Origin of the sequence: Streptomyces sp. NRRL F-4489 (assembly GCF_001509485.1) — a bacterium.
Lineage (GTDB): Bacteria > Actinomycetota > Actinomycetes > Streptomycetales > Streptomycetaceae > Streptomyces.
In genome coordinates this window covers 1-41,296 of sequence record NZ_LLZI01000250.1, presented here as the reverse complement: position 1 = coordinate 41,296, position 41,296 = coordinate 1, and the positions used below count along the sequence as shown (strand labels likewise).

Annotated in this window: 39 protein-coding genes; 8 read left to right on the top strand and 31 right to left on the bottom strand. The window is 72.6% G+C overall.

Annotated features, from left to right (window positions below; genetic code table 11):
• On the top strand, positions 1-1,078 hold a 1,078-nt coding region (locus ADL22_RS25195), incomplete at its 5' end, for an ABC transporter permease subunit (RefSeq protein WP_324615609.1).
• A 42-nt stretch (positions 1,079-1,120) separates the two neighbouring features.
• Here ADL22_RS25195 and ADL22_RS25190 read toward each other — a convergent pair.
• Positions 1,121-1,435: an ATP/GTP-binding protein gene (locus tag ADL22_RS25190; protein ID WP_066984194.1), complete on the bottom strand. Its 315-nt coding sequence runs from the start codon at positions 1,433-1,435 to the stop codon at positions 1,121-1,123.
• Between the two features lie 200 nt (positions 1,436-1,635).
• Between ADL22_RS25190 and ADL22_RS25185 the strand changes: the two genes are divergently transcribed.
• Positions 1,636-2,685 (top strand): LLM class flavin-dependent oxidoreductase, encoded by a 1,050-nt coding sequence (locus tag ADL22_RS25185; RefSeq protein WP_066984191.1) that lies wholly within the window; start codon positions 1,636-1,638, stop codon positions 2,683-2,685.
• Positions 2,686-2,802: 117 nt separating this feature from the next.
• Here the strand turns inward: ADL22_RS25185 and ADL22_RS25180 are convergent, their stop codons facing one another.
• Complete coding sequence (locus tag ADL22_RS25180) at positions 2,803-3,195, bottom strand: SCO5389 family protein (protein ID WP_066984188.1); 393 nt, start codon at positions 3,193-3,195, stop codon at positions 2,803-2,805.
• A 253-nt stretch (positions 3,196-3,448) separates the two neighbouring features.
• Between ADL22_RS25180 and nucS the strand changes: the two genes are divergently transcribed.
• Positions 3,449-4,111, top strand: coding sequence for an endonuclease NucS (nucS, locus tag ADL22_RS25175; RefSeq protein WP_066984185.1), 663 nt, complete (start codon positions 3,449-3,451; stop codon positions 4,109-4,111).
• Positions 4,112-4,243: 132 nt separating this feature from the next.
• On the opposite strand, the gene ADL22_RS25170 is transcribed toward nucS, so the two are convergent.
• From ADL22_RS25170 to ADL22_RS25155, 4 genes are all read right to left on the bottom strand, one after another.
• Positions 4,244-7,027: an ATP-binding protein gene (locus tag ADL22_RS25170; RefSeq protein WP_066984182.1), complete on the bottom strand. Its 2,784-nt coding sequence runs from the start codon at positions 7,025-7,027 to the stop codon at positions 4,244-4,246.
• 309 nt (positions 7,028-7,336) lie between these two features.
• Complete coding sequence (locus ADL22_RS25165; protein WP_066984179.1) at positions 7,337-7,660, bottom strand: STAS domain-containing protein; 324 nt, start codon at positions 7,658-7,660, stop codon at positions 7,337-7,339.
• A 155-nt stretch (positions 7,661-7,815) separates the two neighbouring features.
• Positions 7,816-8,664, bottom strand: a complete 849-nt coding sequence (locus tag ADL22_RS25160; RefSeq protein ID WP_066984175.1) for a 3-hydroxyacyl-CoA dehydrogenase family protein — start codon at positions 8,662-8,664, stop codon at positions 7,816-7,818.
• Positions 8,665-8,853: 189 nt separating this feature from the next.
• A complete protein-coding gene (locus tag ADL22_RS25155) occupies positions 8,854-9,495 on the bottom strand; it encodes a TetR/AcrR family transcriptional regulator (protein WP_066984173.1) in 642 nt (213 codons plus the stop codon).
• An 80-nt stretch (positions 9,496-9,575) separates the two neighbouring features.
• Here ADL22_RS25155 and ADL22_RS25150 point away from each other — a divergent pair, with 80 nt between their 5' ends.
• Genes ADL22_RS25150 through ADL22_RS25140 form a run of 3 tightly spaced genes read left to right on the top strand, consistent with a single transcriptional unit; the run spans position 9,576 to position 11,704 of the window.
• Positions 9,576-10,358, top strand: coding sequence for an ABC transporter ATP-binding protein (locus ADL22_RS25150; RefSeq protein WP_066984170.1), 783 nt, complete (start codon positions 9,576-9,578; stop codon positions 10,356-10,358).
• A gap of 7 nt (positions 10,359-10,365) precedes the next feature.
• Positions 10,366-11,121: an ABC transporter permease gene (locus tag ADL22_RS25145; RefSeq protein ID WP_066984167.1), complete on the top strand. Its 756-nt coding sequence runs from the start codon at positions 10,366-10,368 to the stop codon at positions 11,119-11,121.
• A 10-nt stretch (positions 11,122-11,131) separates the two neighbouring features.
• Positions 11,132-11,704, top strand: a complete 573-nt coding sequence (locus ADL22_RS25140; RefSeq protein ID WP_066984164.1) for a cob(I)yrinic acid a,c-diamide adenosyltransferase — start codon at positions 11,132-11,134, stop codon at positions 11,702-11,704.
• A gap of 22 nt (positions 11,705-11,726) precedes the next feature.
• Here the strand turns inward: ADL22_RS25140 and ADL22_RS25135 are convergent, their stop codons facing one another.
• Positions 11,727-12,311 carry a hypothetical protein gene (locus tag ADL22_RS25135; RefSeq protein WP_066984162.1) on the bottom strand — a complete coding sequence of 195 codons (585 nt, stop codon included), beginning with the start codon at positions 12,309-12,311 and terminating at the stop codon, positions 11,727-11,729.
• A gap of 233 nt (positions 12,312-12,544) precedes the next feature.
• Here ADL22_RS25135 and ADL22_RS25130 point away from each other — a divergent pair, with 233 nt between their 5' ends.
• Both ADL22_RS25130 and ADL22_RS25125 read left to right on the top strand, forming a co-directional pair.
• Positions 12,545-13,774, top strand: coding sequence for a sensor histidine kinase (locus ADL22_RS25130; protein WP_066984159.1), 1,230 nt, complete (start codon positions 12,545-12,547; stop codon positions 13,772-13,774).
• Positions 13,771-14,460, top strand: a complete 690-nt coding sequence (locus ADL22_RS25125) for a response regulator (RefSeq protein WP_066984155.1) — start codon at positions 13,771-13,773, stop codon at positions 14,458-14,460. The genes ADL22_RS25130 and ADL22_RS25125 overlap by 4 nt, the downstream gene beginning before the upstream one ends.
• Positions 14,461-14,886: 426 nt before the next feature.
• On the opposite strand, the gene ADL22_RS25120 is transcribed toward ADL22_RS25125, so the two are convergent.
• The 24 genes from ADL22_RS25120 to nrtL form a co-directional block, all read right to left on the bottom strand.
• Entirely contained in the window at positions 14,887-15,330 is a 444-nt protein-coding gene (locus tag ADL22_RS25120; RefSeq protein ID WP_066984152.1) for a DUF2550 domain-containing protein, read from the bottom strand.
• A gap of 143 nt (positions 15,331-15,473) precedes the next feature.
• Positions 15,474-15,857 (bottom strand): F0F1 ATP synthase subunit epsilon, encoded by a 384-nt coding sequence (locus ADL22_RS25115; RefSeq protein ID WP_066984149.1) that lies wholly within the window; start codon positions 15,855-15,857, stop codon positions 15,474-15,476.
• Positions 15,858-15,965: 108 nt separating this feature from the next.
• Positions 15,966-17,420, bottom strand: coding sequence for a F0F1 ATP synthase subunit beta (gene atpD, locus ADL22_RS25110; RefSeq protein WP_066984146.1), 1,455 nt, complete (start codon positions 17,418-17,420; stop codon positions 15,966-15,968).
• A gap of 5 nt (positions 17,421-17,425) precedes the next feature.
• Positions 17,426-18,349 (bottom strand): F0F1 ATP synthase subunit gamma, encoded by a 924-nt coding sequence (locus ADL22_RS25105; protein WP_066984143.1) that lies wholly within the window; start codon positions 18,347-18,349, stop codon positions 17,426-17,428.
• 20 nt (positions 18,350-18,369) lie between these two features.
• Positions 18,370-19,959 (bottom strand): F0F1 ATP synthase subunit alpha, encoded by a 1,590-nt coding sequence (gene atpA / locus ADL22_RS25100; RefSeq protein ID WP_066984141.1) that lies wholly within the window; start codon positions 19,957-19,959, stop codon positions 18,370-18,372.
• A 206-nt stretch (positions 19,960-20,165) separates the two neighbouring features.
• Positions 20,166-20,981 carry a F0F1 ATP synthase subunit delta gene (locus ADL22_RS25095; RefSeq protein ID WP_066984138.1) on the bottom strand — a complete coding sequence of 272 codons (816 nt, stop codon included), beginning with the start codon at positions 20,979-20,981 and terminating at the stop codon, positions 20,166-20,168.
• Positions 20,978-21,544 (bottom strand): F0F1 ATP synthase subunit B, encoded by a 567-nt coding sequence (locus ADL22_RS25090; RefSeq protein WP_066984135.1) that lies wholly within the window; start codon positions 21,542-21,544, stop codon positions 20,978-20,980. The genes ADL22_RS25095 and ADL22_RS25090 overlap by 4 nt, the downstream gene beginning before the upstream one ends.
• A 42-nt stretch (positions 21,545-21,586) precedes the next feature.
• A complete protein-coding gene (atpE, locus tag ADL22_RS25085) occupies positions 21,587-21,856 on the bottom strand; it encodes an ATP synthase F0 subunit C (protein WP_016570924.1) in 270 nt (89 codons plus the stop codon).
• A 76-nt stretch (positions 21,857-21,932) separates the two neighbouring features.
• On the bottom strand, positions 21,933-22,727 hold the full coding sequence (gene atpB, locus ADL22_RS25080; RefSeq protein WP_066984132.1) for a F0F1 ATP synthase subunit A: 795 nt from the start codon (positions 22,725-22,727) through the stop codon (positions 21,933-21,935).
• 279 nt (positions 22,728-23,006) lie between these two features.
• Entirely contained in the window at positions 23,007-23,444 is a 438-nt protein-coding gene (locus ADL22_RS25075; RefSeq protein ID WP_066984129.1) for a hypothetical protein, read from the bottom strand.
• A gap of 287 nt (positions 23,445-23,731) precedes the next feature.
• Positions 23,732-25,081, bottom strand: a complete 1,350-nt coding sequence (locus ADL22_RS25070) for an MraY family glycosyltransferase (RefSeq protein ID WP_079064405.1) — start codon at positions 25,079-25,081, stop codon at positions 23,732-23,734.
• A 129-nt stretch (positions 25,082-25,210) separates the two neighbouring features.
• The gene (glyA, locus tag ADL22_RS25065) at positions 25,211-26,599 is read right to left on the bottom strand and encodes a serine hydroxymethyltransferase (protein ID WP_079064404.1); all 1,389 of its coding nucleotides are present in this window, start codon (positions 26,597-26,599) and stop codon (positions 25,211-25,213) included.
• 267 nt (positions 26,600-26,866) lie between these two features.
• Entirely contained in the window at positions 26,867-27,559 is a 693-nt protein-coding gene (locus ADL22_RS25060; RefSeq protein ID WP_066984126.1) for a protein-tyrosine-phosphatase, read from the bottom strand.
• Positions 27,559-28,206, bottom strand: coding sequence for an L-threonylcarbamoyladenylate synthase (locus ADL22_RS25055; RefSeq protein ID WP_066984123.1), 648 nt, complete (start codon positions 28,204-28,206; stop codon positions 27,559-27,561). Before ADL22_RS25055 ends, ADL22_RS25060 begins: the two co-directional genes overlap by 1 nt.
• An 82-nt stretch (positions 28,207-28,288) precedes the next feature.
• Entirely contained in the window at positions 28,289-29,134 is an 846-nt protein-coding gene (gene prmC, locus ADL22_RS25050) for a peptide chain release factor N(5)-glutamine methyltransferase (RefSeq protein WP_066984120.1), read from the bottom strand.
• A 36-nt stretch (positions 29,135-29,170) separates the two neighbouring features.
• Positions 29,171-30,241 carry a peptide chain release factor 1 gene (gene prfA, locus ADL22_RS25045; RefSeq protein ID WP_066984117.1) on the bottom strand — a complete coding sequence of 357 codons (1,071 nt, stop codon included), beginning with the start codon at positions 30,239-30,241 and terminating at the stop codon, positions 29,171-29,173.
• Between the two features lie 168 nt (positions 30,242-30,409).
• Entirely contained in the window at positions 30,410-30,631 is a 222-nt protein-coding gene (rpmE, locus tag ADL22_RS25040; protein ID WP_066984114.1) for a 50S ribosomal protein L31, read from the bottom strand.
• A 154-nt stretch (positions 30,632-30,785) separates the two neighbouring features.
• A complete protein-coding gene (locus ADL22_RS25035) occupies positions 30,786-31,910 on the bottom strand; it encodes an LCP family protein (protein ID WP_066984111.1) in 1,125 nt (374 codons plus the stop codon).
• Positions 31,911-32,246: 336 nt separating this feature from the next.
• A complete protein-coding gene (gene rho, locus ADL22_RS25030) occupies positions 32,247-34,289 on the bottom strand; it encodes a transcription termination factor Rho (RefSeq protein WP_066984107.1) in 2,043 nt (680 codons plus the stop codon).
• 376 nt (positions 34,290-34,665) lie between these two features.
• Entirely contained in the window at positions 34,666-35,583 is a 918-nt protein-coding gene (gene thrB / locus ADL22_RS25025; protein WP_066984104.1) for a homoserine kinase, read from the bottom strand.
• Between the two features lie 403 nt (positions 35,584-35,986).
• Complete coding sequence (gene thrC / locus ADL22_RS25020; protein ID WP_066984101.1) at positions 35,987-37,072, bottom strand: threonine synthase; 1,086 nt, start codon at positions 37,070-37,072, stop codon at positions 35,987-35,989.
• 8 nt (positions 37,073-37,080) lie between these two features.
• Positions 37,081-38,373 (bottom strand): homoserine dehydrogenase, encoded by a 1,293-nt coding sequence (locus ADL22_RS25015; protein WP_066984099.1) that lies wholly within the window; start codon positions 38,371-38,373, stop codon positions 37,081-37,083.
• 155 nt (positions 38,374-38,528) lie between these two features.
• Positions 38,529-39,920, bottom strand: coding sequence for a diaminopimelate decarboxylase (lysA, locus tag ADL22_RS25010; protein WP_066984096.1), 1,392 nt, complete (start codon positions 39,918-39,920; stop codon positions 38,529-38,531).
• Positions 39,921-40,093: 173 nt separating this feature from the next.
• Positions 40,094-41,200 carry an ArgS-related anticodon-binding protein NrtL gene (gene nrtL / locus ADL22_RS25005; protein WP_066984093.1) on the bottom strand — a complete coding sequence of 369 codons (1,107 nt, stop codon included), beginning with the start codon at positions 41,198-41,200 and terminating at the stop codon, positions 40,094-40,096.
• Positions 41,201-41,296: the final 96 nt, after the last annotated feature.

Below are 41,296 nucleotides of genomic sequence, written 5' to 3'. Positions count from 1 at the left end.
GCCCGCGCAGCCGCCCGCGGCCGGCGAGCCGGGCACGATGGCGCTCCAGGCGCAGCAGCCCGCCCCCGCCAAGGAGGCCGGCACGATGATGCTCCAGGCCCAGCCGCCGGCCGGCGGGCACCCCGAGCCGCGCCCGCTGGCCGCGCACGGCCCGGGCACCAAGGACCCCGGCACGATGATGCTGACCGTCCCCCAGGCCCCGCAGCCCCAGCCGCAGCCGCCGCACCAGCCCCCGGGCCCGGACCGGCAGCAGCCCCCCGCCGCCCCCAACTGGCAAGCGGGTCAGCCCACTTCACCCGGTTACGTCTCCCCCATCCCCCTCCGCCCCACCCACCTGGGCCACGCGCTGGCCGCCGAGTGGACCAAGATCCGTTCGGTGCGCTCCACGATGTGGACGCTCGGCGTGATGCTGCTGCTGAACCTCGGCATCGGGACGCTGACCACCCTCGCCCTGGGCTCCGAGCGCAAGGTCGCCCCGCTGCTCGCGATCGGCTTCGTCGGGGTGCTGCTGGGCAGCCTGTGCGTGATGACGCTGGGCGTGCTGTCGATCTCGTCCGAGTACGGCACCGGCCTCATCCGCACGACGCTGACCGCCTGCCCCGGCCGGGCCCGGGTGCTCACCGCCAAGGCCCTGGTGTTCTTCGGGCTGGCGCTGGCGCTGACCACGTTCGCCACGCTCGTCGTCGGACTGCTCGACTACGGCTACCTCAACGGCCCGGCGCCGACCGCCGACCAGTGGCTGCGCGGCACCCTCGGCGCCGGTCTGTACGTCGCGCTGCTGGGCCTGCTGGCGCTGGCCGTGGGCGCGCTGCTGCGGCACTCGGCGGGCGCCATCAGCGCGATGACGGGCCTGGTGCTGCTGCCGATGCTGCTGGCCCTCTTCCTCCAGGGCGAGTCGCTGCGGGACGTCCAGCACGCGATGATCGCGTACTCGGTGCCCAACGCGCTCGCGGCGCTGTACGACATCCCGTTCGTGGCGGACGGCCCGTCGGGCTGGGAGCCGGTGCTGATCCTGGCCGGGGTGACCGCGGTGGCCCTGGGCGGCGCCTACGCGGCACTGACCCGCCGCGACGTCTGACCGGATGTCCGCGGCGCACCACGCCGCTGCGGCACAACGCCCCTAATACCGGGGCGCGTTACGGGACCGCTGGAGTCGCGCGCTCCGGCGGTTCCGCGCGTTCCAGCACGCCCGGTGCCAGTGCCGGCGGTCGTCCACATCGCCGTAGCGCGGCCAGGTGACGACGTGCGGGACGCCCGGCGGGATCTCCTGGTCGCAGCCGGGGCAGCGGTAGTGCTTGACCGCGCCGGCGGAGCCGATCTGGCGGACCACCCAGTCCTCCCCGCGCCACTCCTCGGTGATCTCCAGACCGTAGCGGCCCGGCCCCGGGTGGTCGGCGGGCTGGGCACCGCGCTGGCGGTTTCGACGCGGGGACACGGACTCACCTCGGCAGGTCGACGGAGCGCAGGGCTCGGGGGAGGGCTGTCACCAGCGTACGCGGCGCGGTCAGGGACAAACGCCCGCCGTCACGTTTCTGCGATCATCTGGCAATTTCCCGTCAGGCCGTGCCCCGGGCAGATGTCACCCGTTGGTGCCGGGTGTGGGGGGTCGCGTCGGCTGCAAGGAGGCAGAGAGCGATGCGCGTTGGGGCTTTCATCCTGGCGGCCCAGTTCCCCGGTCAGGGGCAGGGCGAGGCACTGCACCGCGCGGTGCGCTCCGCGGAGGTGGCGGAGGAGGCCGGGCTGCACGAAGTGTGGCTCGCCGAGCACCACTTCGTCCCGTACGGCGTGTGCCCGCAGGCGGCGACGCTGGCCGCGCTGCTGCTGGGCCGGACGCGCCGGATCGGGGTGGGCACGGCGGTCAGCGTGCTGCCGACCCAGCATCCGGTCGCGCTCGGCGAGCAGGCGGCGCTGCTGCACCTGACGTCGGAGGGGCGGTTCACGCTCGGCGTCGGCCGCGGCGGCCCGTGGGTGGACCTGGAGGTCTTCGGCGCCGGTCTCGCGGCGTACGACCACGGCTTCCCGGAGGCGCTGGATCTGCTGCTGCGCTGGCTGCGCGAACCGCGGGTCGGGGCGCGCGGTGAGCGCTACGCCTTCCGGGAGGTGGCGGTGGTGCCGCGGGCGGCCGAGGCGCTGGCCGATCCGGACGATCCGCGCGGGCTGACCGCCGGCCCGCCGGTGGTGGTGGCGTGCACGTCCCCGGCGTCGGTGCGGCTGGCCGCCGCGCGCGGGCTGCCGATGCTGCTGGGCATGCACTGCGGCGACGAGGAGAAGGCGGAGATGGTCGCGCTGTGGCGGGCGGCGGCGCTGGACGCGGGCCGGGATCCCGGCGAGGTCGCGGCGGCGGAGCACGTCTCGGCCGGTGTGGTGCAGATCGCCGACGACCGGGACGCGGCGGTGGAGACGCTGACGAAGGCGATGCCCGGCTGGCTGCGGCAGGGGCTGGGCGCCCATGTCACCGTCGACGGCCGCTATCGGACGATGCGCGATCCGCTGGCGTACACCGAGCTGCTGTGCGGGCTGCATCCGGTGGGGACGCCAAAGCTGTGCGCGGACCGGCTGGCGGCGACGTCGGAGCGGACCGGCATCCGGCGCTTCGCGCTGCTGGTGGAGGGCTCGGGGGATCTGGCCGCCACCGAGGAGAACGTCCGGCGGCTGGGCGCGGAGGTCCTGCCGCGCCTGGGGTGACCCCGCCGGAGCGGGCGGCGGGGCGCGCGGGGTCCGGCACGGCTGGTCGGTGGTGCTGCCGCCGGCGCGCGCCCCCGGAGGGTGCCCCGGCGGACGGCTCAGCGGCAGCAACTCCGATCAGCAGTCGCGGAGTTCGGGCGACTGGTTCAGCAGCTGGCCGCGTATGGAGGTGAAACGGGCCAGCCGCTCGTCGGCGGCCGGGTCGTGCGGGAAGACCGCGACCCGGTGGCAGTTCTGGAAGGCGAGGCGCACACCGAAGTGACGCTCCAGCGAGCCGCGGATGGCGTCACTCGCCAGTGCGCGCAGCAGCTGGCCGCGCGCCTGCTCGTCCGGCGGCGGCGTCTGGTTGTCGGCGAACTCCCCGCCGTCCGCCTGCAGCCGGGCCACCAAAGAGCTGATCATCCCCCACGCGTAGGGCAGGGACGTCCGGACGCAGTCGACAAACGCGGCTTCGTCGACCTCGCCTCGCTCGGCCTGTTCGAGGAGGGCCGGTGAGACGTCGAGCGACATGAGGTTCTCCTCTCGCGGCCCCGCCGGGACGGTCGGGGCCTGACGGGATGGGACAAGGGGAATTCGCGACAGAGCGTGTCCGCCTCACGACCCCCCGCGTCAACCGTATGCCGCGCAAGGGGCCCGCACCAGGAGAATGCGGAGACAACCGGCCAAGGACGGGCGCCGGGGGTGCGGGGGTTTCCCCCGTAAAGGGCGGCCGGGCCAGGGGCGAATCGCGCCGACGGCCCTGGTTCGAGTAGCGTGGCGCACCATGCGTCTCGTCATCGCCCGCTGCTCCGTGGACTACGCGGGGCGGCTCACCGCTCATCTCCCCTCCGCCCCCCGCCTCATCCTCGTGAAGGCGGACGGCTCCGTCTCCATCCACGCGGACGACCGGGCCTACAAACCCCTCAACTGGATGTCGCCGCCCTGCTCCCTGAAGGAGGGCGACGGCAGCGTCTGGACGGTGGAGAACAAGGGCGGCGAGAAGCTCATCATCACCCTGGAGGAGATCCTGCACGACTCCTCGCACGAGCTCGGCGTGGACCCCGGACTCATCAAGGACGGGGTGGAGGCCCACCTCCAGGAACTGCTCGCCGACCGGATCGAGACACTCGGCGAGGGCTACTCGCTGATTCGGCGTGAATACCCCACCGCCATCGGGCCGGTGGATATCTTGTGCCGGGACGCCGATGGCCAGACCGTCGCCGTGGAGATCAAGCGGCGCGGGGAGATCGACGGTGTGGAGCAGCTCACCCGCTACCTCGAACTCCTCAACCGCGATCCGCACCTCGCCCCGGTGAAGGGCGTCTTCGCAGCTCAGGAGATCAAGCCGCAGGCGCGGGTGCTGGCCACCGACCGCGGTATCGGCTGCGTGGTGCTGGACTACGACGCGCTGCGCGGTATCGAGGACGACAAGCTGCGGCTGTTCTGACCGCCGCGCCCGGCCCCGCGACGACGGCCCGGTACGCCTCGTCCGCCTTCTTCGGCGGGCGGTGCGTACCGGGCCGTTGTGCTGAGGCTCCGGTGCCCCGTGCGGCGGGTGGGGCGCACGGGGCGTACGGGGTCAGGCGGTCGGGCTGCCCTGGCCGGAGGACGGCTGGCCGGATGACGGCTGGCCGGATGACGGCGGTGCGGTGTCCTGGCCGGTCCCGGCGTTCGGCGCCACCGCGGAGCTGGAGCCGGACGGGCTGCCGCCGGTGGACGAGCCGCCCGACGGCGAACCGCCCGTCGACGACCCGCCCGACGTCGAACCGCCCGACGACGAGCCGCCCGTGGACGAGCCGCCCGACGAGGTGCCCCCGGAGGAGGTCCCGCCGGAGGTCGGCGTCCCCCCGGTCGGCGTGCCGGTCGAGCCGGTCGGCTGCGGGTCGGTGGGCGACCCGGTCGGGCCGGGGCCCGTGGGCGTACCGGTCGGCGAGTGGGTGGGGCGGTGGGTCGGGCTGCCGGTGGGCGAGCCCGTCCCGCCGTCCGTGCCGGTCGGCCCGGTGGTGGGGTCGCTGGGGCTGCCGGTGCCGCTGGGGGCGCCGGTGGTGCCGGGGGCGGACGGCGAGGTGCTGGGCCGGTGGCCCGGGGTGCCGGGGGCGCCGGGCCGGGTGGTGCCGCCGGTGGGCGGCAGGCCGGGGCCGGTGCCGGGCTCCAGCGCCGGGTCCTGGGTGTCGCCGCCGGGCGTCGGGGAGTTGTCGGTGGTGACCTTGCCGTCGTGCGGGGCGGCGTCGCCGGAGGTCATGCCGAGGGTGACGACGGTGCCGACGACGGCGGCCAGCAGCACGCCGGCGCCGGCCGCGATGAGGTTGCGGCGGCTGGTGCGGCGGACCCCGGACCGTACGCCGCCGGCGCCGGGACGGGCCGCGGTGCCGGCCCGGGGACCGGCCGCGGGGGACGCGCCGGTGGCCGCGGCGGCCTTGGCGGCCGGGACGGCCGCGGTGGCGGCGGTGGCCCCCAGGGCCGCGCCCGCGGCGGGCGGCCGGGCGGTGACCGTGGTGGCCGGGCCCTCGGTGCCGGTGACGGCGGGGAGCTTGGTGGTCGAGACGGCGTCCGGCGACTGGGCACCGGCACCCGTCCCGGACTCGTCCGGCGTGCCCGGTCCGGCCGGGGCGACGGAGGAGAGCATGGTCGTCGGGGCGTCCGCCGAGGCGGCCCGGGCCCGGTCGATGACCAGGGCGAGGGCCCGCCGCCCGGCGACCGCGCCGTCCCGGTCGGAGAGCACCCCGCGCAGCCCGATGGACGCCTCCAGCTCCGCGCGCGCCCGGTCGACCTGCCCGCCGCACAGCGCCAGTACGCCCAGGTCGTGGTGGAAGTACGCCTCCTCGGCGACCTCCCCGGCGAGCCGGGCGGCCTCCTGGCCGTGCCGCAGGGCGCGCTCCCAGGCGCTCCAGTGCAGCGCAGCGGCGAACGCGGGCGCGGCGGTGCGGGCCAGCAGCACCGCGGCGGCCGGGTGGCCCTTTGCGCGGCTGCCGGTCAGCACGCTCATGGCGGCCAGCACCGCGTCGGACTCGGCGGCGGCCCGCTCCGGGGTGACCGAGGGGTGCCCGGCCCACCAGGCGTAGTGCTGGGCGGCGGTGTGCGCCCGCTCGGCGGCGTCGTCGCCGTAGCCGGCGGCGGCCAGCTGATCCCGTACGGTGCCGGCGAGCCGGTAGTGGCCGCCGGCCGGGCTGATCAGGCCGCAGCCGAGGAGTTCGCCGAGGGCGGCGTCGGCGTGGGTGTCCTGGGTGAGGGCGGGCAGATGCGTCTGGTGCGGGACCTCGCCGCCGAGGGCGACCGCGAAGCGGAGCGCCTCCTGGGCGGCGGTGCCGAGCCGGGCGGCGAGCAGCGGGGCGGGCGCGGCGGCCTCGCCGAGCTCCGGCAGCGGGCCCGCCTCGGCGCCGTCCGCGCCGTCCGGCCCCTCCGCGCCCTCCTCCGGGAAGAGCCCGTAGCCGTCGTCCAGGGCGCCGGGCGCGGTGCGGGCCCGGTCGCGCTGCCGGAGCAGCGCCGCGGCCTGGACGAACCGCAGCGGCCGCCCCTCGGACTCGAACCACAGGTCGGCGGCCCAGGACTTCTCGTCCTTGGTCAGCGGGCGCTCCACGGCCCGCTCCAGCAGCCGCGTCCCGGCCTCCCGGCTGATCCCGCCGAGGAAGACCTCCTCGACGTGCGCGTCGGCGCTGGGGGCCGGGACGTCGGGGGTGGCGGCGAGGAGGAAGGCGCACTCGGGGGTGGCGTCGAGGAGTTCGTCCAGCGCGGCGCCGCCGAACTCCAGGTCGTCCAGGACGACGACGGCGCCGATACCGCCGAGCAGGCGCAGCAGCTCGGGCCGGTCGGGGCGGTGCTGCGGGGCGCGGTAGACGGCGGCGAACAGCGCGTACAGGACGTCGGTGACGCCGCGGTGGTAGCCGGAGAGGCGGACCACGCCGTCCGGGGCGAGGCCGTCGAGCTGGCCGGCGACCTCGTCCAGCAGCCGGGTGCGGCCGGATCCGGCGGGGCCGGTGACGCGGACCGAGCGGCCGCGGGTGAGCAGCCGGACGAGCCGGGCGGTGTCCTCGGCGCGCTCTTCGAGGGGCAGTTCGTGGCCGGCGAAGGAGAGCGGTCCGGCCGGGGCCGGGGGCCGGGCGGCGCGGGCCGCGGCGGCGCGCTCCTCGGGGTCGCGCTTCTCCGGGCGGGCGGGGCGCTCCCCGGGCGGGCAGGGCTGTATCTCGCAGCCGTCGACGGGGTTGACGGTGACGAGGTAGTCGCCGGAGACCAGCCGGACGACCCGGGCGAGCCCGCCGGATCCGCCCTGCCGGCCGGCGGACCCGGCGGCGCCGGCGGCCGGCGGCCCGGCCGGGCCGTTCCGCTCGCCGTGCTCCTCGGGTCCCCGCTGGGTGTTCGGGTCCATGCTGCAAGCTCCCAGATGTGCGTGCCGTCGGTGCTTCCGGCCGTCCGCACTCCCCCGGCTCCGGCGGATCTTCCTCAGCCGTCGCGTCTGGTCCGGTGCCCCGCCGGGATGATGGCATACGGCGGGGAACCGAACCATAGACGGCGCCCCGCGGCGGGGCACCGGCGGGGTGGCACCTTGACGGAAACGCACCGGAATGAGGGAGATATCCGCTCCGCGGCATTCATCCCGCTGACCGCTGACGCCGCCCGGAAGCAGCCCCGGTCTCCGGACCCCGACCCGTCCCCGTACGCGAGCGGGCCCCGGCCCTCACACCCTCGGCAGCGACTCCGCCTCGATCCCGCCCTCGATCGCGAGGATGCGGTGGAGCCGGGTGGCGACCAGCAGGCGCTGCATCTGCGGCGGCACCCCGCGCAGCACCAGCCGGCGGTTGTTCCGCCCGGCCCGGCGGTGCGCGCCCATGATCACGCCGAGGCCGGTGGCGTCCCAGGAATCCAGCTCGGTCAGGTCCAGCACCAGATCACCGCGGCCGGAGTCCACCGCGGTGTGCAGGACCGTACGGGCGTCCGCCGCGCTGCGGACGTCGAGGCGCCCCCCGACGACCAGCTCGGCGTGGTCGCCCCTGATGTGCATATGCGCTCCCCGATGTCATGGGTTGTGGTGCATTGTCGTATACCGATCTGACTGCCTCTCATACGGCGAAGTTGCCGTCTGTAAGCGAACCGATACCGAAATCACCCGGCGGGGTGATCCCGCCGGGGTCCGGCGTTGACGCGGCGTCAGCGGTATCAGTGGGCGTAGAAGCCCTGCCCGCTCTTGCGGCCGATGTCCCCCGCGTCGACCATGCGGCGCATGATCTCCGGCGGCGCGAACTTCTCGTCCTGGGACTCGGTGTAGATGTTCTCGGTGGCGTGCAGCAGGATGTCCACGCCGGTCAGGTCGGCGGTGGCCAGCGGCCCCATCGCGTGGCCGAAGCCCAGCTTGCAGGCGGTGTCGATGTCCTCGGCGGTGGCCACCCCGGACTCGTAGAGCTTGGCGGCCTCGACCACGAGGGCGGAGATGAGCCGGGTGGTGACGAAGCCGGCCACGTCGCGGTTGACCACCACGCAGGTCTTGCCGACCGACTCGGCGAACTCCCGCGCGGTGGCGAGCGTTTCGTCGCTGGTCTTGTAGCCCCGGACCAGCTCGCACAGCTGCATCAGCGGTACGGGCGAGAAGAAGTGGGTGCCCACCACCCGCTCGGGCCGGGAGGTGGCCGCGGCGATCTTGGTGATCGGGATCGCGGAGGTGTTGGAGGCCAGCACCGCGTCGTCCTTGACGAGCTTGTCCAGCGTCCGGAAGATCTCCCGCTTCACCTCGATCTTCTCGAAGACCGCCTCCACGACGAGGTCCGCGTCGGCGGCGGCGTCCAGGTCGGTGGTGGTGGTGATGCGGGCCAGCGCCTGCTCGGCGGCGGACGCCTCCAGCTTGCCCTTGGCGACGAACTTCTCGTACGAGGCCGCGATACCGCCCTTGCCGCGGGCCAGCGCCTCGTCCGTGACGTCCCGGAGCACGACGTCCCAGCCCGCCTGGGCCGAGACCTGCGCGATCCCGGAACCCATGAGGCCGGCGCCGATGACGGCAAGCTTCTTTGCCACTGCTGTCCCCTCACACCCTGTGCATTTGACGGTCGGATGCGACGTTAGCGGTCGGCGGCGCCCGATTGGCGGCATAGAGATGCGCGTCACTCCGGCCTGTCGCGGGGCCGCCGGGCGCCCGACAAGGGCGTTCGGGGCGGGGCGCCCGCAGCCATGACGGACATCACACCGGCGCGGCCCGGGGGAGCGTCAGCCGGCCGCCCGCACCGCGTAGTTGAGGACCTTCCCACTGAGCAGCTCCTCCATGTCGTCCAGCAGGGCCAGCGCCTCGCGGGAGACCTCGCCGGGCTCGCGGCCGGCCATCATCTCCTGCGCGATGGCGGACATCAGGGTCTGGTGGACCCAGTTGATCTGGCCGGCCATCAGATGCGGCGCGGGGTCGTCCGGACCGGCGCCGGTCTCCTTGCGCAGGGTGTCCTCCAAGTTGACGTACTGCTCCTGCTGGAGGCGCCACAGGCTGGCCTGGAGGACGGCCGAGCCGTGGATGACGCGCATGAAGCGCTCGTAGCCCTCGAACAGGCCGACCTTGGGCGAGACGCAGGTCACCTCGTCGCGCAGCTCGCGCAGCACCGCGGCGGCCGCCGACTCCCCCTCGGCGCGGGCCCGCACGAAGCGCGAGAGCCGGTCGGCCATGCCCTTGCTCCGGTCGAAGAAGAGGTCTTCCTTGGCCGGGAAGTAGTTGTAGACGGTGTTGACGGAGACGTCCGCGGCCTGGGCGATCTCCGCGATGGTCACCGCGTCGAAGCCGCGCTCCAGGAACAGCCCGGTGGCCACGTCCGAGATGTACTGGCGGGTCTGCCGCTTCTTCCGCTCCCTGAGCCCCTCTGCCATGCCCTCAGCGTACCCCTCGCTGGACTCCCTGAACATTTGGGGGCATTGCAATTTTTCAATGGCTCTGTTTTTCTGGGGCCATGCCCGTCCTCAGCACGTCCGGCCTGGCCCGGACCTTCATGACGAAGAACGGCCCCGTCGAGGCCGTCCGCGGAATCGACCTCACCGTCCAACGCGGCGAGATCCTCGGCTTCCTCGGCCCCAACGGCGCCGGCAAGACCACCACCCTGCGGATGCTCACCACGCTGCTCGCGCCCACCGGCGGCAGCGCCACCGTCGCCGGGTGCGACCTGGTCCGCGACCCGGCCGGGGTGCGCCGCGCCACCGGCTACGTCGCCCAGTCCGGCGGCGTCGACCCGCATCTGACCGTCCACGAGGAACTGGCCACCCAGGGCCGCCTCTACCGCCTGACGCGGCCCCAGGCCCGCGAGCGCGCCGAGGAGCTGGCCGCCGCGCTCGGCCTGACCGGCCTCCTGGGCCGCCGGACCGCCGCGCTCTCCGGCGGCCAGCGGCGCCGGCTCGACATCGCCATGGGCCTGGTCCACCGCCCGCAGGTCCTCTTCCTCGACGAGCCGACCACCGGCCTCGACCCCGGCAGCCGCGCCGACCTGTGGGACCTCGTCCGCGACCTGCGCGCCACCCAGGGCACCACCGTGTTCCTGACCACCCACTACCTCGACGAGGCCGATGCGCTGGCCGACCGGCTGGTCATCGTCGACGGCGGCGTGGTCGCCGCCGAGGGCACCCCCGACGCCCTCAAACGCGCCCACGCCGGCTCCCCCGGCGCGTCCCTCCAGGACGCCTTCCTCGCCCTCACCGGCCGCACCCCCGCCCCGCGGGACGCCGCCCCGCTCGCCGTCTAGGAGACACATGTCCCCGCTGCTCGCCGACACCGCGCTGGTCTTCGGCCGCTACGCGCGCCAGACCCTGCGCTCCCGCCTCCAGATGCTCTTCGGCGTCCTGATGCCGCTGCTGTACCTGGTCTTCTTCGGCCCGCTGCTGACCCGGCTGCCGCTGTCCGCGCCGGGCACCTCCTGGCAGGTGCTGGTCCCCGGCCTACTGCTCCAACTCGCCCTGTTCGGCGCCTCGTTCTGCGGTTTCGGCCTCCTCGTCGAGAAGCAGTACGGGGTGGTGGAGCGGATGCGGGTGACACCGGTCAGCCGGCTCGCGCTGCTGCTGGGGCGGGTGCTGCGCGACGCGCTGCTCTTCGTCTTCCAGGCGGTGCTGCTGGTGCTGGCCGCGCTGGTGCTGGGGCTGCGCGCGCCGCTGGCCGGGATCCTCACCGGCCTGGCGTTCGTCGCCGTCCTGGCCGCCGCCCTGGCCTCGCTGTCGTACGCGCTGGCGCTGAAGGTGCGGCTGCCGCAGGAGTTCGGGCCGGTGATCAACGCGGTCACCATGCCGTCGATGCTGCTGTCCGGGCTGATGCTGCCGATGACCCTGGCCCCCGGCTGGCTCGACGCGCTCTCGCACGTGATGCCGCTGCGCTATCTCGTGGACGCGGTCCGGGCCGCGTTCACCGGGGACTACGGCTCCCCGGCGGTGCTCCGCGGCGCGCTGGTCGCGGCCGGTTTCGCGGCCCTGGCGATGGCGCTGGGGACCCGCGCCTTCCGGCGGTCCGCGGCGTAGTCTCGCCCGTATGGTGAATCTGACCCGCATCTACACCCGTACCGGCGACAAGGGCACCACCGCGCTCGGCGACATGAGCCGGACCGCCAAGACCGATTCCCGGATCGCGGCGTACGCGGACGCCAACGAGGCCAACGCGGCGATCGGCGTCGCGCTGGCGCTGGGCTCGCTGCCCGAGGAGGTCGCCGCGGTGCTGCTGCGGGTGCAGAACGACCTCTTCGACGTCGGCGCCGACCTCTCGACGCCCGTGGTGGCGGACCCGGAATTCCCGCCGCTGCGGGTCGAGCAGTCCTATATCGACAAGCTGGAGGCGGACTGCGACCGCTTCCTGGCCGGTCTGGAGAAGCTCCGCAGCTTCATCCTCCCCGGCGGCACGCCCGGCGCCGCCCTGCTCCACCAGGCGTGCACGGTCGTCCGCCGCGCCGAACGCTCCACCTGGGCGGCGATGGAGGAGCACGGCGAGACCATGAACCCGCTCACCGCCACCTACCTCAACCGCCTCTCCGACCTCCTGTTCATCCTCGCCCGGACGGCGAACAAGGAGGTCGGCGACGTCCTGTGGGTCCCCGGCGGCGAACGCTGACGCCGCCGGGGCCGCGCGGCATCTAGCGCAGCGACTTCTCCGCGGGCCGGGCCGGCGCCTCGTCCGGCGCGGTCCGGCCCCCGGGGTCCTTCTTCTGCCAGATCAGATACGTCAGCGCGATCACCCCGTGGATCATCACGATCTTCAGGCTCATCCCCTGCCACTGCCGCAGCGAGCTGGTGTCCCCGTCCTTCCCGACGTACCAGATCGCGCCCTGGAGCAGCGCCGAGCCCACCGCGGCCATCACCACCGTGCGCACCCACAGCTTGAGCTCGTGGACGAAGCGGGCCATGCCGTAGCGCTTGGCCGGGCGCGGACCGCCGGCGAAGCGGTGCGCGAAGTGCCCGTCGAACCACTTGATGGTGTAGTGGCCGTAGGCGACGGTGTAGCCGATGTAGAGGGCGGCCAGGCCGTGCTTCCAGTCCGCGGCGGCGCCGTTCTTCAGGTCGACCGCGGTGACGATCAGCAGCGCCAGCTCCAGCAGCGGCTCCAGCAGCAGCACCGCCGCGCCGGTCTTCGGCATCCGCGCCAGATAGCGCAGCGCCAGCCCGGCGACCAGCAGCACCCAGAAGCCGACCTCGCAGGCGATGATCAGCGTGACGACCACGGCATGTCTCCTTTCCCGCCGCCCGGCGTCCCGGACGGCCCGGGCTCCCGCCGCGCCGGACGGACTCTTCCAGCCTCCCAGCCGCCACCGCCCGCGGCCTCGTCACCGGCGACGATCCGGGCTGCATCTTTCGATGTAGCGGCCGGTGGGACCGGGGGCGGCCGGGCGGCCGCGACGTAGCCGGTTGCCCCGAGGTGGCGGCGTCCGGCGCCGGCGTTGTGTTTGATGGAGGGGTGAGCGCCCCCTCCCCCACCGCGCCCGGCCGGCCGCACCGCCTCGATGTCCTCATCGCCGGCGGCGGGCTGTCCGTGGGAGCGCTGCTGTGGGTGCTGGGCCTGCACGGCGGCCCGCCGCTCTTCGGCCTGCCCGCCGCGCTGACCCTGCTGGCGCTCACGGTGATGGCGATCGCCGAACTCCTGCGCCGTACCGCCCCGATGGCCGCGCTGGCCCTCGCGGTGCCGGCGCTGGCCCTGGACATCTGCACCGGCACGCTGGTCGCCACCGTCCTGATGTTCACCGACGTGGTCTACGCGGCGGTGCTCTACGGGCCGCCGGCCGCCGCCCGCCGCCTCCCGGTGCACTCGGCGCTGGTGACGGTGCTGGCCACGGTCGTGGCGGCGGCGGTCTGGCACAGTCCGCAGGTGGTGCTCGTCGGCATCGGCATCGCGCTGATCACCATGGCCCCGGCCTGGACGGGCGTGATCACCCGCAACCACCGGGACGCCGCGCAGACCGCCCGGCTGCGCGCCGAACAGACCGCGCTGCTGGCCGAGATGGACCGCACCCAGGCCATCGCCGGCGAACGCGCCCGGATGGCCAGGGAACTGCACGACCTGGTCGCCAACCACCTGTCCGCGATCGCCATCCACGCCACCGCCGCGCAGACCATCGACGACGCCTCCGCGACCCGGGCGGCGCTCGGCGTGATCCGCGAGAACAGCGTCCAGGGCCTGGCCGAGATGCGCCGCCTCATCGGCCTGCTGCGCGACCCGCAGGCCACCGCCGGCGACGAGCCCGCCGCCACACCGACGCTGGACGGCCTGGAGGCCCTGGTCGAACAGGCCCGCGCGAACGGCGCCGCCAGCGGCCTGGCCTTCACCCTGGACGACGCCCGGCGCCCGGCCGGACCGGGCGACCCGAAACCGCCCGCGCCGGTGGCGCTGGCCGCGTACCGCATCGTCCAGGAGTCGCTGACCAACGCCCTCAAGCACGCCGCGCCCGGCGAGGTCCGGGTGCGGCTCGCCGACGCGCCGGACGGGGCGCTCACCGTGACCGTCCGCAGCCCGTACGCCCACCGCCCGGGGCCGCGCGCCCCCGGCTCCGGCGCCGGGCTGGTCGGCATGCGGGAGCGGATCGCCCTGCTGGGCGGGGAGTTCGAGGCCGGCCCGGCACGCGGGCCGGACGGAAGAGTCTGGCTGGTCCGGGCAGCGCTGCCCGCCACCGGAGAGGAAGAACAACGATGACAGGTGCCGCCGGGCAGCCGATCCGGGTCCTCGTCGCCGAGGACCAGTCCGCCGTACGGGCCGGGCTGGTCCTCATCCTGCGCTCGGCCCCCGACATCGAGGTGGTCGGAGAGGCGGTGGACGGCGAGGAGGCCGTCCGCCTGGCCACCGCCTTACGCCCCGACCTCGTCCTGATGGACATTCAGATGCCGCGCCTCGACGGCGTCTCCGCCACCCGCCGCATCACCGAGGACGGACTCGCCGACGTCCTGATCCTGACCACCTTCGACCTCGACGAATACGTCTTCGGCGCCCTCCGCGCCGGCGCCGCCGGGTTCCTGCTGAAGGACAGCGACGCCGCGGCGCTCCTCACCGCCGTACGCACCGTGGCCGCCGGCGAGGGCCTGATCGCCCCCGCGGTGACCCGCCGCCTGATCGCCGAATTCGCCCGCCCCCGGACCACGGCCCGCCCGCCCCGCGACCGCACCGCACCCGACCCGTCCGTCCTGGACGCCCTCACCCCCCGCGAACGCGAGGTCCTCGGCTGCCTGGGCCAGGGCCTGTCCAACGCCGATATCGCCCTCCGCCTGGCGATGGCCGAAGCCACGGTCAAAACCCACGTCAGCCGCCTGCTCGCCAAACTCACCCTCCGCAGCCGCGTCCAGGCCGCCGTCCTCGCCCAGGAACTGAACGTGCCGGGACCGTAAACGCGGCCCCCCACCGCTCACATCGACCCAACCGGGCCCGCAACCCACCTGGGCCCGCAGCACGAACGGGCCCGCAGCCCACCTGGGCCCACAACGCACCCCGGCCCACAACCCACCCGGACCCGCAGCACGAACGGGCCCGCTACACGAGCGGGCCCCATCGCCCCCACGCACGTGAACACACCCCACCGCACGGACGTGCACACCCCCCACCGCGTGGGTAAAGGTCCGGCAGGGGCCACCGCTCCCCGTAGGGGCCGCCCGAACGCATCCCCTAGGGGCCCGAAGCGCCCCCTGCGGGGCCACAACGCGACAAGGGCGGCCGGCATTCCAGTGGCGCCAGTGATCAGTCAGTCAGCCACTCAACGACTCAACGACTCAACGACCAAGGATCACCACCCCGGCCGCCCGCTCAGGCGTCGGCCCTCAGGCCACATTCACCCGCTGCCCCGGGGGCGCGGCCTCCAGCCAGGCGAGGAAGCCGGTGAGGGCGTCCTCGCTCATGGCGAGTTCCACGCGGGTGCCGTCGTGGCCGCAGGCCAGGACGATGGAGTCGGAGAGCAGGGCGAGTTCCTCCTCGCCCTGGGGGGTGCGGCGCTCCAGGACCTCGATGGCGGAGCGCTCCAGCAGGCGGCGGGGCCGGGGCGCGTACGAGAAGACCCGGAACCACTCGATCCGGTCGCCGTTGTAGCGCGCCACGCCGTAGATCCAGCCCTTGCCGCTGGGCTCGTCCTCCGGCACGTTCCAGCGCAGGCTGCAGTCGAAGGTGCCGCCGGACCGCTGGATGAGCCGTCGCCTCAGTCCGAAGACGAACAGTCCCAGCAGCACCACCAGCACGACCGCGCCGCTCACAAGCAGAGCGAGGACCATCTCGACCGACCTCCTCGCCTCGGTGGGGTACCCCCGGACGCGAGCCCGGGGCGGGGAAACGCACCTGCATTGCCTCAGCCGCGGACCGCTCCGGAAGTCCGGGCAGCCCGCGGCTGAGGATCGATCTCGTCGGTGACGGGGCTCTAGTGAACGCCCGCCACCGCACGCAGCCGGACGTCGGCGCGGCGCTCGGCGGCCGCGTCGGCCTCCGACTTCGCCCGCTCCAGAGCCCGCTCCGCGCGCTGGACATCGATCTCGTCCGACAGTTCGGCGATCTCCGCGAGCAGAGACAGCTTGTTGTCGGCGAACGAGATGAAGCCGCCGTGCACCGCGGCGACGACCGTGCCGTCGCCGCTCTCGCCGGTCGTACGGATCGTCACCGGGCCCGACTGCAGCACGCCGAGCAGCGGCTGGTGTCCGGGCATGACGCCGATGTCGCCCGACGAGGTGCGCGCGACGACCAGGCTGGCCTCGCCGGACCAGACCTGCCGGTCCGCGGCGACCAACTCGACGTGCAGCTCAGCCACGATGGCTCCTCGGGTCTCCACCTGCCGGGTACGGCAGATGCTGGGTCAAATACTAGTGGTCGTACGGGCCGGGGACGGCCAGGGCCGCCCCCGGTCCGGGAGCACGGGTCAGGAGACGCCAAGCTCCTTGGCGTTCTTCTTGAGGTCCTCGAGACCACCGCACATGAAGAACGCCTGCTCCGGGAAGTGGTCGAACTCGCCGTCGGCGATCGCGTTGAACGCCGCGATCGACTCGTCCAGCGGCACGTCCGAGCCGTCGACACCGGTGAACTGCTTCGCCACGTGGGTGTTCTGCGACAGGAACCGCTCGATCCGGCGCGCGCGGTAGACCGTGAGCCGGTCCTCCTCGCTGAGCTCGTCCATACCCAGGATGGAGATGATGTCCTGGAGGTCCTTGTACTTCTGCAGGATCGACTTCACGCGCGAGGCGCAGTCGTAGTGCTCCTGCGAGATGTAGCGCGGGTCCAGGATCCGGGACGTGGAGTCCAGCGGGTCCACGGCCGGGTAGATGCCCTTCTCGGAGATCGGACGGGAGAGAACCGTCGTCGCGTCGAGGTGGGCGAAGGTGGTCGCCGGCGCCGGGTCGGTCAGGTCGTCCGCGGGGACGTAGATCGCCTGCATCGAGGTGATCGAGTGACCGCGGGTCGAGGTGATGCGCTCCTGGAGGAGGCCCATCTCGTCGGCGAGGTTCGGCTGGTAGCCCACCGCGGACGGCATGCGGCCGAGCAGGGTGGAGACCTCGGAACCGGCCTGCGTGAAGCGGAAGATGTTGTCGATGAAGAACAGCACGTCCTGCTTCTGGACGTCACGGAAGTACTCGGCCATGGTCAGGCCGGCCAGCGCGACGCGCAGACGGGTGCCCGGGGGCTCGTCCATCTGACCGAAGACCAGCGCGGTCTTGTCGATGACGCCCGAGTCGGTCATCTCCTCGATGAGGTCGTTGCCCTCACGGGTGCGCTCGCCGACACCGGCGAACACGGAGACACCGTCGTGGTTGTTGGCGACGCGGTAGATCATCTCCTGGATGAGCACCGTCTTGCCGACGCCGGCGCCGCCGAACAGACCGATCTTGCCGCCCTTGACGTACGGGGTCAGCAGGTCGATGACCTTGATGCCGGTCTCGAACATCTCGGTCTTCGACTCGAGCTGGTCGAAGGCCGGGGCCTTGCGGTGGATCGGCCAGCGCTCGGTGACCTCGGCGGCCGCCTCGGGCTTGTTGAGGATCTCGCCGAGGGTGTTGAACACCTTGCCCTTGGTGACGTCGCCGACGGGCACCGTGATGCCGTTGCCGGTGTCGGTCACCGCGGCCTGGCGCACCAGGCCGTCCGTGGGCTGCATGGAGATGGCGCGGACCAGGCCCTCGCCCAGGTGCTGGGCGACCTCCAGGGTCAGCGTCTTGTGCTTGCCCTTCTCGGCGGGGTCGATGACCTCGACGGTGAGGGCGTTGTAGATCTCCGGCATCGCGTCGACGGGGAACTCCACGTCGACGACCGGGCCGATGACCCGCGCGACGCGGCCAGTGGCCACGCCAGCAGGAGCGGTCGGCTCAACAGTGGTGGTCATAGTTGTCAGTCACTCCCCGCGGTCGCGTCGGCCAGCGCGGCACTGCCGCCGACGATCTCGCTGATTTCCTGGGTGATTTCGGCCTGGCGGGCCGCGTTGGCAAGCCGCGAGAGCGACTTGATGAGCTCTTCGGCGTTGTCGGTCGCCGACTTCATCGCACGCCGGGTGGCGGCGTGCTTGGAGGCGGCGGCCTGCAGCAGCGCGTTGTAGATCCGCGACTCCACGTACCGCGGCAGCAGGGCGTCGAGGACGTCCTCCGCCGACGGCTCGAAGTCGTAGAGCGGGAGGATCCCGCCCGCGGACTTCTCGCCGGACTCCGCGCCCTCGGCCGTGTCGAGGGACAGCGGCAGCAGGCGGTCGCCCAGCGCGTTCTGCGTCATCATCGAGATGAACTCGGTGTAGACGATGTGGAGTTCGTCCACGCCGCCGTCCGAGGTGTCCTTCTGGACGGCCTCGATCAGCGGTGCGGCGATCCTCTTGGCGTCGGCGTAGGTCGGGTTGTCGGTGAAGCCCGTCCACGACTCCACGACCTTGCGCTCGCGGAAGCTGTAGTAGGACACCCCCTTGCGGCCGACGATGTACGCGTCGACCTCCTTGCCCTCGGCCTTGAGCCGCTCGGTGAGCTGGTCCGCGGCCTTGATGACGTTGGAGGAGTAGGCGCCGGCCAGACCGCGGTCGCTCGTGATGAGCAGCAGCGCGGCCCGGGTCGGCTTCTCGGCCTCGGTCGTCAGCGGGTGGGCAGTGTTCGAACCCGTGGCAACCGCGGTCACCGCGCGGGTCAGTTCACTGGCGTACGGCGTCGATGCCGCCACCTGGCGCTGCGCCTTGACGACGCGCGAGGCGGCGATCATCTCCATCGCACGGGTGATCTTCTTGGTCGCGGAGACGGAGCGGATGCGACGCTTGTAGACCCGGAGCGTGGCTCCCATGGATCAGGTCCCTTCCGTCGTCACTTGGCGGTGGCCGGGGTGTCCTCGCCGAGCAGCTTGCCGTCCGAGGTCTCGAACTGCCGCTTGAAGGCGTCGACGGCGTCCGCGATGGCACCGATGGTGTCATCGGACATCTTGGCGCCCTCGCGGATGCTGGTCAGCAGGTCCTTCTTCTCCCGGTGGAGGTGGTCCAGGAGCTCCCGCTCGAAGCGGCGGATGTCCTCGACCGGGACGTCGTCCATCTTGCCGTTGGTGCCGGCCCAGATGGAGACGACCTGGTCCTCGGTGGCCATCGGGGCGTACTGCTCCTGCTTGAGCAGCTCGGTCATGCGCTTACCGCGCTCCAGCTGCTGCTTGGAGGCCGCGTCCAGGTCGGAACCGAAGGCGGCGAACGCCTCCAGCTCGCGGTACTGGGCGAGGTCGACGCGGAGCCGGCCGGAGACCTGGCGGATGGCCTTGTGCTGGGCCGAGCCGCCGACGCGGGAGACCGAGATACCGACGTTCAGCGCCGGACGCTGGTTGGCGTTGAACAGGTCCGACTCCAGGAAGCACTGGCCGTCGGTGATGGAGATGACGTTGGTCGGGATGAACGCCGAGACGTCGTTGGCCTTGGTCTCGACGATCGGCAGACCCGTCATCGAACCGGCGCCCATGTCGTCGGAGAGCTTGGCGCAGCGCTCCAGCAGACGCGAGTGCAGGTAGAAGACGTCGCCCGGGTACGCCTCGCGGCCCGGCGGGCGGCGCAGCAGCAGGGACACGGCGCGGTAGGCGTCGGCCTGCTTCGAGAGGTCGTCGAAGACGATCAGGACGTGCTTGCCCTGGTACATCCAGTGCTGGCCGATGGCCGAGCCGGTGTAGGGCGCGAGGTACTTGAAGCCCGCCGGGTCGGACGCCGGGGCGGCGACGATGGTGGTGTACTCCAGGGCGCCGGCCTCCTCCAGCGCGCCGCGGACGGACGCGATGGTGGAGCCCTTCTGGCCGATGGCGACGTAGATGCAGCGGACCTGCTTCTTGGGGTCGCCGGACCGCCAGTTGTCGCGCTGGTTGATGATCGTGTCGACGGCCAGCGCGGTCTTGCCGGTCTGGCGGTCGCCGATGATCAGCTGACGCTGGCCGCGGCCGATCGGGACCATGGTGTCGACGGCCTTGTAGCCGGTCTCCATGGGCTCGTGGACCGACTTGCGGACCATGACGCCGGGGGCCTGCAGCTCCAGGGCGCGGCGGCCCTCGGTCTCGATCTCGCCGAGACCGTCGATCGGGTTGCCCAGCGGGTCGACGACGCGGCCGAGGTAGCCCTCGCCCACGGCGACCGAGAGCACCTCACCGGTGCGCTGCACCGGCTGGCCCTGCTCGATGCCGCTGAACTCACCGAGGATGACCGCACCGATCTCGCGCTCTTCCAGGTTCAGCGCGAGACCGAGCGTGCCGTCCTCGAACTTCAGCAGTTCGTTCGCCATCGTCGAGGGAAGGCCCTCGACCTTCGCGATGCCGTCGCCGGCCTCGCTGACCGTCCCGACCTCTTCGCGCGAGGCCGCGTCCGGCTTGTACGCCTGGACGAAGTTCTCCAGTGCGTCCCGGATCTCCTCCGGCCGGATCGTGAGCTCCGCCATCTGGGTTCCCTGCTCTCCTTGTTGGGCCCGAAGTTACGTGCGGGTCCGGGGGCGTCTCCCCCAGCATTTCCGCTTACGGCCCAACTCGGGCCGCCGTGGTGCTTGTGCTGTTCTCCGGGGCGTCGTCCGGACCGCTGCCGGACCTTCGCGGTCCGGCGGGTCCGGTGTCGGCCGCCGGGTGTGCAGCTCTTGAGTTGGTGGCCGGGTCAGCCGGCCATCCGCCGACCGGCCTCGTCGAGGCGCTCGGCGATGGTCCCGTTGATGACCTCGTCGCCGATCCGGACCCGGACGCCGCCGAGGACCGCGGGGTCCACGTCGAGGTTCAGGTGGATCTGGCGGCCGTACAGCTTGGCCAGGGCGGCGCCGAGGCGCTGCCGCTGCCCGTCGCTGAGCGGCACCGCGGAGGTGACCACCGCGACCATGCGGTCCCGGCGGGCCGCCGCGAGCTTGGAGAGGGCGTCGAGCCCTGCCTCCAGGCTACGGCCCCGCGGCTGTGCGACAAGGCGGATGACCAGCCGCTCGGTGACCGGGTTGGCCCGGCCGCCCAGCAGCGTGCGCAGCAGGTCCGTCTTGGCGGACACCGCCGCGTTCCGGTCCGTGAGTGCCCGGCGGAGCTCACCGCTGCCCGCGATGATCCGGCCGAACCGGAACAGCTCGTCCTCGACGTCGTCCAGGCGGCCGTCGCGCTGCGCGGCCACGAGGTCGGCGCTGTAGGCCAGCTCCTCCAGCGCGTCCGGCAGGTCGCGGGAGCGCGACCAGCGCGCCCGGACCATGCCGGTCACCAGGTCGAGGGCGCTGCCGCCGACCTGGCCGCCGAGCAGCCGCCCGGCCAGCTCGGCCCGCGCCTCGCCGGGCTGCGCCGGGTCGGTGAGGACCCGGCGCAACGACACCTCGCGGTCGAGCAGAGCGGTGACGGCAGCCAGCTCCTCGGCGAGCGTCGCGGCGTCGACGGAGGTGCTGTCCGTCAGCGCGTTGAACTGCTCGCGTGCGGAGGCGAGTGCCTCGCGGCTCGCTCCATTCATCGGCCGGCCTCAGCCTTCGTCGCGTCGGACTCCGCCTTGGCCTCGAGGTCGTCGAGGAAGCGGTCGATGGTCCGGCTCTGCCGGGCGTGGTCCTCGAGGGACTCGCCGACGAGCTTGCCGGCCAGGTCGGTGGCGAGCTTGCCCACGTCCTGGCGCAGCGCCTGGGCGGCCGCCTTGCGGTCCGCCGCGATCTGGGCGTGGCCGGCGGCGATGATCTCCTCACGCTGCCGCTGGCCCTCGGCGCGCATCTCGGCGATGAGCGTCGCGCCCTGCTCCTGCGCCTCCTGGCGCAGGCGCGCGGCCTCGTGGCGGGCGTCGGCGAGCTGGGCCCGGTAGTCCGCGAGAACCTGCTGGGCCTCGGCCTGAGTCGCCTCGGCATCCTCGATCCGGCCTTCGATCTGCGCCCGGCGCTCGTCCAGAACCTTGTTGATGTTCGGGAGGAGCTTCTTGGCGAGGAAGCCGAAGACGATGAAGAAAGCGATCAGGCCGATGACCAGCTCTGGAATCGGCGGGATGAGGGGGTTCTCAGGAACCTCCGCCGCCAAGTTGACCAGGGCGTTCACATCAGTGCCTTCCGTCTGAATGGATAGTCGATGCGGCTTCGTTTACTTGTAGACGAAGCCCATGACGATGCCGATCAGGGCGAGAGCCTCACAGAAGGCGAAACCCATGATCTGGTTGGTGCGGATCAGGCCGGCGGCCTCGGGCTGGCGGGCCAGGGCCTGGGTGCCGTTACCGAAGATGATGCCGACGCCGACGCCGGGGCCGATCGCGGCGAGGCCGTAACCGATCGCGGCGACGTTGCCGACCACCGTGGTCTTGGCGGAGTCGCCGGCGGCGGCGAGGTGGTTGACCATCTCGAGAGCAGCGGACATGCCGTTACTTCCTTCTCGTTTCACGTACCGGTGGGGGTTGGCCACCGGACAGCTGTTGGGGTGGGAGCCGGGGTGCTCAGTGGTGCTCGGCGAGCGCGCCCTGGACGTAGTTGCAGGCCAGAAGGACGAAGACGTACGCCTGGACGGCCTGGATGAACAGCTCGAAGGCCGTCATCAGGATGGTCATGATGAACGAGGCGCCGGCGTACACGAAGCCGATCCCGTTCAGGAGGTACCAGCTGGCGACCGTGAACATCAGGATCAGCAGGTGGCCCGCGAACATGTTCGCGAAGAGTCGCACGGCGTGGGTGAAGGGCCGGATGATGAGGTTCGAGAAGAGCTCGATGACCATCAGCAGCGGCAGGACCCAGCCCAGCGACTTGTCATAGCCGGTGAAGTTCTTGAAGGCGCCGACGAAGCCGTGCTTCTTGAAGGTGAGGAAGACCCACAGGATGTAGACGATCGCCGCGAGGCCCGCGGGGAAGGCGATCACCGACGTCACCGGGAAGGAGGCGACCGGGATGATCGACCAGAGGTTCATGATCCACACGAAGAAGAACAGCGAGACCATGAAGGGGACGTACTTCTCGCCCTCCTTCTTGCCCAGCGCGTCGTAGACGAGCCCGCGGCGCACGAAGTCATACCCCGCCTCGCCGATCATCTGCAGCTTGCCGGGAACGACCTTGGCCCGGCCGAACGCGGCCCAGAAGAACCACACCACGACGACCGTGCTGAGCAGTGCCAGCAGCATCGGCTTGTTGAACTCGAAGCCGCCGATGGTGAAGAGCGGCTCGAAGACGAAGTTATGAAGCCCGGGAGCATCAAAGCCGCACCCGGAAAAGATGTGGCAGTCGGTCTCGAAGGCGAGCATCGTTTCAGCACTCACCGCGAGCTCCTTCAGCGTGGCGCATGGGTACGGCAACCTCGTTGTGTCGGCGCGGCGTTGAACCACGGAGCGGCACTGGACTGGTGTTACGGATTGGGGGGCGGCTGGTCGGCGCGGAGCCGGACCGGATCACAGGCATCGGCCGCGAGAACTTCCCGTTCCTTTTCTCGGACTTCGGGAGCTCAGCCGCCTGCGCCATCTGCGCCGCAGTTGGCACCGGACGATAGCAGGCCCGGATGAGGCCGTTTATCTCGGCCCTACGTGTCACGTCGGTGACCCCGCCGTCTCCGCCGTCTTCGTCTCCGCGGAGCCGGGATCCACGTACAGGATCTTCGCCTTCATATGGCCGCGCGTCTGGGCGGCGATCCATACGAGAGTGGCGGCGAGCAGCGTGAACGCAAATGCCTTGGTGTCGAAGAGCGTTGTGTTCTTGAAGGCGATGAGGAACACCGCCACGAACAGGATCTGCACGGTGTACAGCAGCAGGCCCATCATCTGGAACAGCTGCGGAAGCTTCTTCGCGGTCTGCTGGAGGACGGTGAGTCCGGCCCCCATCACCAGCACCACCAGCGCGGTGCCGACGACGGCGCCGATCGCCCCTGACGCGCCCGCGAGGACACCGCTCACGGCGACGGCGAGGGCGCCGGCGGCGAGGGTGGGCACGACGGCGTGGAGGAGTAGTCGGGCGTCATTCGACTGCATGGTGGCGCTCCGGCATTGGGTGGGGGTGTGTCGTCAGGGACGAGCGTAGACCCGGCCCGAGGAGGAACCTGGGGCCAATGAACCGTCGCACTACGGTCCTTCGGCTCTGTCACCGGGTTTCGTGAACGGTATCACAAACTATTTGATGAGGTCTTTACCTGCTTCGTGTGGATCCTGTCACACGTGAGAGTGACGGCGCACATAGGTGCACTGACGGCCCGCACTTTGTCTGGTATGGGGTCAACGATCCCGATTCCCGACACCCGTGCGGGCGACTTCCGGGCACCTCAGTGATGACTCCCGGCCTTCCTGCGGTCCACGAAGCGTGACCGGTCGCCGATCGCCGTGGCGCCGTGCAGCCCGGCGGCGAGCGCCGCCCGGCGCTCCTCCCCCGGCTCCCCGGCGGCCTCCCCGGACCGGCCCGCGCCGGCCTCCGCGGCCCCGGCCGCCGGTACGCGCACCACCCGGCGGTAGCGCGGCGGCACCAGCCGCTGGGCCCACATCGGGGCGCGCGGGGTGAAGCGCGGCAGCAGGAGCAGCACCAGGCCCACCGCGCTGAGCAGCACGATCCCCAGGACGATCCACATGCTCGCGTCGTTCGCCGAGTACGCCACCGCGCCGAACGCGATCAGCGCCGACCAGAAGTACATGATCAGCACCGCGCGGCTGTGGGAATGGCCGATCTCCAGCAGCCGGTGGTGCAGGTGCCCGCGGTCCGCGGCGAACGGCGACTGGCCCTGCCACGTCCGCCGCACAATGGCCAGAAACAGGTCCGCGACCGGCACCGCGATGATCGTCAGCGGCAGCAGCAGCGGGATGTAGACCGGCACCATCGCGTGGGTCGCCTCGCGCAGACCGCCCGCCTTCTGGTTGAGCAGGTCGGGGTCCACCTGGCCGGTCAGCGAGACCGCGCCGGCCGCCATGACCAGGCCGATCAGCATCGACCCCGAGTCGCCCATGAAGATCCGCGCCGGGTGCATGTTGTGCGGCAGGAAGCCCAGGCACATGCCCATCAGCACGACCGAGAAGAGGGTGGCGGGCGCCGCCGCCTCGATGCCGTAGCCGAACCAGAGCCGGTAGGTGTACATGAAGAACGCGGCCGCGGCGATGCAGACCATGCCGGACGCCAGGCCGTCCAGGCCGTCGACGAAGTTCACCGCGTTGATGGTGATCACGACCAGGGCGACGGTCAGCAGCGTGCCCTGCATCGGGGTCAGCGCGACCGTGCCGATACCGGGCACCGGGAGGTAGAGGATGGTCAGGCCCTGGAGGACCATCACACCCGCGGCGATCATCTGGCCGCCCAGCTTGACCAGCGCGTCCACGCCCCACTTGTCGTCCAGGACGCCGAGGATCCAGATCAGCGCGGCGCCGGACAGCAGGGCGCGCGGCTCGTTCGTCTCGAAGACGCTCTTGAGGTTGGTCAGGTGCGCGGCCACCAGCAGTCCCGCGCACAGCCCGCCGAACATCGCGATCCCGCCCAGGCGCGGCGTCGGCTCGCGGTGGACGTCCCGCGCGCGGATCTCCGGCATCGCACCGGCGGCGATCGCGAACTTCCGCACCGGCCCGGTCAGGAGGTAGGTCACCGCGGCAGTGACGCACAGCGTCAGCAGGTATTCACGCACGGGCTGCCCCATCGAGATAGCTGGCCATCACAGCCCCACACCTTATGCGTGTCCGGCCGGTGGCCGTGACACAGGGGAATACGGGGAAGGACGCGGCCACCCCGCGGGCGGTTCCCGGGCCGGCCGGCACCAGGGCGGAATTCAGCCCTCTTCGGGATAGGGCGGGAACCGGCCGACGAGCCCGGCGACCGCCGCGCGCACCGCGCCCTCCTCGCGCAGCGCCGCCCCGATCAGCTCGGCGATCCGGTGCATCTCGGCCACGCCCATGCCCTGGGTGGTGACCGCGGCGGTGCCCAGCCGGATACCGGCCGGCCAGCCGCCGCCTGCCCCGGGGGCCGCGCCGCGCGGCAGCGCGCAGATGTCCAGGACGATCCCGGCGGCGGCCAGCCGGCCCCGCGCGGTGCGCGCCTCCACGCCCAGCGGCGCGGTGTCCGCGGTGATCAGATGGGTGTCGGTGCCGCCGGTGGTGACCGCCAGGCCCTGCTCGGCGAGCGCCCCGGCCAGCGCCCGGGCGTTGGCGACGACCTGCCGCGCGTAGGCCCGGAACGCGGGGGTGGCGGCCTCGGCGAACGCCACCGCCTTGGCGGCCACCGCGTTCATCTGGGCGCCGCCCTGGGTGAACGGGAACACCGCCCGGTCGATCCGCTCGGCCAGCCGCGCCCGGCACAGGATCATCCCGCCGCGCGGCCCACGCAGCACCTTGTGGGTGGTCGCGCACACCACGTCGGCGTACGGCACCGGGCTGGGCGCCGCGCCGCCGGCGATCAGGCCCATCGGGTGCGCCACATCGGCGATCAGGTACGCGCCGGTCTCGTCGGCGATATCGCGCAGCGCCGCGTAGTCGATGTGCCGGGGATACGAGATCGAGCCGCAGACCAGGGCCTTGGGCCGCCGGGCGCGGGCCAGCGCGCGGATCGCGGCGTAGTCCAGCAGGCCGCTCGCCTCGTCCACGCCGTAGCCGGCGAAGTCGAACCAGCGGCCGGAGAAGTTCGCCGGGGAGCCGTGGGTGAGGTGGCCGCCGTGCGGCAGGGACATGGCCAGCACGGTGTCCCCCGGGCGCAGCAGGGCGGCGTACGCGGCGAGTACGGCGGAGGACCCGGAGTGGGACTGGACGTTGGCGTGCTCGGCGCCGAACAGGGCCTTGGCGCGCTCCACCGCGATCCGCTCGGCCAGATCGACGATCTCGCAGCCGCCGTGGTGCCGGGCGCCGGGGTAGCCCTCGGCGTACTTGTTGGCGAGCGGGGAGCCGAGGGCGGCGAGGACGGCCGGCGAGGCGAAGTTCTCGGCGGCGATGAGCTGGAGGCCGTCGGCCTGCCGGGCGCTCTCGGCGAGCAGCACCCCGGCGATCTCGGGGTCCTGGTCGAGCAGTGCGGCGAAGTCCGGGGTGCCGGGGGGCCGGGTGACCTCGTCGCGGGCGGCGGCGCGCGCCCGCTCCTGGGCGGTCTCGGCCGCGGCGGCGGTCCGGGGTCCGGCGGCGGTGGCGCGGCCGGGCGGGGAGGTGCGGCGGGATGACGCGGTGGTGGCGGGCATCGCTGGCTCCGGGCCTCGTACGGGACCAGGGCACGTCGCACGTGCCCCCGGGGACCGTCCGGCCCTGCGTACCGGGCAGGCCCCGATCCCACTGTAGGCGCGGCCCCGGGATCGGGCGCGGTGTGCGCGGCCAACGGGGGCGGGGCCGGCCCGGGGGCCGCCAGAGGGGCTCCAGGGCCGCTCAGGGGGCCTTCGGGCCGGGCGCCGGGGCTCCGGGCCGCCGGTGCCGCGCGGGCGGTCAGGCGGCCCGCGTGCGCCGCCGGCCCGTTACGCGGGCGCCGGTACGCCCGTCAGCGCCGTGACGACCGGGTCCAGGGCGCGGTTGATCTCCTCGCCGATGGAGCGGAAGAACGTGATCGGCGCGCCGTAGGGGTCGTAGACCTCGTCGGACTCCGGGTTGGGCGCCAGCAGCCAGCCGCGCAGCGCGGCGGCCGCGCCGACCAGGGCGCGGGCGCGCTCGACCAGCCCGCCGCCGGGCAGGTCCGGGTCGGGTGCCGGGAGGGTGGCCGGGTCTATCGCGCGCACCAGCCGGTTGAACTCCTTCAGGGTGAAGGTCCGCAGCCCGGCGGAGTGGCCCATGGAGATGACCTGGGCGCGGTGGTCGCGGGTGGCGGTGAGCACCAGGTCGGCCCGGATGACGTGCTCGTCGAGGAGTTCGCGGCCGATGAAGCCGGCCGGGTCCGCGCCGTAGTCGGCCAGCACCGTCGCCGCGTGCGCCTCCATGGGGGCGCCTTCGTGGCCCCAGGTGCCGGCGCTCTCGACCAGCAGCCCGCAGCCGCGCACGGCCTGCGCGGAGCCCAGGCGCTCCTGGAGGGCGTGGCGGTGCAGCCGTTCGGTGATCGGCGAGCGGCAGACGTTGCCGGTGCTGACGTGGAGGATCCGGAAACAGGGCGCGGGGTCCGCCGGGGCGGAGAGGGGGTCGCCGCCCGGGACCGCTATGCCACGCCCCGGGGGCGGCATCAATTGGCCACCTCGAGCTCGGGTACCACCTTGCGGAGCTCGTCGGCGCCGATCGCGCCCTCGCGCAGCAGTACCGGCACCGGGCCGGTGACGTCCACGATGGAGGAGGGCACCGCGGCGGGCGTCGGGCCGGCGTCGAGGTAGACGGAGACGGAGTCGCCGAGCATCTCCTGGGCGGCGTCGCAGTCCTGCGGGGAGGGGTGGCCGGAGAGGTTGGCGCTGGAGACCGCCATCGGGCCGAACTCCCCCAGCAGCTCGATGGCGACCGGGTGCAGCGGCATCCGGACCGCGACCGTCCCGCGGGTCTCGCCCAGATCCCAGGTCAGCGACGGCTGGTGCCGGGCGACGAGGGTCAGCGCGCCCGGCCAGAACGCGTCGACCAGCTCCCACGCCTGCTCGGAGAACTCGGTGACCAGGCCGTGCAGGGTGTTGGGGGACCCGACCAGGACCGGGGACGGCATCCCCCGGCCGCGGCCCTTCGCCTCCAGCAGATCGCCGACGGCCTCCGGGCTGAAGGCGTCCGCGCCGATGCCGTAGACGGTGTCGGTCGGCAGCACGACCAGCTCGCCGCGGCGGACGGCCGAGGCGGCCTCACGCAGGCCGGTCGCGCGGTCGGTCGCGTCGCTGCAGTCGTATCGCCGTGCCATTAGCGGTCCTCCTCGTGCAAAACGGTTACGCGGAACGAATACTGCGGATGCGTCGGCGGCATCGGGCGCCGGGGCGGGCGGCTCATGGCGTGGCCCGGCGGGCGGTGGCGAAACGGGGCCGGTTGTTGAGGTCGGGGTGATCGGCCGCGTCCGCCCAGCCCTGCTCCTCGCTGAAGATCCACGGCACCTGGCCGCCCTGGGTGTCGGCGTGCTCGATGACGACCACGCCGCCGGGCCGCAGCAGGCGGTGCGCGGTCCGCTCGATGCCGCGGATGGTGTCCAGCCCGTCCTCGCCGGAGAACAGCGCCAGCTCCGGATCGTGGTCGCGGGCCTCCGGCGCCACGTGCTCCCACTCGGTGAGCGGGATGTACGGCGGGTTGGAGATCACCAGGTCGACCTGCCCGTCCAGTTCGGGGAGGGCGGAAAGCGCGTCGCCCTGGTGGAGAACGACGCGGGACCCCTCGACGTTCTTGCGCGCGTAGGCCAGGGCGTCGTCGGACAGCTCCACGGCGTGCACCCGGGACCGCGGCACCTCCTGCGCCAGGGCCAGCGCGATCGCGCCGGATCCGGTGCACAGGTCGACGATGAGCGGTTCGACGACGTCCATGGCGCGGACCGCGTCTATGGCCCAGCCGACCACCGACTCGGTCTCCGGCCGGGGCACGAACACCCCTGGCCCGACGGCGAGTTCGAGGTAGCGGAAGAACGCCCGGCCGGTGATGTGCTGGAGCGGTTCGCGCGCCTCGCGGCGGGCGACGGCCTCCCAGTAGCGGGCGTCGAAGTCCGCGTCGGGGACGGTGTGCAGCTGGCTGCGCTTGACGCCGTGCACGTGCGCGGCCAGCTCCTCGGCGTCGAAGCGCGGTGAGGGCACACCGGCGTCGGCCAGCCGCTGGGTGGCCTGGGCCACCTCGGCGAGCAGCAGGTTCACGGGGGTCCTCCAGCCGTGCGGACGGGTTGTGCGTTCTTACTGTGCGGCGGCGAGCTTGGCCGCCGCGTCGGCGTCGACGCACGCCTGGATGACCGGGTCCAGCTCGCCGTCGAGCACCTGGTCGAGGTTGTACGCCTTGAAGCCGACCCGGTGGTCCGAGATGCGGTTCTCCGGGTAGTTGTACGTGCGGATGCGCTCGGAGCGGTCGACGGTGCGCACCTGGCTGCGCCGGGCGTCGGACGCCTCCCGCTCGGCCTCCTCCTGGGCCGCGGCCAGCAGCCGCGAGCGGAGGATGCGCAGGGCCTGCTCCTTGTTCTGGAGCTGGCTCTTCTCGTTCTGGCAGGAGACCACGATGCCGGTGGGCAGGTGGGTGATCCGGACGGCGGAGTCGGTGGTGTTGACGGACTGGCCGCCGGGGCCGGACGAGCGGTAGACGTCGATCCGCAGGTCGTTGGCGTTGATCTCCACCTCGACCTCCTCGGCCTCGGGGGTGACGAGCACGCCGGCCGCGGAGGTGTGGATGCGGCCCTGGGACTCGGTGGCGGGCACCCGCTGGACGCGGTGCACCCCGCCCTCGTACTTCAGCCGCGCCCAGACGCCCTGGCCGGGCTCGGCGCCGCCCTTGGCCTTCACCGCGACCTGGACGTCCTTGTAGCCGCCGAGGTCGGACTCGTTGGCGTCCAGGATCTCGGTCTTCCAGCCGACCCGCTCGGCGTAGCGCAGGTACATCCGCAGCAGGTCGCCGGCGAACAGCGCGGACTCCTCGCCGCCCTCGCCGGCCTTGACCTCGAGGATGACGTCCTTGTCGTCGCTGGGGTCGCGCGGGACGAGCAGCAGCCGGAGCTTCTCGGTCAGCTCGGTGCGGCGGGCGTCGAGCTCCTTGACCTCGTCGGCGAACTCCGGGTCGTCCGCGGCCAGTTCGCGGGCGGTCCCGATGTCGTCGCCGGTCCGCTTCCACGCGCGGTACGTGGCGATGATCGGGGTCAGCTCGGCGTAGCGCTTGTGGAGCCGCATGGCCTCGCGCTGATCGGCGTGGACCGCGGGGTCGGCCAGCCGCTTCTCAAGGGCGGCGTGCTCGCCGACCAGTTCCTCGACCGCCTCGAACATCGTGTGTTCCTCTGCTGACTGCTGGTGTGGCTTTCCGGGGCGGGGTGCCCCGCTGCCGCGGTGCGGCGGGCCGTCCCCCGGCCGGGCGGGCGGAGGGTACGGACGACAAAGACGCCGGTCCGGTCCCCCCTGTCCGGGGGCGACCGGAGACCGGCGCCTTGCGGGTCGCTACTTCGCGGCCTTGGCGTTCTTGCCGAAGCGGGCCTCGAAGCGGGCCACGCGGCCGCCCGTGTCCAGGATCTTCTGCTTGCCGGTGTAGAACGGGTGGCACTCGGAGCAGATGTCGGCACGGATGGTGCCGCCGGCCACGGTGCTACGGGTGGTGAACGACGCGCCGCAGGTGCAGCTGACCTGGGTCTCGACGTACTCCGGGTGGATGTCGCGCTTCAAGGGATTCTCCTAGGTTCGGGAGTGCACCGGGTCGTGGCGCGGTTTGCGTCACGTGAACCGGGGCCGACGATCCAGTCTGCCAGGACTGGCCGTATCTCCCAAAACCGGGGTGCGGCCGCCGGTATTCCCCGGGCCGCCGGGGGCCCGGGGACGGCTACTTGACGTAGTGGGCCGTACCGCCCTTGTCACCCGCCGAGCCCTTGAGCGCGGCCTTGGGGATGTCCTGGTCGGTGCGGAGCGCGTCCCAGACCATGCGGCTCTGCGCGGTCAGCGGCAGCACGCGGTCGGGGTCGGCCGGGTCGTAGGCGACCGGCAGGGTCACCATGTCGACGCGGTCGGAGGGGATGCCGCCCAGTTCCTTTCCGAGGCCGGTCAGCGCGGTGACGGAGTTCAGGTCGGTGTCGGTGGTGACGGCCTTGGTGGCGGTGTCGGCGATGGCGTAGAGCTTGGCGGGGTTGGTGAGCACGCCGACGCTGCGGACCTGCTGCATCAGCGCCTTGACGAAGGTCTGCTGGAGCTGGATGCGGCCCAGGTCGCTGCCGTCGCCGCCGGGGACGCCGTGCCGGGTGCGGACGAGGCCGAGGGCGTCCTCGCCGTTGAGGGTGTGCGTGCCGGGCGCGAGGTGCAGGTGGCTGTACTTGTCGTTGATCGGCTTGGTGGTGGTGATCGGGACGCCGCCGAGCGCGTCGATGAGCTTCTTGAAGCCGGTGAAGTCGACTTCCAGGAAGTGGTCCATGCGGATGCCGCTCATCGACTCCACGGTCTTGACCGCGCACGCCGGGCCGCCGACCTCGAAGGCGGTGTTGAACATCACCCGCCGCGCGCCCGGCACGGGCCGGCCGTCCTTGGTGCAGTCGGGCCGGGTGATCAGGGTGTCCCGGGGGATGCTGACGACGCCGGCCTTCTGGTGGCCGCGGTAGACGTGCACGACCATCGCGGTGTCGGAGCGCGCACCGCCCTCGTCCCGGCCGTAGGCGGCGTTCTTCCCGGCCCGGGAGTCGGAGCCCATGACGAGGATGTCCATCGAGCCGTTGTCGACGTTCTTGGGCCGGTCGCGGCCGAGCGCGGCGTTGATGTCCACGCCCTTGAGGTTGCCGTTGAGCTTGAAGTAGACGTAGCCGAGGCCGGCGCCGCCCAGCAGCACCACGCTGACCAGCGCGCACAGCGTGACGGTCAGGATCCGGCGGCCCCGGGGCGGCGCCTTGCGGCGGCGGCCGGTGGGGCGCAGCGCGCGGCCGCGGCTGCCGTTCTGCGGTGCGCTCCCGTCGCGTGGCGCCATCTGCTCCTCAGCCCTTCGTCGCTCGACTGCTTCTCGCCGTCCCCCTGCCGCAGGCGGTTGATTGCCCTGTCAGACGGGAGGCCGACCGGAAGGGTTGCACAGCGGGTGATGAGCGTTTTCTTAGAAAGGCGGCCCGGCCGACCGCTGCCCCGGGCCGGTTTCCCCGCTCTCACCAGGCGTTTCGCCGTCCGGGACGGTCCGGTGGAAAGGGGGTGCGCGGTACGGATCTGTGCGAAAGGTCTCAAGCGGGACGCGGCGCGGCGGGGAACGGCGCGGGCCCCCTCGTCCGCGGGGGACGAGGGGGCCCGGTCATCGCTCGGCGCGCGGCCGCGGGCGTCAGTCGTTGCCGTTGCCCGTGGTCGGCGTCGTCTTCTGGATCTGGAGCAGGAACTCCGCGTTGGACTTGGTCTGCTTCATCTTGTCCAGCAGGAGTTCGATGGCCTGCTGCTGGTCCAGCGCGTGCAGCACCCGGCGCAGCTTCCAGACGATGGACAGCTCCTCGCTGCCCATGAGGATCTCCTCCTTGCGGGTGCTGGACGCGTCGACGTCCACCGCGGGGAAGATCCGCTTGTCGGAGAGCTTGCGGTCGAGCTTGAGCTCGAGGTTGCCGGTGCCCTTGAACTCCTCGAAGATCACCTCGTCCATCCGGGAGCCGGTCTCGACCAGCGCGGTGGCCAGGATGGTCAGCGAACCGCCGTCCTCGATGTTCCGCGCCGCGCCGAAGAAGCGCTTCGGCGGGTACAGCGCGGTCGAGTCGACACCACCGGACAGGATGCGGCCGGAGGCGGGCGCCGCGAGGTTGTACGCGCGGCCCAGGCGGGTGATGGAGTCCAGCAGGACGACCACGTCGTGGCCCAGCTCCACCAGGCGCTTGGCGCGCTCGATGGCGAGCTCGGCGACGGTGGTGTGGTCCTCGGCCGGGCGGTCGAAGGTCGAGGAGATGACCTCGCCCTTGACCGACCGCTGCATGTCGGTGACCTCTTCGGGACGCTCGTCGACGAGGACGACCATCAGGTGGCACTCGGGGTTGTTGCGGGTGATCGAGTTGGCGATCGCCTGCATGATCATGGTCTTGCCGGTCTTCGGCGGCGCCACGATCAGACCGCGCTGGCCCTTGCCGATCGGGGTGATCAGGTCGATGATCCGGGTCGTCAGCCCGCCCGACTCGCCCTCCAGGCGCAGCCGCTCCTGCGGGTAAAGGGGCGTCAGCTTCCCGAACTCCGCGCGCTGGCGGCTCTGTTCGGGCGCCATGCTGTTGACGCTGTCCAGCCGCACCAGGGCGTTGAACTTCTCGCGCCGCTCGCCGTCCTTGGGCTGGCGGACCGCGCCGGTGACGTGGTCGCCCTTGCGCAGGCCGTTCTTGCGGACCTGGGCGAGCGAGACGTAGACGTCGTTCGGACCGGGGAGGTAGCCGGAGGTCCGGATGAACGCGTAGTTGTCGAGGATGTCGAGGATGCCCGCGACGGGGATCAGCACGTCGTCCTCGGACACCTGCGGCTCGTTGGCGAACTCCTCGCGCCCGCGGCGCCCGCGGCGGTCGCGGTAGCGGCCGCGCCGGCCGCGCCGGCCGCCCTCGAAGTCCTCGTCGTCGTCGCGGCGGTCGCGCGGGCGGTTGCCGCCCTGGCCGCCGCCGTCGCCGGCGTCGCTCTTGCGCCGGTCGCGGTCGCGGTCGCGGTCCCCGCGGTCCCGGTCGCGCTCGCGGCGGCCCCGCTCGCCCTTCTGGCCGCGGTCCTGGCGGTCGCCGCGGTCCTGCCGCTCGCCGCCCTTGGACCGGCCCTCGCCGGTCTCCTGCGGGGCGGTCGCGGTGTCGGCGCGGGCCTCGGCGCGGACCGCGGTGGCGGCCTCGGTGCGGGCCTCGCCCTCGGGGCTGCCCGCGGGCGCGGTGGCCCGGCGCCGGCGGCGCTCGCCGGCCGGTGCCTCGTCGGCGGGGGCGCCCTGCTCGGCCGAGACCTTGGGCGAGGGCTGGCCGGGGATGTCGATCTGCTGCTGGGTCCCGGCCTTCTCCGCGGTCTTCGCCGCCTTGGCGGGCTTGTCGGCCTTGGCCGCCGGCTCGGCCTCCTCGCCGGTACGGGCCTTGGAGGTCGTACGGCGCTTGGGCTTGGTCTCGGTGTCGGCGGCGGGCGCGTCGGCCTTGGCTGCGGTCCCGGAGCCGGCTGCCTGCCTCTCCTTGATGACCTCGATCAGCTGGCTCTTGCGCATCCGCGCGGTGCCCTTGATACCGAGGCCGGAGGCAATCTGCTGCAGCTCCGCCAGGACCATGCCCTCAAGGCCGGTGCCGGAACGGCGGCGCCGCGTGGTGGCAGGCGCGGGAGCGTCCGTGGCGGGCGTGGTGGCACTGCCATCGGTGCGCGCGCCCATCAGATCGGTGGTGTCGCTCACGAAGGGTCCTTCCCTGGAGCGGGCGTCGGCCTGTCTGGCTCGGCGACCGGTTGTGCTGTCCGGCTGGGTCCTTGGTCTTGCGGACCGGGCCGGGGCGGTGGTCCCGCCGGATACGGCGGAAAGATCAATTCATGGCTCCGGCGTGAAGATGTTGAGGTGTGGCTGGTGTCGTCACGCCGATTCCGGAGCTTTGCTCACTTCTGCTCAGGACAAAAGCTCCAAGCAGTTTGGGAGGCTCCCGGAAGAAAGTGGTCCCGATGGGGGACACGAAGCACCGCGCCAGACTGGCGTCGGGTACTGACTTGAGGTTAACACTACCGGATCCAACAAACATTCCCCCTCTCCAAGACCGGCACTCTACGATCACTCCGTGTGATCACCCGGCGAGCGGCAGCACACATGTGCCGTCCGCGTCGAGGGTCAGCCGGTTGGCCGCCCACCCCTCTCCCGCCAGCGCCGCGACCTTGTCGGCCGTGGCCTCTTCGACCAGTGCGAGCACCGTGGGGCCCGCACCGGAGATGACCGCGGGGACACCGTCCGCCCGCAGTCGGTTCACCAGGCCCGTGCTCTCCGGCATCGCGGGGGCGCGGTAGTCCTGGTGAAGTCGGTCCTCGGTCGCGGCGAGCAGCAGCTCGGGGCGCCTGGTCAGGGCCTCGACGAGCAGTGCGGCGCGGCCGGCGTTGGCCGCCGCGTCCCCGTGCGGGACGGTGCGCGGCAGCAGTCCGCGGGCGGTCTCGGTCAGCACCGGCTTCCCCGGGACGAAGACCACCGGAACGATGGAAGCGGCCGGTTCCATCCGGATCGCCCGGGCGCTGCCGGTGTCCGTCCAGGCGAGCGTGAAACCGCCGAGCAGGCAGGCGGCGACGTTGTCGGGGTGGCCCTCGATCTCGTTGGCCAGCTCCAGCAGCGCGGCGTCGTCGAGCTTCTGCTCGCCGCCTATCGTCACGGCGCGGGCGGCGACGATCCCGGCGCAGATGGCGGCCGAGGAGGAGCCCAGGCCGCGGCCGTGCGGGATGCGGTTGGCGCAGACGATCTCCAGGCCGCGCGGCTGGCCGCCGAGCACGTCGAAGGCGGCGCGCATGGACCGGACGAGCAGATGGCGCTCGTCGCGCGGCAGCGTGTCCGCCCCCTCGCCGGCGATGTCGACGTGCAGGCCGGAGTCGGCGACACGTACCACGACGTCGTCGTACAGGCCCAGGGAAAGACCCAGGGCATCGAAGCCGGGACCGAGATTGGCGCTGGTAGCGGGGGTGCGCACCCGGACGGCGGCGGCGCGGAACGCGGGACCGGCCATCGCTCGATGACTCTCCTTGATTGATGCTGCGGTACTGCCCCGGAGCACAGCTCCGCGGCGCCGAGGCGCCCGGACGGCTCGTGGGGTCTGTTCTGACCTGCCCTGCGCGCCACTGCGTTATGCCGTGGGGAGGGGAGTTGGGTGCCAGCCTATCGAAGGAAGGTTCTGTCGCGACATAGGGCGCACAGGAGGCGCACGAAGCGTGTCGCGCGCCTTCCCGTGCCCCGACGCGATCTTTGCAGTGTTTGCAGTGTTTGCTCGGGGTTGCTGCGTTTGCTGCGTTCGCTGCGGGGGCGGGGGCCCTCCCGCGGCGGCGGGAGGTGCGGCGCGGGAGGTGGCGGGCGGCCGGCCGGCTCCGCCACCCCCGCGCGTCCGCGCAGGTCCCGGGGGGTGTCCGGGCCGGTCAGCCGAGGCCGAGGCGCTCGGCGGCGGCGTCCGCGTCGACCGGGACCGTGACCGGCTGCGGGGCGCCGGCCACCGCCCAGTCCGGGTCCTTGAGGCCGTTGCCGGTGACGGTGCAGACGATCCGCTGGCCCGGGTCGACCCGGCCCTCCTCGGCGGCCTTGAGCAGACCGGCGACCGAGGCGGCCGACGCGGGCTCCACGAAGACGCCTTCCTTGGCGGCCAACAGGCGGTAGGCCGCGAGGATTTGACGGTCCGTCACCTCGTCGATGAGGCCGCCCGACTCGTCCCGGGCGCGCTCGGCGAACTCCCACGAGGCGGGGTTGCCGATCCGGATCGCGGTGGCGATGGTGTGCGGGTCCTTGACCACCTCACCGCGCACGATCGGCGCGCTGCCGGACGCCTGGAAGCCCCACATCCGCGGGGTGCGGGCGGCGATGCCGTCGGCCGCGTACTCGCGGTAGCCCTTCCAGTAGGCGGTGATGTTGCCGGCGTTGCCGACCGGCAGGACGTGGATGTCCGGGGCGTCGCCGAGCATGTCGACGATTTCGAAGGCGGCGGTCTTCTGGCCCTCGATACGCACCGGGTTGACGGAGTTCACAAGTGCGACCGGGTACTTCTCCGACAGGCCCCGCGCGAGCGTCAGGCAGTCGTCGAAATTCCCGTCGACCTGGAGGATCTTGGCGCCGTGCACCAGCGCCTGGCCCATCTTGCCGAGCGCGATCTTGCCCTGCGGGACCAGCACCGCGCAGACCATCCCGGCCCGGACCGCGTAGGCGGCGGCCGAGGCGGAGGTGTTGCCGGTGGAGGCGCAGATGACGGCCTTGGCGCCGTCCTCCTTGGCGCGGGTGATGGCCATCGTCATCCCGCGGTCCTTGAACGACCCGGTGGGGTTGGCGCCCTCGACCTTGAGGTGGACCTCGCAGCCGGTGCGCTCGGAGAGCACCTGCGCGGGCACCAGCGGCGTACCGCCCTCCCGGAGGGTGACGGCCTCGGTGGTGTCGCTGACCGGCAGCCGGTCGCGGTATTCCTCGATGATTCCGCGCCACTGACCGCTGGTGGTGGACACGGTGGACTTGGCAGACATGGGTTCCTTTACTCCCCTTCGACCCGCATGATGCTGACGACACCGCGGACGGTGTCCAGCTCGCGCAGCGCCCCGACCGTCGACGACAGGGCCGCGTCGGTCGCCCGGTGGGTGACGACGACGAGGTCCGCCTCGCCGTCCTTGCCCTGCTGACGGACCGTATCGATGGATACGCCGTGTTCGGCGAAGACCGTCGCGACCTGGGCCAGTACGCCCGGCTTGTCGGCCACGTCGAGACTGATGTGGTAGCGGGTGACGACCTCACCCATCGGGCTCACGGGCAGCGCGGTGTACGCCGACTCCCCCGGCCCGGTGGCTCCGGCGAGCTTGTTGCGGCAGACCGCGACGAGGTCGCCGAGGACCGCGGAGGCGGTGGGCGAGCCGCCCGCCCCGGGCCCGTAGAACATCAGCCGGCCGGCCGCCTCGGCCTCCACGAAGACCGCGTTGTACGCCTCGCGCACGGAGGCCAGCGGATGCGTCAGCGGGATCATCGCCGGGTGCACCCGCGCGGTCACCGAACCGCCGTCCGCGGCCCGCTCGCAGATCGCCAGCAGCTTGACCGTGCAGCCCATCCGCTTGGCGGAGGCGATGTCGGACGCGGTGACCTCGGTGATGCCCTCGCGGTGCACGTCGTCGATGGTGACCCGGGTGTGGAAGGCGATCCCGGCCAGGATCGCGGCCTTCGCGGCGGCGTCGAAGCCCTCGACGTCGGCGGTCGGGTCGGCCTCGGCGTAGCCCAGCGCGGTGGCCTCGTCCAGCGCCTCGCTGTAGCCGGCGCCGGTGGTGTCCATCTTGTCGAGGATGAAGTTCGTGGTGCCGTTGACGATGCCCAGGACGCGGTTGACCTTGTCGCCGGCCAGCGATTCGCGCAGCGGGCGGACCAGCGGGATCGCGCCGGCGACCGCCGCCTCGTAGTACAGGTCCGCGCCGTGCTTCTCGGCCGCGGCGTGCAGCGCGGCGCCGTCGGCGGCGACCAGCGCCTTGTTGGCCGACACCACGCTCGCGCCGTGCTCGAACGCGGTGGTGATCAGGGCGCGGGCCGGCTCGATCCCGCCGATCACCTCGATGACGACGTCGATGTCGCCGCGTTTGACCAGCGCGGTGGCGTCGGTGGTGATCAGCTCGGCCGGGATGCCGGCCCGCACCCGCTCCGGGCGGCGGACGGCGATCCCGGCGAGCTCGACGGGCGCCCCGATGCGGGCGGCGAGGTCGTCGGCGTGCGTCGTCATGATGCGCGCCACCTCTGAGCCGACCACACCACAGCCCAGCAGCGCCACCTTCAGCGGACGCGTACGCATCATTCGACCTCGTCTTTTCTTCGATCCAGCGGTTTCACACGGTCACGCACCAGTTTCCTGGTCGTGGTCCAGTCTCACGCACCGGACGACCGTTTCCGCCGCTCGTCCGGATACCGAGACATTTATTTCATCCGGGGCCCGGTCCCGACGATCCGCCCCTACCCGACATCCAACCGCAGGAGATCTTCCTCCGTCTCCCGCCGGACGATCACCCGGGCCGCGCCCTCGCGGACCGCCACCACCGGCGGCCGCAGCGCGTGGTTGTAGTTGCTCGCCATGGACCGGCAGTACGCGCCGGTGGCCGGGACCGCCAGCAGGTCGCCGGGCGCCACGTCGGCGGGCAGGAACGCGTCCCGGACGACGATGTCGCCGCTCTCGCAGTGCTTGCCGACCACGCGCGAGAGCATCGGCTCCGCGTCCGACGTCCGGGAGGCCAGCACCACGCTGTACTCCGCGTCGTAGAGCGCGGTGCGGATGTTGTCCGACATCCCGCCGTCCACGGAGACGTACGTCCGCAGGCCCGCCAGCTCCTTGACCGTGCCGACCTCGTAGAGCGTGAACGCGGTCGGCCCGGCGATCGCGCGCCCCGGCTCGACCGACAGCCGCGGCACGGCCAGCCCCGCCGCCTCGCACTCCTTGGCGACGATCTCGCGCAGCGCCCCGGCGATCTCGTGCGGCTCACGCGGGTCGTCGTCCGAGGTGTACGCGATGCCGAGGCCGCCGCCGAGGTCGATCTCCGGCAGTTCGACGCCGTGCTCGTCCCGCACCTCGGCGAGCAGCTGCACCACCCGCCGCGCGGAGACCTCGAAACCGGCCATGTCGAAGATCTGCGAGCCGATGTGGCTGTGCACGCCGATGAGTTCGAGCCCGTCGAGCTTCAGCGCCCGCCGCACCGCCTCGGCGGCCTGGCCGCCGGCCAGCGCGATCCCGAACTTCTGGTCCTCGTGCGCGGTCGCGATGAACTCGTGGGTGTGCGCCTCGACACCCACCGTCACCCGGATCTGCACCCGCTGCCGCTTGCCGAGCCGCTCCGCGATGTGCGCCACCCGCACGATCTCCTGGAACGAGTCGAGCACGATCCGCCCGACGCCGGCCTCGACGGCCCGGGTGATCTCCTCGGTGCTCTTGTTGTTGCCGTGCAGTGCGATCCGCTCGGCGGGCATCCCCGCGTCCAGCGCGGTCGCCAGCTCACCGCCCGAGCAGACGTCGAGGTTGAGCCCCTCCTCGTTCAGCCACCGCACGATGGCCCGGGAGAGGAACGCCTTGCCCGCGTAGAACACATCGGCGTCCGGCCCGAACGCGTCCTTCCAGGCCCGGCAGCGCGCCCGGAAGTCCTCCTCGTCCAGGAAGTACGCCGGCGTGCCGAACTCCTCGGCGAGCGCGGTCACGGCCAGCCCGCCGACCGTCAGCACACCGTCGGCGTCCCGCCGGACGGTACGCGACCAGACGCGCGGGTCAAGGGAGTTGAGGTCGGCGGGCGGCGCGGTGTAGTGCCCCTCGGGCAGCACATCGCCATGCCGGGGCCCTGCGGGATGCGCGGAACGGCTCATATCGGAAACGGTCCCCTCAAGATGGGTCAGAGGTGGTGGTCAGGGGGGTGGGGGTTGGGCAGTTGACGGCTGAGCGGCGGGGGTCGGTCCGTGGATCGGGCAACGGAGGCGGTCCCGGTCGGTCCGGGGTCGGTCCCCGGCCCGCAGCACGGACCGGCCTCCGGAGCCCTCTCTCACACATGGTCGGGAGCGGAGATGCCGAGCAGGTGCAGGCCGTTGCGCAGCACCGTCCCCGCGGCTTCGGCAAGGGCCACCCGGGCGCGGTGCACGGCCGAGGGTTTCCGCTCGCCGACCGGCAGCGGCGGGAACACCTCCTGCCACCGCAGATACGCCTCCGCGGTCGCCTCCAGATGCCGCACGATCCGATCCGGCGCCCACCGCCACCGCGCGGCGGCGACAGCGGCGGGGTAGGTGGCGAGACACGTTTCCAGTGCTTGGAGGGCGGGGTGGGGGGCGCCGGGCATGGGTTCAGAGGGCGGGTCGCTCGGGGGGACGTGGCCCGGCGTCGCGTCGGCCGGGGGTACGAGGCCCGGCGACCCAGCGGCCGCGGGTACGTCGTCCCCCACCACATCCCCCGGCTCCCCGCCGAAGCCCAGCTCGCCGGCGTTCCGCACCATGGCGCGGGCGCGCGCGTACGCGTACTGCACCCGGAAACGGGCGTTGTCCTCCCGCTGCACCGGCCGCTCCGGCACCCGCACCGGATCGGCCGCCGCGGGCTTCAGCAGCACCCACCGCGCCTCATCCGCGCCCAGCCGCGCGACCAGCCCGGCCAGCCCGCCGTCGTCGCCCTTCGCGTCCTCAGCCGCGTCGCCCGACGCGGCGGCGCCCCGCCCGAGGCGCGCCATCACCTCACCGGCGACGCGCTCCCGCGCCCGGGCCCACTCCCCCGCGTACCGCGCGGGTCCGGCGGCCCGTCCCGGCCCCTGGGCGCCCGGCTCCGGCTCCCCGTACCGCGCGCCCCGCGCCAGTACGTCCGCCACGAGTCCGGCCGTCGCGCCCGCGCCGAGGTGGAAGTTCAGAAAACCAGGCCCGGCGATCTCGACCCGGGCGATCCCCGCGCTCCCGGCCAGCCGCCGGCGCAGGATCTCGGCCACCTCACGCGCCGGCAGCCCCGCCTGCCCGGCGAGCTGAAGCGCCACGTTGGAGGCGTACTCCCCGCACCCGGGACGGGGCGCCGGCCGCACCACGATCCGCTCCGGCACGGCCACGGACAGCTCCCGTTCCGCAACGGCACCGCGCACGGAGCGCAGGACGGTACGGGACAGTTCGGCCGGGGTCACACCCCAAGCGTAGGGGAGAGCGACCACCCCCACGCGAACCGGTTTCGCCCTGTGGACACCGCCCCACCAGGCCCTACGCCACCGCCCCCCGAAAGC

Bases quoted from the DNA above. Each gene is read 5' to 3' on its own strand.
- ADL22_RS25185 (WP_066984191.1), top strand. From the start codon at position 1,636: ATGCGCGTTGGGGCTTTCATCCTGGCGGCCCAGTTCCCCGGTCAGGGG.
- ADL22_RS25180 (WP_066984188.1), bottom strand. From the start codon at position 3,195: ATGTCGCTCGACGTCTCACCGGCCCTCCTCGAACAGGCCGAGCGAGGC.
- nucS (WP_066984185.1), top strand. From the start codon at position 3,449: ATGCGTCTCGTCATCGCCCGCTGCTCCGTGGACTACGCGGGGCGGCTC.
- ADL22_RS25170 (WP_066984182.1), bottom strand. From the start codon at position 7,027: ATGGACCCGAACACCCAGCGGGGACCCGAGGAGCACGGCGAGCGGAAC.
- ADL22_RS25165 (WP_066984179.1), bottom strand. From the start codon at position 7,660: ATGCACATCAGGGGCGACCACGCCGAGCTGGTCGTCGGGGGGCGCCTC.
- ADL22_RS25155 (WP_066984173.1), bottom strand. From the start codon at position 9,495: ATGGCAGAGGGGCTCAGGGAGCGGAAGAAGCGGCAGACCCGCCAGTAC.
- ADL22_RS25150 (WP_066984170.1), top strand. From the start codon at position 9,576: ATGCCCGTCCTCAGCACGTCCGGCCTGGCCCGGACCTTCATGACGAAG.
- ADL22_RS25145 (WP_066984167.1), top strand. From the start codon at position 10,366: ATGTCCCCGCTGCTCGCCGACACCGCGCTGGTCTTCGGCCGCTACGCG.
- ADL22_RS25140 (WP_066984164.1), top strand. From the start codon at position 11,132: ATGGTGAATCTGACCCGCATCTACACCCGTACCGGCGACAAGGGCACC.
- ADL22_RS25125 (WP_066984155.1), top strand. From the start codon at position 13,771: ATGACAGGTGCCGCCGGGCAGCCGATCCGGGTCCTCGTCGCCGAGGAC.
- ADL22_RS25120 (WP_066984152.1), bottom strand. From the start codon at position 15,330: ATGGTCCTCGCTCTGCTTGTGAGCGGCGCGGTCGTGCTGGTGGTGCTG.
- atpD (WP_066984146.1), bottom strand. From the start codon at position 17,420: ATGACCACCACTGTTGAGCCGACCGCTCCTGCTGGCGTGGCCACTGGC.
- ADL22_RS25105 (WP_066984143.1), bottom strand. From the start codon at position 18,349: ATGGGAGCCACGCTCCGGGTCTACAAGCGTCGCATCCGCTCCGTCTCC.
- atpA (WP_066984141.1), bottom strand. From the start codon at position 19,959: ATGGCGGAGCTCACGATCCGGCCGGAGGAGATCCGGGACGCACTGGAG.
- ADL22_RS25095 (WP_066984138.1), bottom strand. From the start codon at position 20,981: ATGAATGGAGCGAGCCGCGAGGCACTCGCCTCCGCACGCGAGCAGTTC.
- atpE (WP_016570924.1), bottom strand. From the start codon at position 21,856: ATGTCCGCTGCTCTCGAGATGGTCAACCACCTCGCCGCCGCCGGCGAC.
- atpB (WP_066984132.1), bottom strand. From the start codon at position 22,727: ATGCTCGCCTTCGAGACCGACTGCCACATCTTTTCCGGGTGCGGCTTT.
- ADL22_RS25075 (WP_066984129.1), bottom strand. From the start codon at position 23,444: ATGCAGTCGAATGACGCCCGACTACTCCTCCACGCCGTCGTGCCCACC.
- ADL22_RS25070 (WP_079064405.1), bottom strand. From the start codon at position 25,081: ATGGGGCAGCCCGTGCGTGAATACCTGCTGACGCTGTGCGTCACTGCC.
- glyA (WP_079064404.1), bottom strand. From the start codon at position 26,599: ATGCCCGCCACCACCGCGTCATCCCGCCGCACCTCCCCGCCCGGCCGC.
- ADL22_RS25060 (WP_066984126.1), bottom strand. From the start codon at position 27,559: ATGCCGCCCCCGGGGCGTGGCATAGCGGTCCCGGGCGGCGACCCCCTC.
- ADL22_RS25055 (WP_066984123.1), bottom strand. From the start codon at position 28,206: ATGGCACGGCGATACGACTGCAGCGACGCGACCGACCGCGCGACCGGC.
- prfA (WP_066984117.1), bottom strand. From the start codon at position 30,241: ATGTTCGAGGCGGTCGAGGAACTGGTCGGCGAGCACGCCGCCCTTGAG.
- ADL22_RS25035 (WP_066984111.1), bottom strand. From the start codon at position 31,910: ATGGCGCCACGCGACGGGAGCGCACCGCAGAACGGCAGCCGCGGCCGC.
- thrB (WP_066984104.1), bottom strand. From the start codon at position 35,583: ATGGCCGGTCCCGCGTTCCGCGCCGCCGCCGTCCGGGTGCGCACCCCC.
- thrC (WP_066984101.1), bottom strand. From the start codon at position 37,072: ATGTCTGCCAAGTCCACCGTGTCCACCACCAGCGGTCAGTGGCGCGGA.
- ADL22_RS25015 (WP_066984099.1), bottom strand. From the start codon at position 38,373: ATGATGCGTACGCGTCCGCTGAAGGTGGCGCTGCTGGGCTGTGGTGTG.
- lysA (WP_066984096.1), bottom strand. From the start codon at position 39,920: ATGAGCCGTTCCGCGCATCCCGCAGGGCCCCGGCATGGCGATGTGCTG.